The 56,336-nt window shown below is 73.0% G+C and carries 54 protein-coding genes (1 of these 54 running past the window's edge); 25 read left to right on the top strand and 29 right to left on the bottom strand.

Annotated elements, in window-relative coordinates:
• From B0I28_RS25395 to B0I28_RS25360, 8 genes are all read left to right on the top strand, one after another.
• Positions 1–869: the 3' portion of an ABC transporter ATP-binding protein gene (locus tag B0I28_RS25395; RefSeq protein ID WP_106366665.1), read on the top strand. It extends 130 nt beyond the left edge of the window; only the last 869 of its 999 coding nucleotides appear in the window; its start codon lies beyond the left edge, outside the window; the stop codon is at positions 867–869.
• Complete coding sequence (locus B0I28_RS25390) at positions 866–1,696, top strand: M55 family metallopeptidase (RefSeq protein WP_106366664.1); 831 nt, start codon at positions 866–868, stop codon at positions 1,694–1,696. The genes B0I28_RS25395 and B0I28_RS25390 overlap by 4 nt, the downstream gene beginning before the upstream one ends.
• Entirely contained in the window at positions 1,689–2,981 is a 1,293-nt protein-coding gene (locus tag B0I28_RS25385) for a M20/M25/M40 family metallo-hydrolase (protein WP_106366663.1), read from the top strand. The genes B0I28_RS25390 and B0I28_RS25385 overlap by 8 nt, the downstream gene beginning before the upstream one ends.
• A gap of 9 nt (positions 2,982–2,990) precedes the next feature.
• Positions 2,991–4,976 carry a S9 family peptidase gene (locus tag B0I28_RS25380; RefSeq protein ID WP_106366662.1) on the top strand — a complete coding sequence of 662 codons (1,986 nt, stop codon included), beginning with the start codon at positions 2,991–2,993 and terminating at the stop codon, positions 4,974–4,976.
• A complete protein-coding gene (locus tag B0I28_RS25375) occupies positions 4,973–5,896 on the top strand; it encodes a S66 peptidase family protein (protein WP_106366661.1) in 924 nt (307 codons plus the stop codon). The genes B0I28_RS25380 and B0I28_RS25375 overlap by 4 nt, the downstream gene beginning before the upstream one ends.
• Positions 5,897–6,031: 135 nt before the next feature.
• Entirely contained in the window at positions 6,032–7,807 is a 1,776-nt protein-coding gene (locus B0I28_RS25370) for a glycoside hydrolase family 3 protein (protein ID WP_106366660.1), read from the top strand.
• Positions 7,808–7,816: 9 nt separating this feature from the next.
• Positions 7,817–9,067 (top strand): exo-beta-N-acetylmuramidase NamZ family protein, encoded by a 1,251-nt coding sequence (locus tag B0I28_RS25365; protein ID WP_106366659.1) that lies wholly within the window; start codon positions 7,817–7,819, stop codon positions 9,065–9,067.
• A gap of 23 nt (positions 9,068–9,090) precedes the next feature.
• A complete protein-coding gene (locus B0I28_RS25360; protein WP_106366658.1) occupies positions 9,091–10,839 on the top strand; it encodes a serine hydrolase domain-containing protein in 1,749 nt (582 codons plus the stop codon).
• 30 nt (positions 10,840–10,869) lie between these two features.
• Here the strand turns inward: B0I28_RS25360 and B0I28_RS25355 are convergent, their stop codons facing one another.
• Complete coding sequence (locus B0I28_RS25355; protein ID WP_106366657.1) at positions 10,870–11,874, bottom strand: SDR family oxidoreductase; 1,005 nt, start codon at positions 11,872–11,874, stop codon at positions 10,870–10,872.
• Between the two features lie 76 nt (positions 11,875–11,950).
• On the opposite strand from B0I28_RS25355, the gene B0I28_RS25350 reads away from it, so the two are divergent.
• The 3 genes from B0I28_RS25350 (at position 11,951) to B0I28_RS25340 (ending at position 13,980) form a co-directional block, all read left to right on the top strand.
• Entirely contained in the window at positions 11,951–12,604 is a 654-nt protein-coding gene (locus B0I28_RS25350; RefSeq protein ID WP_181245964.1) for a VOC family protein, read from the top strand.
• Between the two features lie 40 nt (positions 12,605–12,644).
• Positions 12,645–13,301 carry a hypothetical protein gene (locus B0I28_RS25345; RefSeq protein WP_106366656.1) on the top strand — a complete coding sequence of 219 codons (657 nt, stop codon included), beginning with the start codon at positions 12,645–12,647 and terminating at the stop codon, positions 13,299–13,301.
• 67 nt (positions 13,302–13,368) lie between these two features.
• Positions 13,369–13,980, top strand: coding sequence for an NAD(P)H oxidoreductase (locus B0I28_RS25340; protein WP_219926985.1), 612 nt, complete (start codon positions 13,369–13,371; stop codon positions 13,978–13,980).
• A gap of 18 nt (positions 13,981–13,998) precedes the next feature.
• Here the strand turns inward: B0I28_RS25340 and B0I28_RS27005 are convergent, their stop codons facing one another.
• From B0I28_RS27005 to B0I28_RS25310, 6 genes are read right to left on the bottom strand one after another with little or no spacing between them, the layout of a single operon-like run.
• The gene (locus B0I28_RS27005) at positions 13,999–14,562 is read right to left on the bottom strand and encodes a hypothetical protein (protein WP_181245963.1); all 564 of its coding nucleotides are present in this window, start codon (positions 14,560–14,562) and stop codon (positions 13,999–14,001) included.
• Positions 14,559–15,080, bottom strand: a complete 522-nt coding sequence (locus B0I28_RS27530; RefSeq protein ID WP_106366653.1) for a DUF6286 domain-containing protein — start codon at positions 15,078–15,080, stop codon at positions 14,559–14,561. The genes B0I28_RS27005 and B0I28_RS27530 overlap by 4 nt, the downstream gene beginning before the upstream one ends.
• Positions 15,077–15,439, bottom strand: coding sequence for a hypothetical protein (locus B0I28_RS25325; RefSeq protein WP_106366652.1), 363 nt, complete (start codon positions 15,437–15,439; stop codon positions 15,077–15,079). The genes B0I28_RS27530 and B0I28_RS25325 overlap by 4 nt, the downstream gene beginning before the upstream one ends.
• Complete coding sequence (locus tag B0I28_RS25320; protein WP_106366651.1) at positions 15,432–15,608, bottom strand: DUF2273 domain-containing protein; 177 nt, start codon at positions 15,606–15,608, stop codon at positions 15,432–15,434. The genes B0I28_RS25325 and B0I28_RS25320 overlap by 8 nt, the downstream gene beginning before the upstream one ends.
• Before the next feature lie 2 nt (positions 15,609–15,610).
• Complete coding sequence (locus B0I28_RS25315) at positions 15,611–15,928, bottom strand: hypothetical protein (protein WP_219926984.1); 318 nt, start codon at positions 15,926–15,928, stop codon at positions 15,611–15,613.
• Positions 15,925–16,353, bottom strand: a complete 429-nt coding sequence (locus B0I28_RS25310; RefSeq protein WP_106366650.1) for an Asp23/Gls24 family envelope stress response protein — start codon at positions 16,351–16,353, stop codon at positions 15,925–15,927. The genes B0I28_RS25315 and B0I28_RS25310 overlap by 4 nt, the downstream gene beginning before the upstream one ends.
• A 171-nt stretch (positions 16,354–16,524) precedes the next feature.
• On the opposite strand from B0I28_RS25310, the gene B0I28_RS25305 reads away from it, so the two are divergent.
• Together B0I28_RS25305 and B0I28_RS25300 are read left to right on the top strand one after the other, a co-directional pair.
• On the top strand, positions 16,525–17,982 hold the full coding sequence (locus tag B0I28_RS25305) for a glycoside hydrolase (protein ID WP_106366708.1): 1,458 nt from the start codon (positions 16,525–16,527) through the stop codon (positions 17,980–17,982).
• A gap of 68 nt (positions 17,983–18,050) precedes the next feature.
• The gene (locus tag B0I28_RS25300) at positions 18,051–18,500 is read left to right on the top strand and encodes a DUF1269 domain-containing protein (RefSeq protein WP_106366649.1); all 450 of its coding nucleotides are present in this window, start codon (positions 18,051–18,053) and stop codon (positions 18,498–18,500) included.
• Positions 18,501–18,569: 69 nt separating this feature from the next.
• Here B0I28_RS25300 and B0I28_RS25295 read toward each other — a convergent pair whose 3' ends face one another.
• The 6 genes from B0I28_RS25295 to B0I28_RS25270 form a co-directional block, all read right to left on the bottom strand.
• Positions 18,570–19,643, bottom strand: a complete 1,074-nt coding sequence (locus B0I28_RS25295; RefSeq protein WP_106366648.1) for a cellulose binding domain-containing protein — start codon at positions 19,641–19,643, stop codon at positions 18,570–18,572.
• Between the two features lie 147 nt (positions 19,644–19,790).
• On the bottom strand, positions 19,791–20,363 hold the full coding sequence (locus tag B0I28_RS25290) for a GNAT family N-acetyltransferase (RefSeq protein WP_146148239.1): 573 nt from the start codon (positions 20,361–20,363) through the stop codon (positions 19,791–19,793).
• Positions 20,353–21,849 carry an APC family permease gene (locus B0I28_RS25285; protein ID WP_106366646.1) on the bottom strand — a complete coding sequence of 499 codons (1,497 nt, stop codon included), beginning with the start codon at positions 21,847–21,849 and terminating at the stop codon, positions 20,353–20,355. The genes B0I28_RS25290 and B0I28_RS25285 overlap by 11 nt, the downstream gene beginning before the upstream one ends.
• A 35-nt stretch (positions 21,850–21,884) precedes the next feature.
• A complete protein-coding gene (locus tag B0I28_RS25280) occupies positions 21,885–22,556 on the bottom strand; it encodes a GPP34 family phosphoprotein (RefSeq protein WP_181245962.1) in 672 nt (223 codons plus the stop codon).
• 296 nt (positions 22,557–22,852) lie between these two features.
• Positions 22,853–23,209 carry a hypothetical protein gene (locus B0I28_RS25275; protein WP_106366644.1) on the bottom strand — a complete coding sequence of 119 codons (357 nt, stop codon included), beginning with the start codon at positions 23,207–23,209 and terminating at the stop codon, positions 22,853–22,855.
• A gap of 125 nt (positions 23,210–23,334) precedes the next feature.
• Complete coding sequence (locus tag B0I28_RS25270; protein ID WP_106366643.1) at positions 23,335–24,168, bottom strand: helix-turn-helix transcriptional regulator; 834 nt, start codon at positions 24,166–24,168, stop codon at positions 23,335–23,337.
• A 100-nt stretch (positions 24,169–24,268) separates the two neighbouring features.
• Between B0I28_RS25270 and B0I28_RS25265 the strand changes: the two genes are divergently transcribed.
• A complete protein-coding gene (locus B0I28_RS25265; protein WP_106366642.1) occupies positions 24,269–25,033 on the top strand; it encodes an SDR family oxidoreductase in 765 nt (254 codons plus the stop codon).
• Positions 25,034–25,076: 43 nt separating this feature from the next.
• Here B0I28_RS25265 and B0I28_RS25260 read toward each other — a convergent pair whose 3' ends face one another.
• From B0I28_RS25260 to B0I28_RS25230, 7 genes are all read right to left on the bottom strand, one after another.
• Positions 25,077–28,400: a DUF4132 domain-containing protein gene (locus tag B0I28_RS25260; RefSeq protein ID WP_106366641.1), complete on the bottom strand. Its 3,324-nt coding sequence runs from the start codon at positions 28,398–28,400 to the stop codon at positions 25,077–25,079.
• Between the two features lie 62 nt (positions 28,401–28,462).
• On the bottom strand, positions 28,463–29,899 hold the full coding sequence (locus tag B0I28_RS25255) for an ABC transporter ATP-binding protein (RefSeq protein WP_106366640.1): 1,437 nt from the start codon (positions 29,897–29,899) through the stop codon (positions 28,463–28,465).
• Positions 29,896–30,687 (bottom strand): ABC transporter permease, encoded by a 792-nt coding sequence (locus B0I28_RS25250; protein WP_106366639.1) that lies wholly within the window; start codon positions 30,685–30,687, stop codon positions 29,896–29,898. The genes B0I28_RS25255 and B0I28_RS25250 overlap by 4 nt, the downstream gene beginning before the upstream one ends.
• On the bottom strand, positions 30,684–31,625 hold the full coding sequence (locus B0I28_RS25245; RefSeq protein WP_106366638.1) for an ABC transporter permease: 942 nt from the start codon (positions 31,623–31,625) through the stop codon (positions 30,684–30,686). The genes B0I28_RS25250 and B0I28_RS25245 overlap by 4 nt, the downstream gene beginning before the upstream one ends.
• A complete protein-coding gene (locus tag B0I28_RS25240) occupies positions 31,625–33,166 on the bottom strand; it encodes an ABC transporter substrate-binding protein (protein WP_106366637.1) in 1,542 nt (513 codons plus the stop codon). The genes B0I28_RS25245 and B0I28_RS25240 overlap by 1 nt, the downstream gene beginning before the upstream one ends.
• Positions 33,167–33,176: 10 nt before the next feature.
• Positions 33,177–34,418, bottom strand: a complete 1,242-nt coding sequence (locus B0I28_RS25235) for an MFS transporter (RefSeq protein ID WP_219926983.1) — start codon at positions 34,416–34,418, stop codon at positions 33,177–33,179.
• A gap of 198 nt (positions 34,419–34,616) precedes the next feature.
• Entirely contained in the window at positions 34,617–34,982 is a 366-nt protein-coding gene (locus B0I28_RS25230) for a VOC family protein (protein WP_106366636.1), read from the bottom strand.
• Positions 34,983–35,063: 81 nt separating this feature from the next.
• Here B0I28_RS25230 and B0I28_RS25225 point away from each other — a divergent pair, with 81 nt between their 5' ends.
• From B0I28_RS25225 to B0I28_RS25205, 5 genes are all read left to right on the top strand, one after another.
• Complete coding sequence (locus tag B0I28_RS25225) at positions 35,064–36,002, top strand: helix-turn-helix transcriptional regulator (protein WP_106366635.1); 939 nt, start codon at positions 35,064–35,066, stop codon at positions 36,000–36,002.
• A 169-nt stretch (positions 36,003–36,171) separates the two neighbouring features.
• A complete protein-coding gene (locus tag B0I28_RS25220) occupies positions 36,172–36,918 on the top strand; it encodes an SAM-dependent methyltransferase (protein WP_106366634.1) in 747 nt (248 codons plus the stop codon).
• 174 nt (positions 36,919–37,092) lie between these two features.
• Positions 37,093–39,006 carry a serine hydrolase gene (locus B0I28_RS25215; protein ID WP_106366633.1) on the top strand — a complete coding sequence of 638 codons (1,914 nt, stop codon included), beginning with the start codon at positions 37,093–37,095 and terminating at the stop codon, positions 39,004–39,006.
• An 11-nt stretch (positions 39,007–39,017) separates the two neighbouring features.
• On the top strand, positions 39,018–40,310 hold the full coding sequence (locus B0I28_RS25210; RefSeq protein WP_106366632.1) for a sensor histidine kinase: 1,293 nt from the start codon (positions 39,018–39,020) through the stop codon (positions 40,308–40,310).
• Complete coding sequence (locus B0I28_RS25205; protein ID WP_106366631.1) at positions 40,310–40,966, top strand: response regulator; 657 nt, start codon at positions 40,310–40,312, stop codon at positions 40,964–40,966. The genes B0I28_RS25210 and B0I28_RS25205 overlap by 1 nt, the downstream gene beginning before the upstream one ends.
• Here B0I28_RS25205 and B0I28_RS25200 read toward each other — a convergent pair.
• The 8 genes from B0I28_RS25200 to B0I28_RS25165 form a co-directional block, all read right to left on the bottom strand.
• Positions 40,936–42,024, bottom strand: a complete 1,089-nt coding sequence (locus tag B0I28_RS25200) for an N-acetylglucosamine kinase (RefSeq protein WP_106366630.1) — start codon at positions 42,022–42,024, stop codon at positions 40,936–40,938. The two genes, B0I28_RS25205 and B0I28_RS25200, sit on opposite strands and share 31 nt — an antisense overlap.
• A gap of 4 nt (positions 42,025–42,028) precedes the next feature.
• The gene (locus B0I28_RS25195) at positions 42,029–43,228 is read right to left on the bottom strand and encodes a family 16 glycosylhydrolase (RefSeq protein ID WP_106366629.1); all 1,200 of its coding nucleotides are present in this window, start codon (positions 43,226–43,228) and stop codon (positions 42,029–42,031) included.
• A gap of 51 nt (positions 43,229–43,279) precedes the next feature.
• Positions 43,280–44,107 carry a carbohydrate ABC transporter permease gene (locus tag B0I28_RS25190; RefSeq protein WP_106366628.1) on the bottom strand — a complete coding sequence of 276 codons (828 nt, stop codon included), beginning with the start codon at positions 44,105–44,107 and terminating at the stop codon, positions 43,280–43,282.
• Entirely contained in the window at positions 44,104–45,012 is a 909-nt protein-coding gene (locus B0I28_RS25185) for a carbohydrate ABC transporter permease (protein ID WP_106366627.1), read from the bottom strand. Before B0I28_RS25185 ends, B0I28_RS25190 begins: the two co-directional genes overlap by 4 nt.
• A gap of 12 nt (positions 45,013–45,024) precedes the next feature.
• Positions 45,025–46,422 carry an N-acetylglucosamine/diacetylchitobiose ABC transporter substrate-binding protein gene (gene ngcE, locus B0I28_RS25180; protein WP_106366626.1) on the bottom strand — a complete coding sequence of 466 codons (1,398 nt, stop codon included), beginning with the start codon at positions 46,420–46,422 and terminating at the stop codon, positions 45,025–45,027.
• 42 nt (positions 46,423–46,464) lie between these two features.
• Positions 46,465–47,238, bottom strand: coding sequence for a sugar isomerase domain-containing protein (locus B0I28_RS25175; RefSeq protein ID WP_245889106.1), 774 nt, complete (start codon positions 47,236–47,238; stop codon positions 46,465–46,467).
• Positions 47,235–48,155, bottom strand: a complete 921-nt coding sequence (locus tag B0I28_RS25170) for a MurR/RpiR family transcriptional regulator (RefSeq protein WP_219926982.1) — start codon at positions 48,153–48,155, stop codon at positions 47,235–47,237. Before B0I28_RS25170 ends, B0I28_RS25175 begins: the two co-directional genes overlap by 4 nt.
• Before the next feature lie 142 nt (positions 48,156–48,297).
• On the bottom strand, positions 48,298–48,627 hold the full coding sequence (locus B0I28_RS25165) for a hypothetical protein (RefSeq protein ID WP_106366625.1): 330 nt from the start codon (positions 48,625–48,627) through the stop codon (positions 48,298–48,300).
• A gap of 213 nt (positions 48,628–48,840) precedes the next feature.
• On the opposite strand from B0I28_RS25165, the gene B0I28_RS25160 reads away from it, so the two are divergent.
• Positions 48,841–49,797, top strand: a complete 957-nt coding sequence (locus tag B0I28_RS25160) for an NAD(P)-dependent alcohol dehydrogenase (RefSeq protein ID WP_106366624.1) — start codon at positions 48,841–48,843, stop codon at positions 49,795–49,797.
• Between the two features lie 86 nt (positions 49,798–49,883).
• Positions 49,884–50,768, top strand: coding sequence for a diacylglycerol/lipid kinase family protein (locus B0I28_RS25155; RefSeq protein ID WP_425433455.1), 885 nt, complete (start codon positions 49,884–49,886; stop codon positions 50,766–50,768).
• On the opposite strand, the gene B0I28_RS25150 is transcribed toward B0I28_RS25155, so the two are convergent.
• Positions 50,765–51,781: a LacI family DNA-binding transcriptional regulator gene (locus B0I28_RS25150; RefSeq protein WP_181245961.1), complete on the bottom strand. Its 1,017-nt coding sequence runs from the start codon at positions 51,779–51,781 to the stop codon at positions 50,765–50,767. The two genes, B0I28_RS25155 and B0I28_RS25150, sit on opposite strands and share 4 nt — an antisense overlap.
• 304 nt (positions 51,782–52,085) lie before the next feature.
• On the opposite strand from B0I28_RS25150, the gene B0I28_RS25145 reads away from it, so the two are divergent.
• From B0I28_RS25145 to B0I28_RS25130, 4 genes are all read left to right on the top strand, one after another.
• Positions 52,086–53,081, top strand: coding sequence for a LacI family DNA-binding transcriptional regulator (locus tag B0I28_RS25145; RefSeq protein WP_181245960.1), 996 nt, complete (start codon positions 52,086–52,088; stop codon positions 53,079–53,081).
• Positions 53,082–53,253: 172 nt separating this feature from the next.
• Positions 53,254–54,348: a PfkB family carbohydrate kinase gene (locus B0I28_RS25140; RefSeq protein WP_106366620.1), complete on the top strand. Its 1,095-nt coding sequence runs from the start codon at positions 53,254–53,256 to the stop codon at positions 54,346–54,348.
• Entirely contained in the window at positions 54,345–54,782 is a 438-nt protein-coding gene (locus B0I28_RS25135) for an RpiB/LacA/LacB family sugar-phosphate isomerase (RefSeq protein WP_106366619.1), read from the top strand. Before B0I28_RS25140 ends, B0I28_RS25135 begins: the two co-directional genes overlap by 4 nt.
• 47 nt (positions 54,783–54,829) lie before the next feature.
• Positions 54,830–56,336 (top strand): MFS transporter (locus tag B0I28_RS25130; protein WP_219926981.1); only part of this gene is annotated, 1,507 nt, incomplete at its 3' end.

The raw sequence follows: 56,336 nt of genomic DNA, 5'->3' as shown, positions 1-56,336 counted from the left end.
GCGAGTCCGGCTGCGGGAAGACCACGTTGGCGCGGACGCTCCTGGGTCTGGAGCGTGCCACGGGCGGTGAAGTCGCCTTCGGCAATGTGCCGCTGGGGCGGTCGACGAAGGCGCTGAAGGCGTACCGGCGGCAGGTGCAGCTGGTGCTCCAGGACCCGTCGGGGGCGCTGAACCCGCGGCACACGGTGTACGACGCCGTGGCGGAGGGCCTGCGCATCCACGGGATCACCGACGACGAGCCGGGCCGGGTGGCCGAGGCGCTGTCGCGGGCGGGCCTGCGGCCGCCGGAGCGGTTCTTCCTGGCGTACCCGCACGAGCTGTCGGGCGGGCAGCGCCAGCGCGTGGTGATCGCGGGGGCGCTGGTGCTGGAGCCGAGCATCCTGGTGGCGGACGAGCCGGTGGCGTCGCTGGACGCGTCGGTGCGCGGGGAGATCCTGTCGCTCCTGCTGCGGCTCAAGGAGGACGCGGGGCTCGGGGCGCTGGTGATCACGCACGACCTGGGTCTGGCGTGGAGCATCGCGGACCGGATCGCGATCATGTACCTGGGGCGGATCGTGGAGCAGGGGCCGGTGGAGCAGGTGCTCACCGAGCCGCGGCACCCGTACACGCGGGCTTTGGTGTCGGTGCTGCCGGACTCCCCTGTTGCGGAGCCGGTGGTGCTGGCGGGCGAGCTGCCGGACGCGTCGCGGATTCCGGGCGGGTGCCGGTTCCGGCCGCGGTGCCAGGAGGTGGCGGCGGGGAACGCGCTCAAGGTCCTGGATCAGTGCGAGGGCGTGGACCCGGCGGTGCTGGGGCCGGACGCGGAGCCGCATCTCGTTGCGTGCCACCTCGACCGGGCGCTGCGCGACCCTGCGAGGATGTCGGGGTGAAGATTCTCGTGAGCGCCGACATGGAGGGGGCCACGGGAGTGACGTGCCCGGAGGACGTGCTGCCGGGCGGGCCGGGCTGGGAGCGGATGCGGCCGGTGTTCACCGGGGACGTGAACGCGGCGGTGCGGGGCCTGTTCATGAGCGGCGCGGACGCCGTGGTGGTGAACGAGGCGCACTGGTCGATGCGGAACCTGCTGCTGGAGCGCCTCGATGCGCGGGCGACGATGATCACGGGGCGGCACAAGGACCTCTCGATGATGGAGGGCGTGCAGCACGGGGACGTGGACGGCGTGGTGTTCCTCGGGTACCACGCGGGCGCGGGGTCCGAAGGGGTCCTGGCGCACACGTACCTGGCGAACTCGGTGACGGGCGTGTGGCTCGACGGGGTGCGCGCGAGCGAGGGCCGCTTGAACGCGGCCGTGGCGGCCGAGTTCGGGGTGCCGGTGATCATGGTGATCGGCGACGACAAGGCCGTGGAGGACGCGGAGGGCTATGCGCCCGAGGCGGTCGGCGTGGCGGTGAAGGAGTGCGTGTCGCGGTACGCGGCGCGGTGCGACCCGCCGGAGGTGACCGCGGAGGCGATCAGTGCCGGGGCGGCCGCGGCGGCGGCGCTGGCGGTCCGGCACGAGCCCGTGGTGGCGCCGCACCGGGTCGAGGTCGAGTTCGACGCCGACCACCTGGCGCGGGCGGCGACGGTGGTCCCGGGCGTGGCAGTCTGCGGGGAGCGGCGGATCGGGTACGAGTCGGCGACGATGTACGAGGCGATCCGCTGCTTCAAGGCGGTCACGACCCTGGCGAGCGCGGCGATGGAGGAACAGTATGGCTGATGCGCAGGCGCTGGAGGAGGTCGTCGCGTTCACGCGGGACCTGATCCGGTTCGACACGACGAACCTCGGCGGCGGGGACGGGAACGAGCGGGCCGCGGCGGAGTTCGCGGCCGAGCGGCTCGCCGAAGCGGGCTTGGAACCGGCGATCCTGGAGAAGGCCCCGAACCGGTCCAATGTGGTTGCGCGCCTGGAGGGGACGGACCCGGAGGCCCCGGCGCTGCTCGTGCACGGCCATCTGGACGTGGTGCCCGCGGCGGCCGCGGACTGGTCGGTGGACCCGTTCGGCGGGGAGATCGACGCGGACGGGATGCTTTGGGGCCGCGGGGCGATCGACATGAAGGGCATGGACGCGATGATGCTCGCGGCCGTGCGGTCGTGGGCGCGCGAGGGCGTGCGGCCGCGGCGGTCGATCGTGTTCGCGTTCGTCGCCGACGAGGAGGCCGAGGCCGACTTCGGGTCCCGGTACCTCGCCGAAGAGCACGCTGAGAAGTTCGAGGGCTGCACCGAGGGGATCTCGGAGTCCGGCGGGTTCACGTTCCACAGCGACGGGATGCGGATCTACCCGATCGCGGCGGGCGAGCGGGGCACGGCCTGGCTGGAGCTGACGGCCCGCGGCCGGGCCGGGCACGGCTCGAAGCGCAACCCGGACAACGCGGTGAGCAAGCTGGCGGCGGCGGTGGCGCGGATCGGCGCGCACGAGTGGCCGCTGCGGGTCACGCCCGTGGTGGAGGCCGCGGTCGCCGAGCTCGCGGCGCTGCACGGCGTCGAGCCGGACTATGAGGACCTGAGCGGGCTCGGCGCGGCCGCGCAGCTCGTGGAGTCGACGCTGCGCAACAGCGCGAACCCGACGGTCCTCGAAGCGGGCTACAAGGTCAACGTGATCCCCGAGCACGCGCGCGCCGAGGTCGACGGCCGGGTGGTGCCGGGCGGCGAGGCCGAGTTCGAGGCGACGATGGACGGGCTGTGCGGCCCCGACGTGCAGTGGCGGTACGCGCACCGGTCCCGGTCGCTCGCCGCGCCCGTGGACTCGCCGACGTTCGCGGCGATGCGGGCCGCGATCCTCAAGCACGACCCCGAGGGCCGTCCGGTGCCGTTCTGCATGTCGGGCGGGACGGACGCGAAGGAGTTCTCGCGGCTGGGGATCACCGGCTACGGGTTCTCCCCGCTGGCGCTGCCGCCCGAGTTCGGGTACGGGACGCTGGCGCACGGCGTGGACGAGCGCGTCCCCGTGGAGGGGCTGCGGTTCGGCCTGCGGGTCCTGGACGACTTCCTGCTGAACGCATAGGAGACGGATGTGAAGCGAGCCCCTTACGGCGCTTGGGAGTCCCCGATCGGCACCGCGCTGGTCGCCGAGTCCGACGGGCGGCCGGGCTTCCTCGGCGCGGTCGGGGACGAGCTGTGGTGGACCGAGCCGCGGCCCGACGAGGGCGGCAGGCGCGCGCTCATGCGCCGCACCGCCGACGGGGCCGTGGAGTCGGTCCTGCCCGCGCCGTGGAACGCGCGCAACCGGGTCCACGAGTACGGGGGCCGCCCGTGGGCGGGCGCGATCGGCGAGGACGGCAGCCCCGTCGTCGTGTTCACCAACTACGAGGACCAGCGGCTGTACGTGTTCGAACCGGACCGCTGGCGCGACCCGCTGCCGGTCAGCCCGGCCCCGGCGTTCCCCGGCGCGCTGCGCTGGTCGGAGCCCGTGGTGGACCTGGAGCGGTACGAGGCGTGGGCGGTCCTGGAGGAGCACACCGGGCCCGGCCCCACGGACGTGCGCCGCGTCATCGCCAGCGTGGACCTGACGAGGTACGGGGACGACGCGCGGGTGCGGGAGCTGACCGACGACTCGTACCGGTTCCTCGCCGGCCCGCGGGTGAGCCCCTCGGGGTCGGCGCTCGCGTGGATCGCCTGGAACCACCCGCACATGCCCTGGGACGAGACGGAGCTGCGCGTCGCCGAGATCGTCGGCGAGGACGACCCGGTGCTGTCCGGGGTGCGCACCGTGGCCGGGGGCGACGGGGAGTCGATCGCGCAGGTCGAGTGGTCCCGGGACGAGACGCTCGTGTTCGCCGGGGACAGGACGGGCTGGTGGAACCTCCACTGGGTCGACCCGCACACCGGGGAGCGCGGCCCGGTCCACGAGGCCGAGTCCGAGTTCGCCGGACCCCTGTGGACGCCCGGGTCGACGTGGTTCCAGATCCTCGCCAGCGGCGACATCGCCGCCGTCCACGGCAGGGGCGAGAGCCGCCTCGGGGTCTTCGACGCGTGGGAGCGGCGGCTGAGCCCCGTCGAGGGGCCCTGGACCGACTGGGCGCCGGGCCTCGCCGCCGCGGACGACCACGTGTACGGCCTGGCCGCGGGCCCGCACTCGGGCTACGAGGTCGTGGAGGTCGACACGCGCAGCGGCGCCGCCAAAGCCGTGGCCGCCGTGAACGAGGCCAAAGTGGACCCCGCGTATCTGCCGGTCCCCGAGCACCGCACGTTCACCGGCCCGGACGGGCGCGACGTGCACGCCCACGTGTACCCGCCGCGCAACCCCGATTTCGAAGGGCCCGAAGGCGAAGCGCCGCCGTATGCGGTGTGGGTCCACGGCGGGCCCACCAGCCACGTGCGGGCGGTGCTCGACATGGAGCTGGCGTACTTCACCTCCCGCGGCATCGGCGTCGTCGAGGTCAACTACGGCGGGTCCACCGGCTACGGCCGCGCCTACCGCGAGCGGCTGCGCGAGCGCTGGGGCGAAGTGGACGTGGAGGACTGCGCGGCGGTCGCCCGCGCGCTCGCCGCCGAGGGCCTGGCCGACCCGGCGCGGATCGCGATCCGCGGCGGCAGCGCCGGGGGCTGGACCGCCGCGGCGTCGCTCACCTCGCCTGCGGCCGCAGGCGTCTACGCGTGCGCGGTCGTCAAGTACCCGATCCTGGACCTGTCCGGGTGGACCGGGGACGAGACGCACGACTTCGAGTCCCAGTACGTGTACTCGATGGTCGGTCCGCCGGAGGTCCTGGAGGAGCGCTCGCTGGAGCGGTCCCCCGTGCATCACGCCGACCGGATCGGCGCCCCGTTCCTGCTCCTCCAGGGCCTGGAGGACGAGATCTGCCCGCCCGCGCAGGCCGAGAGGCTCCTGGAGCGCGTGCAGGGCAAGGGGATTCCGCACGCCTACCGGACCTACGAGGGCGAGCAGCACGGGTTCCGCCGCGCCGAGACCATCGAGGACGCGGTGCTCGCCGAGCACGCCCTGTACGCCGAGGTGTTCGGCTTCGCGGGCCCGGACTTCGAACTGGGGCTGAAGCCTTGAGCCTCAAGCCGCTGCGCCGCCCGCGGCGCCTCGTCCCCGGCGACCGGGTCGCCGTCGTCTCCCCCGCGAGCCCCTCCCCCGGCGAGCGGATCGACGCGGGGCTGGCGGTCCTGCGCTCGTGGGGCCTGGAGCCGGTGGTCATGCCGCACGCGGCGGCGCGGACCGGCCTGTTCGCCGGGCTCGACCTCGACCGGGCCGGGGACTTCCAGGACGCGTGGCTCGACCCGCGGATCGCGGCCGTGTTCGCCGCGCGCGGCGGGTACGGGTCGCAGCGGATGATCGACCTCGTCGACTGGGAGCGGCTGCGCGGCGCCGAGCCGAAGGCGTTCATCGGGTTCAGCGACATGACGGCCCTCCACGAGGCCATCGCCATCAACCTCGGCCAGGCCACGGTCCACGGGCCCATGCCGACGTGGACGGCCTTCACCGGCGACGCGGGGATGCAGGAGCACCTGCGCCAGACCCTGTTCGAACCCGAGCGGGTGCAGAAGATCGCGTCGTCGACGGCGCGGACCATGAACGGCGGCACCGCCACCGGGATCACCGTCGGCGGGACGCTGACCCTCCTGGCGGCCGGGATCGGCACCCCCGACCACCGCGCCGACGTCGCGGGCGGCCTGCTGCTCCTCGAAGACATCGGCGAGGAGCCCTACCGGATCGACCGGGCCCTGACGCAGCTGCGCCGCGCCGGGTGGTTCGACGGCCTCGCCGGGGTCGTCCTCGGCTCATGGGCCGACTGCGGGCCGTACGAGGAGGTGCGCGAGGTGCTCGCGGACCAGCTCGCGGGCCTGTCCATCCCCGTGGCGGAGGAGTTCGGGTTCGGGCACTGCACCCCGTCGCTCACGATCCCGTTGGGCGCCAAGGCGACACTGGACGCCGACGCCGGGACGCTCCACTTCGGAGTCCCAGCGCTGGCCTGACCGCCCCCGGCGCACTATTTTGAAAATTCTCTCCGTAGTCTTGCCTTTACATGAAGTTTTCTGCCAGGATGAGCGGATCGGGCCTACCCGTCGAAAAGGGACCGCCCGGACCCCGCACAGACTGGAGTCGCTCACATGCAGACGCATCCCCGCCGGACCGTGCTCGCCGCCGCCCTCGGCGCGGCCGCGGCGACCGCCGCCGCCGGAACCGCGCAAGCGCACGGCGGCAGCGCCGAGCGCCGGTTCGTCAAGCGCCGCCTCAAGGCCATGAGCCTGGAGCAGAAGGTCGGCCAGCTCTTCACCACCTACGCGTACGGGCAGACCGCCGACACCACGGCCGCCGCCGACGTCGCCAGCAATCAGACCGCGCACGGCGTCGACAACGCCGCCGCCCTCATCGAGCGGTACCACCTCGGCGGCATCATCTACTTCGCCTGGTCGAACAACGTCGCGAACCCCGACCAGATCACCGCGCTCTCCAACGGGCTCCAGGACGCGGCCCTCGCCGGATGCGGGACGCCCTTGTTCATCGCCACCGACCAGGAGCACGGCCTCGTCACCCGCATCGGCCCGCCCGCGACGCAGCTGCCCGGCGCGATGGCGCTCGGCGCCACGCACGACCCCGAGGCCGCCCGCGCCGCGGCCGTCATCGCCGGGACCGAGCTGCGCGCCATGGGGCTCAACCAGAACTTCGCGCCCGACGCCGACGTCAACGTCAACCCCGCGAACCCCGTGATCGGCGTGCGCTCCTTCGGGTCCGACGGCGAGCACGTCGCCGCGTTCGTCGCCGCGCAGGTCGAGGGCTACCAGGCCCGCGGCGACCTCGCCGCCACCGTCAAGCACTTCCCCGGGCACGGCGACACCGAGGACGACAGCCACTCCGAGCTGCCGCAGATCGACCACACCTACGAGGAGTGGCGCGAGATCGACGCCCCGCCGTTCCGCGCCGCCATCGAGTCCGGCGTGGACCTGATCATGACCGCGCACATCCAGTTCCCGGCGCTCGACGCCTCGCTGCGGCCCGCGACGCTCTCCGAGGAGATCCTCACCGGGCTCCTGCGCGACGAACTCGGCTACGACGGCGTCGTCATCACCGACTCGCTGCGCATGGAGGGCGTGCGCAACGGCTACGGCGACGACCGCATCCCCGTGCTCGCGCTCATCGCCGGGGCGGACATCCTGCTCATGCCGGAGCACATCGACATCGCGTTCAACGCCGTCCTCGCCGCCGTCGACGGCGGCGAGCTCACCGAGAAGCGCATCGACGAGTCGGTGACCCGCATCCTCGGCCTGAAGTACCGGCTCGGGCTCTTCGGCGACCCGTACGCCGACCCCGAGCTCGTGGACGACGTGGTGGGCATTCCCGCGAGCCTCGAAGCGGCGCAGGCGCTCTCGGACCGGACCACGACCCTCGTCACGAACGACGGGACGCTGCCGGTGCCGACCGACGGCGGCTCGGTCCTCGTCACCGGGTGGGGCGTCACCACCGTGGCGCGGATCGCGGCCGAGTTCGGCAACCGCGGGTGGAGCCAGACGAGCCTCGTCACCGGCGCCGCGCCCACGCAGGCGCAGATCGACGCCGCCGTGGCCGCCGCCGCGGGCAAGGGCCTCATCGTCGTGTCCACCAACAACACCAAGCTCAACCCGACTCAGGTGACGCTGGTCGAGGCGCTCGCGGGCACCGGCGTCCCCGTCGTCGCCCTCGCCGTCCAGAACCCCTACGACATCGCCTGGCTCGGCGACCACCCGAACGCCTACCTCGCCACCTACTCGTACTCGCTCGACGGCCTCGAATCGGCCGTCCACGCGATCCTCGGCTCGGTGAACCCCGCCGGGCGGCTCCCCGTCGACATCCCCACCGCCGACGGCGCCGGCGTCCTGTTCCCCTTCGGCCACGGCCTGAGCTACTAGGAGCACCGCATGAAACGCAGGACAGTCATCGGCGGCACCGTCGCGGGCGCCGCCGCGGCCCTCGCGACCGCCGCCCCCGCCGCCGCCCGCGGCGGACGCGCCGTCCGGACCGGCGTCGAAGTCCTGGCCCGCAGCGACTTCCGCGAACTCGCGGGCCAGCGCGTCGGCGTCATCTCGAACCCCACCGGGGTCCTCCCGGACCTGAGCCACGAAGTGGACCTCATGCACGGGAGCGGGAAGGTCGACATCGCGGCGGTCTTCGGCCCCGAGCACGGCTTCCGCGGCGTCTCGCAGGCCGGGGAGGGCGAGGACTTCTTCCTCGACGCGAAGACCGGGCTGCCGGTGTACAACGCGTACAACGACATGGACCGAATGGCGGAGGTGTTCGCCGAGACCGGGATCGAGACGGTGGTCTTCGACATCCAGGACGTGGGCGCGCGGTTCTACACCTACATCTGGACCATGTACCTCGCGATGGAGGCCGCGGGGCAGCTGGGCCTGCGGTTCGTGGTCCTCGACCGCCCGAACCCGGGGTCGGCGCTGGCGGCGAGCGGGCCGGTGCTGCACCCGGAGCACGCGACGTTCGTGGGGCTCAAGCCGATCGCGCAGCGGCACGGGATGACCGTGGGCGAGCTGGCGCGGCTGTTCAACGGCGAGTTCCTCGGCGGGGCCGTGGACCTCACGGTGGTGACGATGGAGCGGTGGCGCCGGGGCATGTACTTCGAGGAGACGGGGCTGCCGTGGGTGCCGCCGTCGCCGAACATGCCGACGGTGGCGACGGCGGTGGCGTACCCGGGGACGTGCCTGTTCGAGGCGACGGCGCTGTCGGAGGGGCGGGGCACGACGAAGCCGTTCGAGTTCCTCGGGGCGCCGGAGATCGACCACGAGTGGTCGGAGGCGCTGGAGGGGCTGCCGGGCGCTCGTTTCCGCGAAGCGTATTTCACCCCTACTTTCTCGAAATGGTCGGGAAAGGTCTGCGGGGGCGTGGAGCTGCAAGTCACCCGAAGGGATGAATTCGATCCGATCAGGACGGCGCTGGCGATGGTCATCGCGCAGCGGCGGGTCTTCCCGCAGTACGGCTGGCGGTCACAGGACGTGACGTCGTTCTGGCTGGACAAGCTCACCGGGAACCAGGCGGTGCGGCTCGCGGTGGAGGCCGGGGCGGACGTCGACGAGGTCACGGCGCTGTGGGCCGATGAATTGGATGCGTTTTCCGAGCAAAGAGAGTCGTACTTGCTCTATCGCGGCACCGCTCAGTGATGGCACGATAACCAGGAGACACGATGCAGCGTCGAACCATGCTCGGGGGCGCGGCGGGGGCGCTGTGGTCGGCGTTCGCGCTCGGCTCCCGCGCCAACGCCGAGGAGCGCCCCTCCATGCCCGATCCGACCGGCCCGCCGAGCGCTGGGCCGTACGATGTGACCTTCCCCGAACATCCGCTGGAACTGCGGTACGGGCCTTGTTCCGAAGCGCGGTTGACCGCCGCGCACGTCGACCTCATCACCCCGCAACTGAAGTCCTATATGGAGGGTTCTGCCCCCTCGTTCCCCGGTTTCACGGTCCTCGCCGCGCGCCGCGGCGTGGTCGTCCTGCACGAGGCCGGGGGCCACCGGCTCCGCTACTCCGGGTGGGACGAGGAGACCGAGACCGCGATCGAGCTGCCGGAGGCCGAGCGGCTCCCGGCCGAGACGGGCACGGTCTACGACCTGGCCTCGATCTCGAAGCTGTTCACCGCCACCGTCACCGGCCGCCTCATCGACGACCACGTGGTGGACCTGAAGCTGCCGGTCGTCGACTACCTCCCCGAGTTCGACTCGGTCGACCCCGCGAAGTCCCCCATCACGCTGGAGATGCTGCTGTCGCACACCTCCGGGATGATCTCCTTCATCAACCTGTACGACAAGCCCGACGACGCCGCGCGCATGGCCGCGATCTACGCGCAGCCGCTGCGCCGCGCCCCCGGGTCGGGCTACGAGTACTCCGACCTCAACCTCATCGTCCTGGGCAAGGTCCTGGAGCGGGCGACGGGCCAGGGCCTCGCCGACCTGGTCGCCGAGTTCGTGTGCGAGCCCTTGGGGCTCAAGGACACCGGGTACAACCCGGTGGACCGGATGCGCACGGCCGCGACGGAGTACCAGCCGTGGACGGGCCGCGGCACCGTCCACGGGGAGGTCCACGACGAGAACGCGTGGGCCTTCGGCGGCGTCGCCGGGCACGCGGGCGTGTTCGCCACGGCGTGGGACCTGGCGGTGTTCGGGCAGATGATCCTCAACGGCGGCCGCTACGGCGACGCCGAGATCCTCTCCGAGTCCACCGCGCGCATGGTCTTCACCGACATGAACGCCGGGATGGGCGAGGCCGCGGCGCGCGGGCTCGGCTGGCAGCTCGGCCAGCGCTGGTACATGGACGCGATGAGCTCGCCGGTCACCGTGGGGCACACGGGGTACACGGGCACGTCGATCGTGCTCGACCCGCTCGCGGGCACGCTGCTGGTGCTCATGACGAACCGGGTCCACCCGACGCGCAGCCGCGGCACGGCCAGCGCCTACCGGCGGGCGGCCTCGCGGCCGCTGGGCCGGGCGGTGCCGGTGCGGCCCGCACGGGGCCGCGACGCGTGGTACGCGGGCCAGGCCGACGCGACGACGGCGACGCTCACGGCGGTGCTGCCGCGGCCGAGCGACCGCGCCACCGCGCGGTTCTCGCTCTGGTACGACACGGAGGCCACGGACCTGGCGGTCCTGGAGGCGAGCCCTGACGGGTCGGCGTGGACGCCGGTGCCGCTGGAGCTGCGCACCGAGGACCACTGCTGGCGGACCGAGGGCGCGTTCTCGGGCTACTCGGGGCGCCAGTGGATCGGTGCGACGGCGGTCGTGCCGGACGGCACGGCCCGGCTGCGCTGGCGGTACACGTCCGACCCGGTGTACCAGGGCCGGGGCGTGTACGTCGACGGGGTCGAGGTGCGCGAGGGCCGCGCCGTCCTGTGGGAGGGCGACGGCTTCGAGGCGGTCGGCTGGACCAGGTCCCGGGACTGAACGGGGTGCGCGGGAGTCCCCGCGTACCCCCTACGGCATGGGGTGGGGCGCGTAGCGGTCGGCGAGCCAGTCCATGACCTTGTCGCGCTCCGCGTCGACCACCTGCTGCTCGGGGTGGGCGTCGTACCAGGCGACCACCTCGCGCGCGCCGAGCTTGTAGGGCGTGGTGCGCTGCCCGAACGCGGGGACGAGGCGCTTGACCTTGGTGTTGTCGAAGACCATCGAGTGGGCCTTGTCGCCGAGGAGCCCGGGGCCCCAGCCGGGGTCGGCGGCGGCGATCGCGTCTGAGGGGACGTGGACGAGGTCCGGCTCGTCGACTCCGGCCGCGGCGGCGACGTGCTGGAAGATCTGGTTCCAGGTGGGGGCCTCGTCGCCGGTGATGTGGAAGGCCTCGCCGATCGCGGCATCGAGGCCGAGGAGCCCGGTGAAGCCGACGGCAAAGTCGCGGGCGTGCGTGATGGTCCACAGGGACGTGCCGTCGCCGTGGACGATGACGGGCTTCCCGGCGCGCATGCGCTCGACGACGGTCCAGCCGCCGTCGAAGGGCAGCAGCGTCTCGTCGTAGGTGTGGGAGGGCCGGATGATCGTGGCGGGGAAGCCCTCTTCGCGGTAGGCGGCGGTGAGAATCTCCTCGCAGGCGATCTTGTCGCGCGAGTACTGCCAGAACGGGTTGCGCAGCGGCGTGGACTCGGTGACCGGCAGATGCGAGGGCGGGGTCTGGTAGGCGCTCGCCGAGGAGATGAACAGGTACTGGCCCGTGCGGCCCGCGAACAGCTCGATGTCGCGGCGCACCTGCTCGGGCGTGAACACGACCCAGTTGACGACGGCGTCGAACGTCCGGTCGCCGAGGACGGCCTTCACGGCGGCGGGGTCGCCCGCGTCGGCGGTGAGGACCTCGGCCCCGTCGGGGACGGCGCGCTCGCTGGTGCGGCCGCGGTTGAGGACGGTGACGTCGAGCCCCTGGGCGACGGCCTCGCGCACGCAGGAGGTGGAGATCCGGCCGGTCCCGCCGATGAACAGCACGCTGACGCTCACGTGAAACCCCTTTCTGTATACGACGCTCCCACCCTACTCGGGCGCGCGTGTCGGACCCGCGGGTTACGGTGGCCCGATGGACGGGATGTTGAGCCCGAAGGGCTTCCAGGAGGCCGACGCGAGCGGCCGATGGCGGGTCGTCGGGGACGGCGCGTGCGCGTTCTTCAGGACCGGGTCGATGCGGGAGGCCGCCGAGTTCGCGGCGGCCGTCGCGGACCTGCCGGGCGTCGGACCGCACCGGCCGGACCTCGACCTGCGGTCGGAGGGGGTGACGGTCCGGCTCGTCGCGGTGGAGCCGGACTTCTGGGGCCTCACGGCCCGGGAGGTCGCACTCGCCCAGGACATCTCGGCCGTGGCCGACGGGCTGGGACTGGAGTCGGACCCCTCACGGCTCCAGTCGGTCCAGGTCTCGATCGACGCGATGTCGCACCCGGAGGTGATCCGGTTCTGGAAGGCCGTCCTCGGCTACGAGGAGCGCGGCGACGAGGACCTGGTGGACCCGATGGGGCGCAACGCGTCGTTCTGGTTCCAGGAGATGGACGCGCCGCGCCCGCAGCGCAACCGGATCCACGTCGACGTGTTCGTGCCCGACGAGAAGGTGGAGGCGCGGCTCGCGGCGGCGCTCGCCGCCGGGGGCGTGCTGGTGCGCGACCGGTCGCCGCACTGGTGGGTCGTGGCCGACCCGGAGGGCAACGAGGCGTGCGTGTCGACGCTCGGCACACGCGACTGACTGACGCGGGTTGTCGCAGGGGCCTGGCACCATCGGAGCGGTGAGCAACACTGACGCCTCCGTCCCCTGGGGCCGCCCCGCGGTCGACTCGATCCCGCTGCCGCCCTTCGGCACCGCCGAGGAGCGCACCCGTTTCACGCGGGCGCTCCAACTGCACGTCGCCCTCGTCGACGACGGCGCGCCGTCGCTCGCCGCGAAGGTCCTCGCCGAGGCCCTCGGGAGCGGGCGGCGCGGGCCCGGCGGAGGCGGGCCGGACCTGACGCCGCTGGAGCTGACGGTCGCGCTCGCCACGTACTTCCCCGCGCCCTGGACGCCCGCGGCGCTCGCGGCGGTCCTCGCGGACCGCCACGGCGCGCCCCGGGACCTCGGCGACGGCTCCTGGAACTGGGGGTACGACCCCGATTTCACGGCCGTGCCGCGCGAGGGCGGCGGCTGGGAGGTCGAGCGGCACGAGCGCGGTTCGCGCCGGCCGTTCGCGACCCTGGAGCGCGACGGGGACCTGGTCCTCATGTGGATGGACCACGTCAGGACCTCCTTCGCCTACCCGTACGGGTGGCGCGCCGAGGCGGCCGTCGCGGACGCGCTCGCCGAGCCGGTGCGGGCCGTCAGGCGGGCGCACGCGGCCGACGCCGGGAGGCCGTACCTGGTGAACTGGCGGGCCGAGCGCGAGCGGTTCTTGGACGAAGGCCGGGCGTAGACGCTCGCACATGCATCGGTCGGTTTCGGACATGGCCCGTCTGCATTCGGGCGGGTGTACTTGGCGCATGAGCGAAACCGAACCCACCGCACTCGTCGTCGTCGGCCACCACCGGGCCGGCTCCCTCACCGCCGCCGTCGCCGAGCGGGCCGCGAAGCGGCTCGCCGACCGCGGCTACCGCGTCGACCTCCTCGACCTGGAGCGCGAGGGCTTCGACCCGCGCAACAGCGTCGCGGACGAGCCGGACTACAGCGACCGCGACAAGCGCTACAGCGACGAGGTCCACGCCCACATCGCCCGCGTCCACGCCGCTGATGTCATCGTGCCGGTGTTCCCGGTGTGGTGGTACGGGACGCCCGCGCTGCTCAAGGGCTGGATCGACCGGGTCTGGAACTACGGGCTCGCGTACGGGCGCAGCAAGTCCCCCATGGCGGGCAAGCGGATGCTGTGGATCGGGCTCGCGGGGCTCGCCGAGGACGACCCGCTGTCGGAGCTGACCCGCGACCTCCTCGACAAGACGCTGCGGATCGGCGTCTCGCAGTACTGCGGGATCCCCGGCGCGCACACGCTCGCGCTGTACGACAGCGAGGGCCAGGACTTGGAGGGCGAGGCGCGGGACCGGCACTACGAGGCGCTGTTCGCAAAGGCCGAGGCGGCCGTGGACGCGCTGCTCGACTGAACCCAGTGGACGCGTGGGTCAGTGGACGCGCGGCGTGCGGCGGCGGCCGGGGCGCTTCGGGCCGTCGACGAGGATGCGCACCGCGATCTCCCCGTCGGGGAACGCGGTGCGCACCGATGCGGCGATGCCCGCGGCGGCGTTGACGAGGGATTCGCCGTCGGCGCGCGGGTCGACGTGCGTGCGCAGTTCGATGAGCTGGCCGCCGCGGACCGCCGTGCGGCGGCTGGCGGTCCGGTCGACGGGCGCGACCCGGTCGAGGTCGGCGCGCAGCCGCGGCGCCACTGAGCGCACGTCGAGATCGATCCGGTCGGACCCGGTGGAGGACAGGGCGACGCGGCCTTCGGCCGGGCGCGGGAGGCGCGCGAGGAGCCACCACAGGGCGAGGACCGCGAGGACGACGGCCGCGCCGAGGGCGGCCCACGCGAACCAGTCCGCGTCGACCACGTCGCGGACCTGCGCGGTGTCGAGGCGGGTCCAGATCCCGGCGAGGTCGAAGCGCCAGTCGAGGACCGCGGCGGCCGCGGCCAGGAGCAGCAGGCCGAGGACGGCGGCCGCGGGGCGGTCGATCGCAGGTCGCCTCATCGCGCGCCCTCCTTGGCCTGCACGGACACTTCGAGCTCGCCGAGGCCGCCGAGCCGCGCGCCGACCGATTCGAGGATGTCGGCGACGGCCGCTTCGTGGCCGGGGGCGAGGAGGGCCTTGACGCGCAGGCGGCGGCGCCGCATCTCGCCGGCGGCGTGGAGGACCCCGGGGGCGCGCTCGGCCGCGTCGGCGGCGACCGCCTCGATCGCGGCGGGCGCGATCCACAGGTCGCCGGGGCCGTCGGCGTGCAGGTGCGAGCGGCGGGCCGGGAGGAACGCGGCGATGAGGAACCACAGGCCGAGGAGCGCGGCGGCGGCGCCACCGGCGAGGGCCCACGCGGACGGCCGCCGGTCGTCCAGGGCCGCAAGGGCCTCGCCGAGCCAGGACGCGTTCGCGGTCCAGCCGCGCGCGGCGGCGGCGTGCTGCGCGAGGAGCGCGGCGAACGCCAGGAGCAGGAGCGCGCCGAGGACGGCGGGCCAGGCGGCGGCCGGGCCGCGGCGCGGGTCGCGGAGCTTCATCGGACCCTCCGCGTCTGCTCGGGGGTGTCGACGACGTGGACGCCCACGTCGACCGCGACCACGTCGTACCCGGTGATCCGGGCGGTCTCGGCGCGGACGCGGGCCGCGAGGTCCTTGGCCGTAGCGGCGACGGGGCCGGGCCAGGCCACGCCGACGTCGAGGCGGGCCCAGATCCGGCCGTGCTTGACGGTGGCCTTCGCCTTGGGGCGCTTGGATTTGGCGGTGCCGTCGCAGGCGAGCGCGGCGCCTTCGATGATGCGGGCCACCGCGGCGTCGGCGAGGCGCAGGCTGCCGCGCTCTCCCGGCGGCCGGTCGGCGCCGGAGCCGGGGAGGTCGGCGAGCGCGAAGTCCTCAGTCACGGCGGCCTCGGAAGCGCTCGAACAGGTCGATCTCGCCGCTGGTCTTGCCCGCGACGGCGAAGCCGAGCGCGCCGAGGACCACGGCGAGGAGGAACCCGGTGAAGCCGCCGTTGATGACGGCCAGCGCCAGCAGGAGCCCGGCGACGAGGCCGGCGAAGGAAGCCTTCATGGTCAGTCCCCTTTGTTTGCAGCGGGATCGGCATCGTCCGCTGCGGCGATGTCCTCGATGACGACTGAGACGGCCCGGTCCTCGGCGAGCGGTGCGACGGCGGCGCGGATCGCGTCCGCCGCGGCCGGAATATCGGTGCCCCAGGCTACGGTCACATGGACTTCGCAGTCGGTGTCGCCGAGCCGCAGGCCCGGGACGCGGCGGCCGGGAAGGAGGACGGCGACCGACCCGTGGAGTCCGGTCACGCCGGGCACGGCGAGGACGGCGTCGGCGATGGCGTCGACGCCCGCAGCGAAGTCCTCGGCGGCCACGGTCCTCACTCGACCCTCGGCTCGCCTTCGGGCTCGGCGTCGGGGTCGTCGAGGTGCACGTCGTGGACGGTGATGTTGACTTCGGTGACTTCGAGACCGGTCATGCGCTCGACGGCGTCGACGATGTTGCGGCGCACGCCCGCGGCGAGGTCGGCGATGGCGATGCCGTACTCGGCGACGACGTCGAGGTCGACGGCGGCCTGGCGTTCGCCGACTTCGACGGAGACGCCCTGGCCGTAGTTGGTGCGCGAGCCGGGGATGCGCTCGCGCAGCGCCCCGACGGCGCGGCCGGTGGCGCCGCCGAGCTGGTGGATGCCGTCGACTTCGCGGGCGGCGATCCCGGCGATCTTGGCGACCACCTGGTCGGCGATCACGGTCCTGCCCTGGTCGCTCGCGAGCGGCCCGGTGTCTTCGGCTTTGGTGTTCTCCGGCATCGCTGACCTCCCGTTTCGCAGTCGTCCCCCACCGTCGCACAGAACGCAAGCGGTTGTCGCGAAAAGCGGCGAACCGGGCCGCCGTCTCTTTTTCTCATGCTTTATCGAAGGAATTGACTTTCGTGGGCGGCGCTGCGATCATCGAAGAATCTCGATGTATTGGAGGGCGTCATGCGCCGTCGCACACTCTTCACCGCCGCCGGCGCGGGGGCACTCGCCGCGGGCGCCGTCCCCTCGGCCGCGCGGGCGGACTACACGACCGCGGTCAATCCGGGCACGTCGTGGGGCGTCTGGGAGGGCTGGGGCACCTCGCTGTGCTGGTGGGGCCGGGCCTTCGGGAACCGGAACGACCTCGCCGACCTCATGTTCACCCGCAACAACGTGACGTACAACGGGGCCTCGCTGCCGGGGCTGGGTCTGAACATCGTCCGCTACAACGCGGGCGCCTGCTCGTGGAACTCGATCAACGGCGAGACCATGGAGGTCTCGCCGAACATGATGCGCTCGCGGCAGATGGACGGGTACTGGCTCGACTGGAATTCCAGCGACCCGTCCTCGGCGAGCTGGGACTGGTACGTCGACAGCGCGCAGCGCAACCTCATGTGGAAGGCCCGCGACCGGGGCGCGAACCTGTTCGAGCTGTTCTCGAACTCGCCGATGTGGTGGATGTGCGTCAACCACAACCCCTCGGGCGGCTCGGACGGCAACGCGGACAACCTCCAGTCGTGGAACCGCCGGCAGCACGCGGTGTACATGGCGACGGTCGCCAAGTACGCGCACGACCACTGGGGCGTCGACTTCGACTACGTGGACCCGTTCAACGAGCCGATCGCGAACTGGTGGACGGCGACCGGGACGCAGGAGGGCTGCCACTTCAGCGTCGCCACGCAGTCGATCGTCATCGACCACCTGCGCAGCGAGCTGGACGCGCGCGGCCTGTCGTGGATGCCGATCACCGCCTCGGACGAGTCGCTGTACGACCAGGCCGTGAGCACCTGGAACGGGCTCACGAGCTCGGCGAAGGGGAAGGTCGCGAAGGTCAACGTCCACGGCTACCAGTACGAGGGCGGACGCCGCGACTCGGTGTACAGCGCCGTCCACGGGGCCGGGAAGCGGCTGTGGAACTCCGAGTACGGCGAGAACGACGGCACGGGCCTTCGCTTGGCGCGCAACATCAACCTGGACTTCCGGTGGCTCCACCCGACCGGCTGGTGCTACTGGCAGGTCCTCGACGGCGGCGGCTGGGGCCTGGTCCAGGCCGACAACGAGGCCGGGACGCTCGGCGCGGTCAACACCAAGTACTTCGTGTACGCCCAGTACGCGCGGCACCTCCGCCCCGGCATGACGATCATCGACGGCGGCGAGGCCAATACCGTTGCGGCGCACGACGCCGCGTCGGGGAAGCTCCTCATCGTCACCACGAACTACGGGACGGCGCAGACCGTGACGTACGACCTGTCGGCGTTCGGGACGGTTCCCGACGGCACGGCCGTGCGCTGGTCGACGCAGACGAACGGGTCCGAGCGGTACGCGCGGTACACCGACACGACCGTGTCCTCGAAGCGGTTCTCGCGGGCGTTCCCGGCGAACACGGTGATGACCTTCGAGATCGAGGGCGTGCGCCGCTGATTCGGGCGTTCGGGGGCGGGTGCGCGGCTCCGCGTCCTACGTTGGAGTGGACCGGAAGGAGCGGAGCCGTGGACTACCCCGAACGACTCTTCGTCCTCGCCTACCCCGACGCCCGGACCGCCGAGGCGGCCCGCGACCGGGTCCTGGAACTCCAGCGGCCCGAGCACATCACGATCAGGGACATGGCCGTCGCCGAGAACCGCGACGGGAAGATCAGACTGCGCCAGTACCGCAGCAACACCGCCATCGGCTTCGCCGTCGGCGGCATGTGGGGCGGCCTCATCGGGCTGCTCGTGTTCGCGCCGTTCGTGGGCCTGGCGCTGGGCGCCGCGGCGGGCGCGATCGGCGGCGCCCAGACCGACACCGGGATCAACGACGAGTCGATGAAGGCGCTCGCCCGCCACCTCACCCCCGGCGCGGCGGCGCTGTTCGTCCTCGAAGAGGGCGCCTCGCGCGACCGCATCGTGGAGGCGCTGGCGGAGTTCGGCGGCGTCCTCATCGAGGATCCGCTCGAATAGCAGTCCGCTCAAGTGAGACGCCAGCGGCGCCGGGCCCGGTGGGGCTCGGCGCCGCTGCCGTCGGGGTGCTTACGAGAGGATCGGGTCGAGGGCCTCGAACCAGTTGGCGGCGAGCTTGACGTAGCCGTCCTCGTCGGGGTGGACGCCGTCGTAGGTGTCGACCGAGGGGACCCAGCCGGTGTGCTGGTCGACCACGACGATCGGGGACTCGGCTGTCGACAGGCCCGCGGCCCAGCCCGGGATCCGGGCGTTGAAGTCGGTCGTCCGCTGCGGGCAGTCGGCGCAGTTGCTCGGCGCGAGCGGGATGAGCTGCGCCGCGAGGATCACCGCGTCCGGGTTGAGCTCGCGCAGGTCCGCGACGATCTGGGTGTAGGCGGCGAGGATGGTCGCGGGCGGGATCGAGGACCAGACGTCGTTGGTGGCGAAGTGCAGCAGGAGCACGTCGGGCGTGTGCTGCTCCAGCCAGCCGCGCACGCTGCCGTTGCTCACCGACTGGGTGACGAGGAAGCCGCCGTGGCCCTCGTGGTCGGGGTCGGAGCCGGCCGGGTTGCAGGCCTGGGAGAGCGAGCCGACGAAGTCGACGTCGTACCCGGCCTGGTCGAGCAGCTGCCACAGGTTGCCGCGCCAGCAGCCGGGGCTGCCGGTGATGGAGTCGCCGAGGGGCATGATGCGCACGGCCTCGCCGGGCGGGTCGGTCGGGTCGTCGGTGGTGGGCGGGTCGGTCGGGTCCACTTGGCCGTCGCAGAGGTCGCCGTTGATCGCGACGCCGGTGGGGGCTGCGGTGCTGCCGGAGCCGATGAAGCCGAAGACCTCGCGGGTCTGGCCGGAGGCGACCGCGCCGTTCCAGCCGACGTCGGAGCCGGCGAACGCGCGGCCGCTCTGGGTCCACGAGACGTTCCAGGCGCTGGAGACGGCGGTCCCGGCCGGGAAGGTCCATTCGAGGTCCCAGCCGTTGATCGCCTCTCCGGCGGTGATCGCGACGTTGGCCTGGAAGCCCGAGCCCCAGCTGCTCACGATCGTGTAGTCCACTTCGCAGCCGTCCTCGGCGAGTGCCAGGTCCGCGGGGCCGAGCGTCAGCGCCACGGCGCCGAGGGCCGTCGCGGCGGCTGCCGCGAGGGCGGTGATCTTGCGTCTGAAGCGCATCCGTTGCTCCTTCACCGGACTCCGGGAACTGAGGGAGCGCTCCCAGAGCGAATGGGAAGATCATACCGAATCAGGCTTTGTATAGTCAAGTGTGTCAATATTTGCAAGTGAAAGCGGCGGCGGGCCCGGAGGCCCGCCGCCGCAGTCTCACGCGGCCTGCGGCTCGCGCCACATCGGATAGAGGAACGGCCCGCCGTCCTCCAGCCCGTACCGCTCCCCCATCGGCTCGTACCCGAGCGTCCCGTACAGGCGCGCGGTCTCCGGGGAGACCGCCTCCAGGTACGCGGGGATGCCGTCCCGGTCGAGCACGCGGTGGTGGCGGCGCAGCATCGCCGAGGCGATCCCGTTGCCGCGCTTGGCCTCCCGCACGCCCACCAGCGCCACGTAGTGGTGCGGCACGTCGGGGTGGTGGTCCTCCATCACCCGGTCGAGGTGCCGGAACCGGTCGACGACCGGCCCGCACGCGGCGGCCAGGCGCTCGTCGTAGTCGGGGATCTGCGGCGCCCCGGACGTGTGGTCGAACCACACGACCGCGCCGTCGAGGTCGCCGGAGGTGACGACCCCGCCGTGCCCGAGGGCGTGCTCCACGAGCAGCTCGAACTGGCCCCGGACCGCCTTGCGGCGCTGCTCCGGGTCGTCCGAGAGCCACCGGGCCGTCGGCAGCTCGTTGAACTCGTCGGCGAGCATCGCCGCCACGGCCCCGTACGCGCTAACGCTCACCGGCGGCCCCCACCGGCACCGCGGCCCGCTCGGCCGCCTGGACCAGCGGCGCCTTCGCGCCGTGGCCGATCCCCGCGTACACCTCGGGCCGGGCGCGCTTGAGGAACAGGCCCCAGCCCGCGCCCAGGAGCGCCAGCACCGCGAACACGATCGGCACGAGCTTCGGCAGCAGCGACCCCTTCTCGACGCCCAGGAGGGTGTGGAAGTGGACGACCGACAGGTACATGACCCCGGCCATCGCCAGGACCGCCAGCACCGGCGCGATCCTCGCGGCCCACAGGGACTCCTCGCGCCGATCCCGCGCGAAGTAGGCCAGGACCGCGATGCCGCACGTCAGGATCAGCGCGATGAGGCCGATCCCCGAGGCGGTGCCGAGGTAGTAGAACAGGTGCACCAGCGGGTCGAGGCCGAGCGCGGCCCACAGGACGATGACGAGGCCGCCGACGACGGTCTGCGTCGCGGAGGCGGCCACGGGCGCGCACGTGCGCACCGAAGTGCGGCCGAGCCACGAGAAGACGACCTGCTCGCGGCCGAGCGCGAACAGGTACCGCGCGGTCGTGTTGTGGAAGCTCAGGGACGCGGCGGTGACCGAGGTGAGCAGCAGGACCTGGCCGATGGTCACCCACGCGCCGCCGAGCTGGTCCCCGGCGAGGGTGAACATGAGGTCGGGGTCGGCGCTGGCGGCGACCACGTTGTCGTCGCCGACGGCGGTGATGATCGACCACGACGAGGCGATGTAGATGAACGCGAGGATGCCGATGGTCGCGAGCGTCGCGCGGGCGACGGTCCGCTTGCGGTCGCGGGCCTCCTCGCCGTAGACGGTGGGGGACTCGAATCCGATGAAGCCGATGACCGCGAGCGCGAGCACGGCCCCGGCGGCCTCGCCGCCGAGCGCGGACGGCGAGAGTGCGGCGAACGACAGGCCGTCCGCGGGGTGCGCGAAGTTCGAGGCGCTGAACATGAGGATGACGGCGACCTCGACGGTGAGGAGCACCGCGAGGACCTTCGCGTTGATGTCGACCGCGCGGGTCCCCAAGAGACCCACCAGGAGCCACGCGACGAGCGCCCACGCCCACCACGGCAGTTCGAGGCCGGCGCGGGTGAACAGGCCCTCCGCGGTGATGCCGAGGAGGCCGTACAGGCTGGCCTGGAGGGCGCAGTAGGAGGTGGCGGCGACCCAGGCGGCGGCGACGCCCGGGACGCGGCCGAGGCCGCGGGCGACGAACGCGTACATGGCGCCCGCGTTGGCGATGTGGCGGGCCATCGCGGTGTAGCCGATGCTGAACAGCCACAGGGAGACGGCGATGATGACGTAGCCGAGCGGGATGCCGATCTGGCCGGCCACGGCGAACATGACGACGACGCCGCCGGCGATCACGGTCAGCGGGGTCGCGGCGGTGAGCGAGAAGTGGAGGAGGCTGAGCGTTCCGAGCTTGTCGCGGGCCAGAGCGGACTGGACCGCGCTCGCTGGTGAGGGAGCGGACATGGGGTGGTGACTCTCCTTATCGTTCGGGCACGTGATCAGTGGTTGCCGGTGATGGCGGTGTCCGCCACGGCGGCGGTGAGGTGCCCGCGGATCGCCTGGAGCGGCGCGGGCAGCACCCGCAGATGACCCTCGGCGTATTCGCGTGCGCCGGAGGGCATCTGGGAGTACAGGGACTTCGACAGGCCGACGGACTCGGTGAGCGCCAGCAGGAACGCGTCGAGCAGGGGCATGCGCCGGTCCATCGAGGACAGGTAGCGGCGCAGCCGGGCGAGCGGCGCCTGGGCGATGAGGGCGTCGGCCGCGTCATAGGTGACCTGGACCTTGCCGAGCCAGCGGCTGCGCTGCTCCCCGCGGACCATAAGCCCGGCCACGACCATGTGCTCGGCGGTCTTGGTCTGGGTGTCGGCGATGGCGAGGTACTCCAGCCAGTCGGGCACGGCGAGGTTCACGGGCTCGGCCTCCACGAGTTCGCTCAGCCACAGCCCCAAGGAGTCCCGCGGCGGGCCGCCGCGCTTCTCCGCCAGGACGAAGTCCTTGCCGTCGTGGGCGCGGACCGCCAGGTGGCCCGAGAACACCAGCTCCGCCAGCAGCGCCGCGCCGAGCGCCAGGCCGATGACGCGCGGGGCGACCGCGGGCTTGTAGAAGTCGTGGTAGGCGGTGATGAGAAACGCGTCGTACACGAGGCGGGGGGTGGGCGCGTCGGGCACCGGGAGTGATCCTTCCAGTACAGGAGCATTCGATCGGATTATGATACGGTCACGCATTTTCGCGGTTCATATCGGTATTCCGACTATTTCGCCGCAGCTGGAACCCCTCTCGGCCTTTTGCGCGCTCCAGCCCGCAGGCAGCCCGAACGCACCGAAGCTCCGCACGATGTGGACAGTGCGGAGCTTCTGGTGATTCGGGATGAGATCGACCGGTTCGGTATTCCCAACCGCTTTGTCACGGCGACGCGGCGACGCGGCAGCGGCGCGGGCGCGAAGCCGAACGCGGGCGGCGCGGGCTACCCGATGACGTCGCAGTAGGGCCGGACCGTCTCGACGACCGTCGGGCCCTCCGCCTCCTCGACGCCGAACAGCGACGCGGCGTCGCGCGCGAGCTGCTCCTCGTCGGCGCCCTCTGCCGCGGACTGGCACAGGTCCCTTGCGCCGTCGACGATCTCGGTGGCGGTGACGTCGGGGGCGATCTCCTGGAGGTCTCCGGCGAGCTCGGTCGGGAAGTCCCCCGCGAGGCTCTCAAGCGAGTCCTCAAGGTTCGGTACCGAGGGCGTCTCGACGGGCAGTTCCCCTTCGCCGCAGGCGGAGAGCGCCAGTGCGGATCCGAAGGCGAGTGCGAGCGCGGCGATGGTCCGTCGTGCCATGTGAACTGCTCCCTTTGCGTGGTTTTGCGGCCACGGTACCAACGGATCGGGCGCACTTCGAGCCGTGCCGGGATGCGTTCGGTCACAGGAACGCCGCGGGTCGCGCACGACGCGGGCGGCCTCGGTCAGGCGGCGGCCGGGCCGAGGACCGCGAGGAGCTTCAGCTGCTCCTCCGCCTCGGACCGGGGCGCGGCGGTGAGCACCAGGAGCGCCTGCGACTCGTCCTCGGTGAACAGCACCTGGCAGTCGAGCTCGATCGGGCCGACCTCGGGGTGGACGAGCGTCTTGTGGTCGGCGAAGCGCTTGGCGACCTGGTGCTCGTCCCAGACCGCGGAGAACTCGGGCGACCGCTGCTGGAGGGCGCGCACGAGCTCCCCCGCGCGCGACTTGGACCCCATGGCGCCGTAGGCGACCCGCAGGGCCGAGACGAGGGCCCGGCCCTGGCGGTCGCGGTCGTCGGCGGGGTACTTGTCGCGCTCGCCGGGGCGCGTGAACCAGCGGTACACGTCGTAGCGGTCGAGCCCGGTATAGGAGGTGCGGTCGCCGAACAGGGCCTTCGCGAGGTCGTTCTGGACGAGCGCTTCGCCGAGGTTGGTGAGGATCAGCGCGGGCGTGTCGTCGAGGCGGTCGAGGACGCGCAGCAGCGCGGGGGCGACGTGCGCGGCGTCCGAGAGGCGCGCGGGCGCATTGTGGCCGGCCATCCGGAACAGGTAGTCGCGCTCCTGGTCGGTCAGGCGCAGGGCGCGGGCGAGCGAGGCGAGCATCTGGACGCTCGGCTGCGGGCCGCGGCGCTGTTCGAGCCGCGTGTAGTAGTCGGTGGACATGGCCGCGAGCGAGGCGACCTCCTCGCGGCGCAGGCCGGGCGCGCGGCGGCGGGCGCCGGGCGGGAGCCCCACGTCCTCGGGCCGCAGGTGCTCGCGGCGGGCGCGCAGGAACTCGGCGAGTGCGGTGCGGTCCATGCGTCCAGTATCGGCCCGGCGGCGCGCCCGAACCAGGGACCGGCGATCCCCCGATGAACGATCTCTGCACAGCGGGCCCGGAATCGCCCAGACTCGGGGCATGGACATTTCAGGGAACACGATCTTCATCCCCGGATCGACCTCCGGGATCGGCCTCGCACTGGCGCTGGCGCTCCAGGCGGAGGGGAACACCGTTGTCGTCGGCGGGCGCCGCGCGGAGGTGCTGGAGCGCCTCGCGGCCGAGCACCCGGGCCTCGGCACGGTCCGCATCGACACCGCCGACCCGGCGAGCATCGCGACCGCCGCGAAGGAGGTGCTGGAGCGGTACCCGGACCTGAACGTGCTCGTGACGATGGCCGGGATCATGCGCGCCGAGGACTGGCGCCGTCCCGAGGGGTTCCTCGCCACGGCCGAGGCGACGGTGGAGACGAACGTGCTCGGGCCGATCCGGCTCATCGGCGCGTTCATGGAGCACCTCCGGTCGCGGCCCGACGCGACGATCATGACCGTCACGTCGGGCCTGGCGTTCACGCCGCTGCGCGCGACGCCGACGTACAACGCGTCGAAGGCCGCGATCCACATGCTCAGCGAGTCGCTGCGGCTCCAGCTCGCCGACACGTCGGTGAAGGTGGTGGAGCTGGTGCCTCCCGCGGTGCAGACCGACCTCATGCCGGGGCACGCCGAGAACCCGAACGCGCTGCCGCTCGACGACTACATCGCGGAGGTCATGGGGCTCATCGCATCCCAGCCTGACGCGAAGGAGATCCAGGTCGAGCGCGTGAAGTTCCTGCGCTACGGCGAGGCCCGCGGCGATTACGACCAGGTCGTGGCCGCACTGAACGCGAACGAGCCCGCGAACCGGTGACGCGTTGAAGGGCCGGGCACGAGAGGCCCGGCCCTTCGGCGTGTCAGGCGGCCGGTTCGACCGCGCGGGCGAGGTCGGCGAGCGCTTCGGAGGCGGCCACGGGGTCGACGCCGCGCACGCCGGTCGCGGCGACCGGTCGGCGCCAGCCGTCGAGGTCGTGCGCGGAGAGGACGACCTCGCGGAGGATCTGGCGGTCGTGGACGTTGACGCTCCCGGCGTAGATGCCCGGGTCGAGCGCGATCACGAGGTAGCCGGTGCCGGGGATCTCGCGCCAGATGCCGTGCTCGACGCCCGCGTCGAGCGGCGCGGAGCGGACCCAGCCCTTCTTGGTGAGGCCGAGGATCGCGCCGACGGAGGCTGCGGCGCCCTCGAAGCGGGTGAAGCGGCCGGTCGCCAGCTCCTCGTCGGTGAACGCGGCCACCGGGCGGGCGAGCTGCTCGAAGGGCTGCACGATCTCGTAGTCGGCGAAGATCTCGGCCCAGGCGGCGACGTCGCCGCCGAGGTGCACGGGGTGCGCGAGGCGGATCACCGCGGTGTCGGCGAGGTCGAGTGCGTGCTCGTCGACGTCGGTGCGGCTGCGGTCCTCCGCGAGGCGGAACGCGACCGGCCCGGACCCGTCGTCGGCGGTCCACACCAGACGCCGCGTGAGGTGCCAGGTGAGCGGGTGCTGCACGAAGTGGGCGTCGAACTCGGCGGGCGTCCAGGTGCGGCCGGTGATCATGGCGCGTTCGAGGCGCTTCACCTGGTCGGCGGCGACGGTGCGGAGCTCCTTGCGCAGGTTCGCGAACCGCTTGTAGGCGGCGTCGGCGAGCACCGCGTCGTCCTTGGCTCCCGGTTTCGGGAGGGACTTGCGGGGCTTGCCGTCCTCGTCGGTGACGAAGGGCTTGAGCTGCTCGTCGAAGCCGACCTTGAAGCGGCGCGGCCCGTAGTCGAGGACGAGCGCGTCGGCGTCGCGGAGCCCGTAGTCGGGCACGAGCCGGTCGGCGAGCTGCTCGGCGGACAGGTTGAGCGCGGCGGCGATGGCGGTGATCTGGGCGCGGGCCTCCTCCTTGATGGCCGCGAACTTCGCCTTCTCGCCGATGGACTGGATGGCGCGCAAGGCGGTCTCGGTGCCGAGCGCGCCGAGGACCTGGAGGCCCTTGACGGCGCGGTGGTGCTGGTTCTCCCCCGGCCAGCGCCCGATGAGCGGCGCGAGCAGGTGGACGGTGTCGTCGTCGCCGAAGTGGGCGAGCTGGGTGAGGGCCCAGGAGTCCTCCCAGGGGGCGCCCGCGGTGAGCCACTGCTCGAACAGGGCGGTGGAGAAGCGGGTGAGGGACGCGCGGTCGCAGGTCTCGGCGAGGACGGCGACGCCCGGGTAGTCGTACTCGGGCGAGCCGAGGCCGAGCACGATCGCGGCCGTGCGGACCGTCGAGTCGGGAAGGGCGCGGTCGGGAGCGGCGCCGTCGCGGCCGGGGAGCAGGAGCTGCGGGAGCGCGGGCGGGGAGACCCACGGGCCGGGGTCCGGGACGGGGACGCCGGCGGGCATGAGCGGGTCGGCGTCGGCGAGGGGCGCGATCGCGGCGGCGGCTTCGGGACCGTAGTGGGCGGCGGCGTCGCGGACGGCGTCGCTCTGTCCGGACGCTGCGAGGTAGCGGAGCGCGGCCTCGGCGGCGGCGCGGAGCTTCTTGGGCTTGGCGAGGGCGTCGGGGACGAGGAGCGCGGCGGCGTCGGGGCCGTGCCGGTCGAGCCAGGCGAACGCGAAGGGCCGCATGGTCTTCAGGCGCAGGAGGGCGTCGGCGGCGAGGCGGGCGGCGGCGAGGTTGACGACGGGCAGGAGGAGGCCGCGCAAGGACGCGTCGGACCCGGCGATGCGAGCGACCTGGACGGCGACGGCCGCGCCGTGGTTGCCGAGGATGCGGCGCAGGAGGCGATCGTCGACGTAGCCGGGAGCGGGGTCCCAGGCGGCGGGGTCGGGGACGAGGTCGGCGGGGGCCAGCGCGAGGATGCGCTGCTGGTGGAAGGCGCCGGCCTCGGTGAACCGGGCGGCTTCTTCGGCCCAGTCGCGGTCGCTGCTGTGAACGCCGAAGGCCGTGCTGGCGTACTGTTCGCGTTCGCCTGGGGCCCAGTCGACCCGGTTGGTCGACGGCGGGATGAGTCCCTTGAGGACCACGGGCGGGGCGGTGTCGGCCGCCTTGTCCCAGGGCGGGGAGGCGAGCAGGGCCGGGAGCTCGTCGGCGGAGGCGGCCGGAAGGCGGGCGGTGTCGCCGGTGGCGGCCTCGATCGCGGTGCGCACGGCGTCGTCCTGGGCGGCGAGGGCCGGGCCGAGGATCACCGGGTCGCTGTAGAGGAGGGCGGTGAGGCGTTTGCGGATCTCGGGTTCGGCTCCTGGGAGGCGGGCGGCGGTGGCGCGGAGGGCGCGCTGCGGGAAGCGGGCGGCGGCCTCCATGGCGGAGCCCATCGCGGTGGGGTCCTCGATGCGGTCGAGGAGGAGGTCGAGCGCGGCGTCGGCGGGGATCGCGGCGAGGGCCCGGAAGAGCGTCTTGCGCTCGTTGGCGTCGAGGTACCCGGTGAGTTGGAGTTCGAGGACCGGGAGGGCGGCGGCGCCGAGGCGGCCGATGAGGTCCGCGACCTCTGCGGTGTCGACCCAGCGGGGGTAGACGAGCGACGGGTCGAGGTCGTCGAGCTGCGCCGGGGTGGTGATGATCTGGACGAGGAAGTGGGTGGCGTACTGGCTCGGCTTCTGGGCGCGGTGCTCGGCGCAGACCTCGTCGAGCCAGGCTGGCTCATCGGGGGCGACGAGGCTGACGGCGAAGCGGCGCAAGGGATCGGTGCGCAGCGCCGCGAGCGCGGCGATCACGGCCGCGTACTCGGCGTCGGGGAGCGCGGCGATGTGGGAGCGGATCGCGGCGAACTCCTTGGTGCCGACGACGTGGCCGAGCCGGTGGTCCTGAAAGGTCTGCGGGAGGAGGGCGACGTATTCGCCGAGGCTGTCGGTGACGACGTCGAGCGTGAGGAGCTCGGCGAGCGCGGCGGCCGCGAACGGCAGGCCGTGGTCGGCGGCGGTCGCGTCGAAGCGGTGCAGGTCGAGCATGGGGATGGAGTGCGCCGAGCGTCGGGTGAAGCCGAAGACCGCTGCCGCGCCGGGGAGGTCGGGCTTCCCGGCGAGGAAGGCGAGGGCGGCGTCCCGGTGGTCGGCGTTGTCCTCGCGGTCGAGGTGTCCGCGGACGACGGCGTCGAAGTCGGCGAGGTGTGCGAGGCTCGCGTCGAGGTCGGTCTTCAGCTTCTTGGGTTTGCCGTTGCCGCGGCGGGGCTTGACGAAGCGGTTCCAGGAGGCGGGGAAGTCGAAGCGGTCCTCGTCGGGGAGCGCGCGGTTCTCGGAGTCGGTCACGGGCGCCAGTGTAGGAACCGGGTACGACAGCGTTCCGGCTGGTACGCAGCGTGATCGGGCGGTCAGTCGAGGGTGGCGACGCGGCCCGCCTTCACATGGAGGACGCGGTCGGCGAGGCGGTCTGCGGCGGCCTGTTCGTGGGTGATGAGCAGGATCGTCATGCCGCCCTTGCCTTTCAGGGCGGCGAGGAGGTCGAGGACGCCGCGGCGGGTGAGGGCGTCGAGCCCGGAGGTGATCTCGTCGCAGACGAGGACCTCGGGCCGGGCGGCGAGCGCGCGGGCGAGGGCGGCCCGTTGGAGCTGGCCGCCGGAGAGGCGGCCCGGGCGGCGCTCGGCGGTCTCGGGAGGGAGGCCGACTTCGGCGAGGAGCTTTCCGGCTTCGGCGCGGGCGGGGTCCTTTCCCATGCCGCGCAGGCGGACCGCGGTGCGGGCGACCTGGTCGAGGATGCTCGCGTGCTGGGCGAAGGAGGCGCGGGCGTCCTGGAAGACGTACTGGACGCGGGCGCGCTGGGACCGGGTGCGGCGGCCGGCGCGCAGGGGCAGGGGGTCGCCGTCGAGGCGCAGGTCCCCTGCGGCGGTGCGGAGCCCGGCGACGGTGCGGCCGAGGGTGGTCTTGCCGGAGCCGGAGGGGCCGAGGACGGCGAGGCATTCGCCTTGCCTCGCAGTGAAGGACGCGTCGTCGAGGAGAAGGTTCCCGCCTGCGGTGACGGTGAGTCCGGTCGCTTCGAGGCGGACGGGTGCGGCGGGGTCCGCGGGGGCGGCGGGCGCGGCGGTGCGGGCGGCGAGGAGGCGCCGCGTGTAGGGGTGCCGGGGGTCGGTGAAGACCGCGGTGCCGTGCTCGACGACGGTGCCGTGGTCGAGGACGGCGGTGGTGTCGGCGACGGACTCGACGAGGTCGAGGTCGTGGCTGAGGAGGACCACGGCCATGCCGTTGGCGGCGGCGAGGCGCAGTTCGGCGGCGACCCGGTCGCGGTGCTCGGGGTCCTGACCGGTGGTGGGCTCGTCGGCGACGAGGAGTTTTGCGCCGCTGAGGAACGCGTGGGCGAGGACGAGGCGCTGCTGCTGGCCGCCGGAGAGCTGGTGCGGGAAGCGGCGCAGGAGCGCGGGATCGTCGAGGCCGGTGCGGCGCATCGCGTCCGCGATGCGCTCGCGGGCGCCGTCGCGGCCGTGGACGGCGGCGAGGTCAGCGAGGACGCCGCCGATGCGCCGCACCGGGTTGAGGACCGCGGCCGGGTGCTGGGGCAGGTGCGCGGCGGGGAGGCGGCCGGTCGGCGAGGCGAGCATGTCGGTGCCTGCGACCTCGACGGTTCCCGCCCCGGCTGTGCCGGTCCGGAAGACGCCGAGGAGGGCCGAGCCGATGGTGGTCTTGCCGGAGCCGGAGGCGCCGACGATCGCGAGGACCTCGCCGGGGTCGACGGTGAACGAGGCGCCGTCGACGAGGGTCGCGGCTCCGGCCGTGACGCGCAGGTAGGCGACCCGGACCAGTGGTGCGGCGCTCATGCGGGCTCCCTTCGGGACAGCAGCCGGTCGAACAGGAGGTTGAGGCCGACGGACAGCGCGACCAGCAGCGCCGCCGGGAGCACGACGGCCCACGGGGACAGGAAGATCCCGCCGCGGTTGACGTCGACCATGACGGCCCAGTCGCTTGATTCGGGGCCGGCGCCGACGCCGAGGAAGCTCGCGGCGGCCACGAGGTAGAAGGCGCCGACGAGGCGCACGCCCGCGTCGGCGGCGACCGTGGGCAGGATCGAGCACGCGGTGTGGGTGAGGGCGATGCGCCAGGGGCCTTCGCCTTGCAGCCACATCGCGTCGACTACGGGATGGTGGGCGGCTTCGAGGGCGGCGGCGCGCACGATGCGGGCGATGTCGGGGAGGTTCACGAACGCGACGATGAGCACGAGCATCCAGGCGGTGGGCGGCGCGATCGAGGCGAGCAGGAGCATCAGGAGCAGCGAGGGCAGCGCCAGCAGGAGGTCGAAGGGGCGCATGAGGATCTCGTCGAGCCAGCGGCGGCGGGTGGAGGCGGCGGCGAGGCCGATGGGGAACCCGGCGAGGAACGCGAGCGCGGTGGCCGCGGCGGCGGTCGCGACGATCCCCCAGCCGCCGTCCAGGAGCCGGTCGAGCACGCTCGCCCCGAGGTGGTCGGTCCCGGGCCAGGGCGCGGCCGGGTCGAACGGCTGCGTGCGTTCGGCGCCGGTGGAGGGCAGGAGCGGCCCGACGAGCGCGATGCCGAGAGGCACGGCGAGGAGCGCGAGGATGGCGGCGAATTCGGCGCGATTGCGGGTCATCGGGCGAGCTCCAGGCGCGGGGCGAGGCGGAAGGCGACCAGGTCGGCGAGGAGGTTCACGAGGACCGTGGTGATGCCGAAGACGACGGCGATCCCTTGCACGACAGGGAGGTCGCGGGCGTTGACGGCGTCCACGAGGGCCGTGCCGAGCCCTGGGATGACGAAGACGCTCTCGACGACGATGACGCCGCCGAGGAGCCAGTCGGCGGTCCGGGCGATCTGGGCGGTCGCGGGCGAGAGGGCGTTCGGGAGGGCGTGGGCGAGGAGCACGCGCCGCTCGGGGACTCCGGCGCGGCGGGCGTGGGCCACGTACTCGGAGTCGAGGGCCTCGATCATCCCGGCGCGCACCAGGCGGGCGATCGAGCAGATCGGGCGGGCCAGGAGCACCAGGAGCGGCAGCACCAGGACCGCCGGCTCGGCCAGGAGCGACGGCACGCCGACCGCGGTCGGCGGGAGCCACTGGAGGCCGATCGCGAAGGCGCTCACCAGGAGCACCGCGAGCGCGAACTCGGGCACCGAGTAGAGGCCGACGGTCGCGGTGGTGATGAGGCGGTCGGGCCAGCGGCCCCGGCGGCGGGCCGCGGCGACGCCGAGGCCCACCGACAGGGGCAGCAGCAGGGCCAGCGTGAGCCCGGCGAGGATCAGCGTCGGTTCCAGTGCGCCCGCGAGGATGTCGGCGACGGACCGGCCGGTGGTGAGGGACGCGCCGAAGTCGCCGGTGAGCAGCCCGCCGAGCCAGTCGCCGAGCCGCTGGAGCGCGGGTTCGTCGAGGCGCATCCGCTCGCGGATGCGCGCGATGGCCTCGGGGTCGGGCTGGTCCCCGGCGAGGGCGACGGCCGCGTCGCCGGGGAGCAGTTCGACCAGCGCGAACGCGAGGACGGCGACGGCCAGCACCTGGAAGGCGCCGAGTCCGGCGCGCCGGGCCGCGTACGCGAGCACTAGGCGATCCAGACCTTGTCGAAGCGGGCCCAGTCGAGCGTGTTGGCGGGGGCCTGCTCGACGCCGTGCACGTTCCGGGCGGTGCCGACGATCCAGTCGGCGAAGCCCCACACGAGGTAGCCGCCCTCGTCGTGGAGGCGCTGCTGGAGTCGGTCGTACAGCCCCTGCCGCTCGGTCTCGTCCGCAGTGGACTGGAGCTGGAGGTAGAGGTCGTCGAAGGCGGCGTCGTGCCACTGGGTGACGTTGGTGGGCGAGTCGGTGAGGAGGCGCTGGGAGATGTGGGAGGCGATGGGCATGGCGCCGGAGCGGTAGGAGGCGATCTGGCCTTCGGTGAGGACCTCGGACCAGTAGGTGTCGGCGTTGCGCTCGCTGATCTCGACACCGAGGCCGCCTTCGCGGAGCTGCTCGGCGAAGATCTGCGCGGCCTCGGTGAAGCCGGAGCCGACGTCGGCGGTGTCGAGGACGATGCCCAGGTCGGCGGCGCCCGCTTCGGCGAGGAGGGCCCTGGCGGCGTCGACGTCGCGTTCGCGCTGGGCGATGCCGTCGGCGTAGTGCTCGAAGCCGAGGCCGAACAGGTCGTTGCCGACGAGGCCGCGGCCGGAGAGGACGGACTCGACGAGCTGCTCGCGGTCGCACAGGAGGAACACCGCCTGGCGGACGCGGGGGTCGTCGAAGGGGGCGCGGTCGGTCTTCATCGCGAAGCCGAGCATGTTGGAGCCGGGCGAGGCGACGAGCGCGATCGCGTCGTTGTCCTCGTTGGCGCGGGCAGTGGTGGCCGAGAGGTCGTGGGCGTACTCGACCTGGCCGCCGAGGAGGGCGTTGATGCGGGCGGACTCCTCGTCGGCGACGACGATCTCGATGCGGTCGAGGAGGGCCGGGCCGTCCCAGTAGTCGTCGAAGCGGTCGGCGGCGAAGCTGCGGCCGGGTTCGAAGGCCGCGAACGTGAAGGGGCCGGAGCCGACCGGGGCGGTGAAGTCGGTGGCGCCTTCGGGGACGATGTAGGCGCCGAAGGCGGCGAGGACGCTCGGGAACTCGGCGAGCGGGTGGCGGAGCACGAACTCGACGGTGCGGTCGTCGACGGCGGTGCTCGCGTCGAGGTCGATGGGCGCGAGGTCCTGCCGGGCGCGGAAGGTGTCCTCGGGGTCGGCGATGCGCCGGTAGGAGTAGAGGACGTCGGCGGCGCGCACGGGGCCGCCGTCGTGGAAGACGGCCTCGCGGAGCTTCACGGTCCACACGGTGAGCGCGGCGTCGGCGGTCCAGGACTCGGCGAGGCGCGGCACGGCGGCCATGTCGGCGCCGAGGTCGGCGAGCTTGTCGAACACGGCCTTGGCGCGGGCGGCGTCGGCGAAGAGGTTGACGCGGTGCGGGTCGAGGACCTCGTCCGCGCCGCCTCCGGCGAACGCGGCGCGGAGGGTCCCGCCGGACTGCGGCGCGTCGGCGGCATCGGTGCCGGTGCCGCCGCAGGCGGCGAGGAGGGCGGGGGCGGCGGTGAGGCCGGCGGCGCCGAGGACGGTGCGGCGGCTGAGGCGAGGGCGGTGCATGACGGGTTCCTTATCTTCGGGACGGCAAGGGGGCGTTCAGGAGGCCGCGGCGAGGGCGGGCGTGCGGGGCGGGCGTGCGGGGCGTGCGGGCGGCGAACGCGGCCGAGGCGAGGCCGAGGACGGCGCACGCGAGCCAGGACGCCCAGGGCGCGGCGAGGTCGGCGACGAGGCCGACGGCGGCGGTGCCGACGGCCGCGACGATGCCGGAGAGCAGGTAGTAGACGCCGTAGTAGGTGCCGGTGAGGCCGTGCGGGGCCCGGTCGGCGACGAGTTCGAGGACGAACGGCTGCGCGGTCATGACGCCGATCGACAGCAGCAGGGCCGAGACGAGCACGGCCGCGAAGTGGAGGCCCGGCGTCTCGGCGGGGAGCAGGATCGGCGGGACGAACGCGGCGCCGAGGAGCGCCAGGCCGAGGCCGATCGCGGCGGGGCGGGTGAGGCGCTCGCGGCACCAGTCGGTGGCGCGCACCTGGAGGCCGAGCGTGGCGACGGTGGACGCGCCGAAGACCGCGGCGGTGGCCCAGGAGGACCCGGTCGCGTCCACGGCGGCCGTGGGGAGCAGCAGGTACAGCTGGTTCTGGAGGGCGAACAGCGCGGCCGTGGCGAGCGTGAACGCGAGGAACCCCTTGTCCGCGAAGGCGGTCCGCCACCCGCCGAGGACCGTGGTCGGGGCGCGGGCCGCGGTGCGGGCGGGGAGGACGAGGGCCTGGGCCAGCGCGAGGCCCGCGAAGACGGCGGCGGCGACGGCCGCGCCGACCCGGAAGTCGATGAGGACGAGCGCGGAGCCGACGAGCGGGCCGACGCACATGCCGGTGTTCGCGAACAGGTTGAACAGGGCGAACGCCTCGGCTTTGCGGTCGCCGGAGGCGTCGGCGATGTAGGCGCGCACGGCGGGGTTGAACAGGGCCCCGGCGACGCCGCTGATGATCGACGCGGCGATGAGCACCGGCAGGGTGGGCGTGAGGGCGAACATGCCGAACCCGGCGGCGCGCAGGAGGCATCCGGCGATGATGACGCCGCGGGGGCCGAGCCGGTCGGAGGCGGTGCCGCCGATGAGGAACAGGCCCTGCTGGCTGAGGTTGCGCACGCCGAGGACGACGCCGACGGCGGCGAGCGACATGCCCGCGCTGGTCTCCAGGTGGACCGCGAGGTACGGGATCACCATGTAGAAGCCGAGATTGACGCCGAGCTGGTTGGCGAGCAGCAGGCGCACCGCGAGCGGCTGGGCCGCAAAGGATCTGAGGGTGCGCACGGGACCTCGCAGGAGTCGGGGCGCGCGGGGCGGCGCGTCCGGGGCGGATGACTCCGACAAAGATAACGGTACCCGTTTTCAATTACGGCGACTGGGGCGCGGTTGTGATCCACGGCCGTTGATGGCCGTATCGCCATGCGCGCATGGGAAGCGGGCGGCGGCGGGGGCCGCCGCCCGCAGGGTGTGCCGCGGCGGGCGCTAGTCGACGGGCGCGACCCGGATGAGGTTGCCGTCAGGGTCGGCGGCCACGAAGGTGCGGCCGAAGACCTCGTCGCGCGGCGGGTCGACGATGGTGACGCCCTTGGCCTTCCACGCGTCGTGGAGCGCGTCGATCGCACCGGCGCCGCCGGGCTCGGCGACGCAGAGCTCGCTGGTGCGCACCGGGTTCGACGCTAGGTCGACGCCGGAGCGGCTCCACAGCGAGAGGCTGATGCCGCCTCCGAGGTCGAAGGCGATGTAGGCCGGGGTCTCGAAGACCGGTTTCATGTCGAAGAGGTCCCCGTAGAACTCGGCGGCCGCCGAGGCGTCGGCGACGTAGGTGATGAAGATGTTCGGCTTGGGCATGATGCCCTCCTTTCCGTCGGTGACCCCACCGTAGGCACGGAACCTGACGGGATCTGTCAGGTTCTCTGGGAAACTGGAACTATGACTCCCGACAGGTTCTTCTCCCTGCTCCTGGCCCTGCGGTCGCGGCCGGAGACCACGGTCGCGGCGCTCGCGGCCGAGACCGGCGTGTCGGACCGCACGGTGATGCGGGACCTGCGCTGGCTCCAGGACGCCGGGTTCCCGGTCCTCATGCGCCGCGGCCGGTACGGCGGCGTCTCGATGCTCCCCGGCGGCGGACTCGACTCCGGGCGCCTGACGCCGGGCGAGCGTGAGCACTTGGCGCTCACGGGGCTCGACGTGGACCAGCGCGAGCGCCTCGGCGTCGCGCAGGTGAGCGGCCGGGCCCTGCGGAAGGTGACCGGGGCGCGCCCGCCGGACGACCTGATCGCGGTCGGCGACCTCGTCGTCAGCGACAACCGGCCGTGGTTCGGCCCCGAGCCCGCGGGCACCTCCCCCGGCGCGCTCATCGGCGACCTGCGCCGCGGGGTGCGGCTGCGGGTGCGGTACGAGCGGGAGGGCGAGGAGGCCCGGTGGCGCACGGTGGACCCGTACGGGCTCTTGGCGAAAGGCGGCCGCTGGTACCTCGTCGCCGACGAGGAGGGGCGGCCGCGGCTGCTCAACCTCCAGCGGATCGCCCGGTGGGAGCCGCTGCGCACCGCCAGGCGGCTGCGCGAGGGCGCGGCGCTCGCGGCGGTCGCCGCCGAGCTGACGTCGGGATGGGAGTCCGCCGGGGACCTCGAAGTGCGCCTTCGGATCCAGGAGTACCAGGTGGGGCGGGCGCGGCGCATCCTCGGCTCGCGCCTGTCGATGGGCGGGCCCGAAGCGGACGGGTGGCGGTCGGCGGTGCTGCGGTGCCGGGTCCTGGAGGACGTGCGGCAGCTCCTCGCGTTCGGGAACACCGCGACGGTGACCGGCCCGCCGGAGGCGGTGGCGCGGGTGCAGGAGCTGGCGCGGGAGATCCTCGATCACTACAGGTGAAAAACCGTTGGACGCATGGGGTATAGGGCGGTAGCGTCGCGGGGTTCCGCACGTCCCCCACTACCGAAGCAGGTGCATTCGATGGTCGTCCAGGTTCTCGCGGCCGGTCTCGTCCGGCCGCGATCCTCAGCCGTTCACAACGCTTCCAAGAGAAGGACGACCGACCACAGTGGATCTCCCACGTAGCTTCACCATCCGCGAGAGCAGCCACCGGCTGATCAACCCGTTCACGCCGGAGAAACTGGCGACCCTCGGCCGGGCCGTGCGGCCCGCGCCCGGCACGACGATGCTCGACCTCGCCTGCGGCAAGGGCGAGATGCTGTCCACCTGGGCGCGCGACCACGGCACGACCGGCACCGGCGTCGACATCAGCACCGCCTTCATCGCCGCCGCCCGCGAGCGCGCCGCCGACCTCGGCGTCGCCGACCGGGTGTCGTTCGTGCACGGCGACGCCGCCGGGCACGTCGCCGACGAGCCAGTCGGCATCGCGTCGTGCATCGGCGCGACCTGGATCGGCGATGGTGTCGAAGGCACCGTCGAGCTGCTGCGCCGCAGCCTCGCACCCGGCGGGATGATGCTCGTCGGCGAGCCGTACTGGCGGCTCGACCCGCCCGACCAGGCCGCGGTCGAAGGCTGCTACATGTCGAGCAAGGAGGAGCTGTTCGCGCTCCCCGAGCTGCTGGAGCACTTCAACGGCCTCGGCTGCGACGTCGTCGAAATGGTCCTGGCCGACCAGGACAGCTGGGACCGCTACTCCGCGGCCCAGTGGCTCAACGTCCGCCAGTGGCTCGACGCCAACCCCGATGACGAGCTGTACGCGCAGATGCGCGCCGAGCTCGACGCGGCGCCCGTCAGGCACGCCCGCTACCAGCGCGAATACCTCGGCTGGGGCGTGTTCGCCCTGATGGACCGCTAGCAGGGCCGCAAGAGGAAGGGGCACCGCCGGATCGGCGGTGCCCCTTCGTGTTCGCGTCGTCCTCCCCCAAAAGTCGCAAGCCGAATTCCGACTCGCGCCAGAAGTCGCGAACACCCCTTTCCGGACAGGATTGCGTGGTCCGACCGAGACCACACACCCTGATGGAGCAACGACATGACCGCCCGACATCTCGCCGCCGCCGCGGCCCTGGCCGCGGTCGCGGTCCTCGCGACCGCCTGCGGGAGCGCCGCCCCCGCGGCGCCCGAACCGCACACGCCCGACGCCGCCGAGGACTTCACCGCCGCGAACGTCGACGCTTGGCTCGACGAGACCCTGCCCGAGATGCTTGAGGCCGAAGGGATCGCGGGGGCCAGCGTCGCCGTCGTCGGCGACGGCGGCGTCTTCACCACCCGCGGGTTCGGCGAGGCCGCGCCCGGCACGCCGGTCGACCCCGCCGACACGCTGTTCCGGCCCGGCTCGATCTCGAAGGTGTTCACCGCGACCGCCGTCATGCAGCTCGTCGAGGACGGCGAACTCGACCTCGACACCGACGTGGCCGCGTACCTCGACTTCGACATAGCACGCGACTACGACGAGGACCTGACGCTGCGGCACCTGCTCAGCCACACCGCCGGGTTCGAGGAGCGCGTCTCCGGGCTCATCGGCCTCGAAGGCGAGGACGTCGACCTGCGCGCGGCGCTCGCGACCGACCCGCCCGAGCAGGTGTACCGGCCCGGCACCACCCCCGCGTACTCCAACTACGGGAACGCCCTCGCCGGGTACATCGTGGAGCGCGTGAGCGGCATGCCGTTCGAGGACTACATCGACGCGAACATTCTCGAACCGCTCGGCATGGACTCCTCCTCGTTCCGCCAGCCGCTCCCCGCGGACCTCGCGGACCGCGTCTCGGAGGGCTACAACGACTCCAGCGGGCCGGCCCAGCCGTTCGAGTACGTCGGCACCCCGCCCGCCGGGGCGCTCTCGGCGACCGCCGACGACATGGCCAAGTTCATGCTCGCGCAGCTCGGCGTCGGCACACAGCTGCTCGACGCGGAGACGCGGGAGCAGATGTTCTCCCCCGCACTCGACGCCGACAGCCTCGGGGCCTTCGCCGACGCACCCCGCATGACCCTCGGCTGGTTCCAGGAGGACCAGAACGGCCACCGCGTCGTGGGCCACGGCGGCGACACCAACTTCTTCCACTCGCACCTGAACCTCTACCCCGAGGACGGCGCCGGGATCTACGTGTCCTTCAACAGCACCGGCACCGACGGGGCCGCCACGCTCGGGCTCCGCAGCGACCTGATGCGCGACTTCGCCGACCGGTACTTCCCCGGCCAGACCGAGACGACCCCCGTCGAGGACTCCGACGCCGAACTCGTCGCGGGCACCTACCACGCCTCGCGCGGCTTCCACAGCACGTTCCTGAGCGCGCTCGACCTGCTCAGCACCACGAAGATCACCGCGCTCGACGACGGCCGGATCGCGTTCGACGCCGACCCGGGCACGCTCGAACCCGCCGTGTACGAGCAGGTGGGCGACGCCCTGTGGCGCGAGGTCGGCGGCGAACGCGTCCTCGCCGTGAACATCGAGGACGGCGAGGTCACCGGCATCGTCCACGACGCCGCGTTCACCCTGCTGCCCATGGACGTCGAACGCCGGATCGGACTTCCGATCACGATCGCCGCGATCGCGGTGCTCCTCATCGGCCTCCTCGCCTGGCCCGCCGCGGCCCTGTACCGCAGGCTGCGGCACCGTCCCGGCCCCGGCCCGGAAGGGCGGCGCTGGCGGGTGCTCGTGCGCGTCGCCGCCGCGTGCTCGCTGCTCGCCGTCGCCGGGTGGGTCGCGATCTTCATGCTCGCCATGGGTCTCCAGGACCCCGGCGCCGCGCTCATCCGCACCGTCCAGGTCCTCCAGCTCGCCGGGGCGCTCGGCCTGATCCCCGCGGCGGTGCGGCTCGTCGGCGAGATCCGGCGCAAGGCCGGGTGGCGGGCGGTGACCGGTACGGTGGTCACGCTGCTGGCCCTCAGCGCGGTCGCCGACTTCGCGATCGAGTTCCAGCTCCTGTCGCCGAACATCTCCTACTGACCGGAGGAAGCATGTCAGCGCCCGCTCCGGCGGCCGCCCTGTCAGCGGGAGAGCGCCTCGACAAGGCGCTCTCCCGGATCGGGGCCGCCCGGCCGTTCACCAGGGACGCCGTGCTCGCCGTGCTGGTCGCGGCGGTCACGCTGGGGCTGTACGCGGTCCTGGCGCGCCTCGCCCCGTCCGAGGCGTCGCTCCAGGTCACCGCCGCCGAAGTGTGGGCCATGGGCGCGCTCGCGGCGGGGCAGGGGCTGCTGCTGTGCCTGCGGCGGGTGCGGCCCGGCCTGTGTCTCGCGCTCGTCGTGGCTCTGCAGATCGGGATCATCGCGGTGGCGCCGCAGATCATGGCCCAGGGCTTCGGCCCGGCCATCGCCGCGTACACGGTGGGGACGCTCGCGTCGGCGCGGTTCGCGTTCACGGCCGCAGCGGTGGCCGTGGTCCTGGAGACCGGCGCATCGGTGGCGGCGACCTGGGGCGAGTCGGGCTCGGCGGTCATCGTCGTGAACCAGCTCGGATCGAGCGCGCTCCTGTACGCGGCGGCGGCCTTCGTGGGCGCTTACGTGGCGGCCCGCCGCCGCAACCGGGCCCTCGCCCGCGAGCGCGCCGAGCAGATGCTCAGGGCCGCAAGGGAACGGGCCGAATCATCGGTGCGGGCCGAGCGGACCCGCATCGCTCGGGAGCTCCACGACGTGGCCGCGCACCACCTCTCGGGCATGGTCGTCCAAGCCGCCGCGATCGAGCGCCTCATCGACCGCGACCCGGCCGCCGCGAAGGCCGGGGCCGGGTGGATCCGCTCGCGGGGCAAGGAGACCCTGGCGAACCTGCGGCAGGTCGTCGGCCTCCTGCGCGAACGCGGCGACGCCGACGGCGACGCGCCCGTGCCGGGCCTGTCCGCGCTCGACGCGCTGGTCGAGGAGTCCCGGCGCCTCGGCGACGATATCGCGTTCGCGCGGGAGGGCGAACCGCTCGTGCTGCCGCCGATCGCGGACATCTCGCTGTACCGGATCGCGCAGCAGGCGCTGACGAACGCCCGCCAGCACGCGCCGGGCGCGCGGGTGCGGCTTCGCCTCGCGTACCTCAATGACGCGGTGGAGCTGCTGGCCGCCAACGGGAAGGCGCAGCGCCTGGTCGCGGACGTCGAGCACGGCGGGAGCGGCCTGGTGGGGATGCGCGAGCGCGCCGACCTGGTCGGCGCGGAGTTCGAGGCGGGCCCGGACGCGGCCGGCGGCTGGAGCGTGCGGCTGCGGCTGCCGGTCCGCGAGGCCGACCGGGAGCGGACCGGCGACGTGTTCACGGCAAGGGAGGCATGATGATCCGGGTGCTGCTGGTCGACGACCAGGCGGTGGTGCGCGCGGGGTACCGGGTGATCCTGGAGGACGCCGGGGACATCGAGGTGGTCGGCGAGGCGTCGAACGGGCCGTCGGCGGTGGTCGCCGCGGCGCAGTTCGCGCCCGACGTGGTCTGCATGGACGTGCGCATGCCCGGCGGCGACGGGATCACCGCGACGCGCGAGATCGTCGCGGCGCGAGAGGGCGACCGCCCGGCGGTCCTGGTGGTGACCACGTTCAACCCGGACGAGTACGTGTTCGGCGCGCTCGAAGCGGGCGCGAGCGGGTTCATCCTGAAGGACTGCGAGCCTGAGGACCTCGTCGACGCGGTGCGCAAGCTCGCCGACGGCAAGGGCCTCGTGGACCACGCGGTGACGCACCGGGTCATCACCGAGTTCGCGCAGCGGCGGCGGCGCACCGGGGCGTCCGATGCGGCCGAGGTGCTCACGGCCCGGGAGCTGGAGATCGTGCTGCTGCTGGCCCGCGGGATGTCGAACGCGGAGATCGCGCAGGAGCTGTTCGTGGAGACCAGCACGGTCAAGTCGCACCTGGGCCGCGCGATGACGAAGATCGGCGCGCGGGACCGGGTGCAGACCGTGGTGTGGGCCTACGAGAACGGCATCGTCGAGGACCGCTGAACCCGCTGGGCCGCGAGCTTCGCGGCCCCGAGCTCGGCCGGGCCCGCCTCGGTCACGGCGGCATCGGGCCAGGCGGCGGCGAGCCGGGCTTTGACGCCGTCGCGGACCGGGGTGCAACTGCGGAGCACGCTGCCGGACAGCACGATCGGCGTCGCCTCGCCCGGATCGCGCACATTGGCGACGGCGGAGGCGAGGTGCGCGGCGGCCTCGTGGAGGATCGCCACCGCGTGCTCGTCCCCCGCCAGCGCGGCCTCGGTGACGAGCGGTGCCAACCGGTCGAGGCTGCGGGGCGGTCGCTGGTGGACGGCGATGACGAACGCGTCGGAGGCGGTCGCGTGGTCGTTACCGCTGGACCGCGGCCCGTCGGCCGCGGGAGCGTGCCGGGCCGCTGCGGCGCCGGCCCGGGCCGGCGAGACATCGCGACCGCCCGCGGCCCCTGCACCTCCGTGGCCGCGGTCGGGACTCGTTCCGGCCGTAGCGGTTCCGTCGGTGCAGAGGACGGCGCGGACGACCAGCTCCGTCAGCAGCGTCTGCGGCGATCCCGCCTGGAGCCGCGCCGCCGTGTCTGCGGCAGCCTTACGGCCGATCCAGAAGCCGGAGCCCTTGTCGCCGAGGAGCCAGCCGAGGCCGTCGCCGACGCGCGTGATGCGGTCGCCCTCGATGCGAGCAGCCGCGGCCCCTGTCCCGGCGATGAGGACCGTGCCGAGCGGTTCATCTGTGCCTGAAGCGAAGGCGACCTGGGCGTCGCCGACCGTGTGGACCGGGCACTGGAGTCCGGCGGCGTCCCAGACGCGCTGGAACGCCGCCGACACGTCGGGCCGGTCGAAGCCGCTGACCCCGGCGAGGCCGAGGACGGCGGCCGCGATGCGGCCGGGGTCGGTACCGGCCAGGGCGGCGGCGAGGGCGCGGGCGACTTCAGCGGCGGCGTGGTCGGGCGGGACGGCCAGCGGATTGCCCGCTCCTGCGTCGCCCCGTCCGACGACCGTGCCGTCGAGGGTGGTCGTGACCGCGCGGGAGGAGGTCCCGCCGACGTCGAGGCCGAGTACCAGTTGGCTCATGGGATCAGCATGGACCCAGGTCGGTCCATTGCGGCGTCCAGCCCGGCTCGGAGCCCTGGGTCCACCAGTTGGCGCGCCACAGGTGCTCCCCGTCGCCGGACTTCGGGCCGCTCGGGTCGCCGTTCGCGCTGCGCTCGTGGACGACGGTGTTCCCTGCGGTGTAGACCGATCCGAAGGACCAGTCGGGCGCGGCGGCGCAGTCGGCGCCGGTCGGCGGGTCGGTCGGGTCGGTGGGCTCGTCGGTGGTGGGCGGGTCGGTGGGGCATTCGCCGCCGCCGGTCCCCACGGTGTCGGTGTGGTCGACGCCGTCGGCGCGGTACCCGGCGACGCGGGTGTTCACCTCGGCGGGGCTGAGGACCTCGCCCGCGGTGTGCATGACGTAGTCGACCTGCTGGTTGTAGACGCTGGTGCCGCCCGCGTGGGCGGCGGTGTCGATGAACCAGAGGTTGAAGTTGATCGACATGGGGGTCTCCGGGTAGTACTTCCCGGAGTGGTCGGCGACGAGCGCGCCGTCCACGTAGTACTTGACGTGGCCGCCGGAGACGGTGAAGACGAGGTCGTGCCAGCCGTTGTAGCTCTGGCGCTGGCTGTTGTTGATGTTGTCGGCGACCCAGGGCTCGGCCTGGTAGGTCTCCCAGGTGGTCTCGTAGAGGATGTTGGAGGTCTCGCCCCAGCCGCCGTTGGGGAGGTACTCGAAGTCGATCTCGCCGTAGTCGGGGTCCATGGGCGCGTCGAGCGGGGTGATGGTGAAGAACGTCTCGACGAGGTGGTCGCCGTCGGTGCCGCTCACCGGGGCGTCGGCGAACTTGACGCGGGCGGCGTAGGTGCCTTCGAAGAACTTCTGCTGGTGGAAGAGTTCGGCGTGGCTGGTGCCGCCGCCGGTGCCGTCGGTGGCGGCGCGCAGTTGCAGCGACTTCGCGCCGTCCACGGTGGGGAACGAGACGTTGCTCGCGGGCCAGGCCGCGCCGGGGACGCCGGGGCCTCCGGCGTTGGTGCGGACGGTCCAGCCGCGGGCGGCGATGTCGGGGTCGGCGGAGGAGTCGTAGGCGAAGTCGTCGAAGAGGACGCCGTCGCAGGCGGCGGGCTCGGCGGCGTCGGCGGTGCGGTCCGCGTAGGTCGCGGTGGCCGTTCCCGCCGCCGCGAGGGCGAGGGCCGCCGCGGCGACGCCGATGAGGCGCCTGCGCGGGGTGCGGATGGTGGTCATGGAGAGCTCCCTTTCTGGTCGAACTCGTGTCGCACGGATCGGAGGGACGGGTCAGCGGACCGCCCCGGCGGTGAGGCCGGCGCGGATCTGCCGTTGGAACAGGACGTAGGCCGCCAGGACCGGGAGGATCGCGATGACGAGTCCGGCGAAGAGGCCGGAGAAGTCGCTGCGGTAGCCCTGGCTGACGGCGAGGGCGGCGAGGCCCTGGGCGAGGACGTAGCGGTCGGGGTCGGGGTTGAGGACGAGGGGCAGCAGGTACTGGTTCCACAGGCCGAGGAAGTTGAAGATGCCGACCGAGACCATGCCGGGGCGGGCCATGGGGAGCATGACGCGGAAGAACACCCCGGCGTGGGAGCAGCCGTCGATGAACGCGGCTTCGGCGGTGGCCGTGGGGAGTCCGCGGAAGAAGGCGTGGAGGAGGAACACGGTGAAGGGCAGGGCGTAGGCGGCGTACACGAGGATGAGCCCGTGGTAGGTGCCGAGGAGGCCGAGCTGGTCGACGACGAAGAACAGCGGGACGAGGGCGAGGAACACGGGGAAGAGCATCCCGGCGACGAGTCCGAAGTAGATGATCCGGCTGCCGGGGAAGTCGTAGCGGGCGAGGCAGTAGGCGGTCAGGGCGCCCAGGAGCATGACGAGGACGAGGGCGCCGCCGACGACGATGAGGGTGTTGAGGAGGTACCGGCCGATGTGGGCCTCCTGCCAGGCGCGGACCCAGTTGCCCCACTGCGGGGACGCGGGGAGGGACCAGGGGCTGGCGAAGATCTCGGCGTCGGTCTTGAGGGAGGAGAGCACGGCCCACGCGAGCGGGAGGGTCACGAGGAGGGCCCAGACGGCGAGGACGACATGGAGCAGCGAGTCCGAGAGGCGGGTCTTCATGCGAGTTCCACCCGCTCTCTTCTGGTGGCGCGCAAGGCGAGCGCGGTGAGCGTCAGGGTGATGAAGAAGAGGGTGACGCCCATGGCGGAGGCGTATCCGAACTCGCCGTAGGTGAACGCGGCGCGGTAGAGGGTGAGGCCGACGACCTCGGTGGCGTTGTCGGGGCCGCCGGGGCCGACGGTCATGATCTGGACCAGCGCGAACCCGTCGAGGGCGAGGATGCCGAGGTAGACGAAGGCGGTCTGGACGCTGTCGCCGACGAGCGGGAGGGTGATGCGGCGGAACACGGTGAACCGTCCGGCGCCGTCGAGGACGGCGGCTTCGACCACGTCGGTGGGGACGGATTCCATTGCGGCGGTGAAGAGGACGACGTAGAAGCCGACGGCGGACCAGATCATGACGGCGGTGACGGCCGGCAGGGCGGTGGCGGGGTCGGCGAGCCAGGCGCGTTCGAGCGAGTCGAGGCCGACGGCGCCGAGGAGGCCGTTGAGGAGCCCGTCGCCGGGCGTGTAGACGAACTGGAAGAGCACGCCGAGGATCGCCACGGACAGGAGCTGCGGGAAGAAGTAGACGATGCGGTAGAGCCCGGAGCCGCGCACGCCGCGGCGCTTCGTGCCGCCGCCGAGGGTGAGGCAGGCGGCGAAGAACAGGGCGAGCGCGATCACGGCGGTCGGGACGATGAGGAGCAGGATCCCGTTGTTGCGAAGGGCCGCAAGGAACAGCGGGTCGGACCAGAGGTCGGCGAAGTTCGCCAGGCCCACGATCCGGGCCTCGGCCGAGAGGCCGTCCCAGTCGGTGAGGGCCAGGTAGAACGCCTGGGCGTAGGGCGAGACGACGAAGACGCCGTAGAGCAGGAGGGGCGGCGCGAGCGCCCCGATCAGGAACCGGTACCTGCCGTGTCGCATGGCCGCCCCCGCTCAGCGCTCGTACTTGACGACGGAGTCGTCGGCGGCGACGGCGTCCGCGGCGGCCTGGATGCGGTCGGCCCAGGTGTCGGGGTCGGCGCGCCCGGCGAGGAGCTCGCCGGTGGCGGTGTCCACTTCGACCGCGAGCTCGGGGTACCAGGTGCGGTACTTGTAGCCGAACACGTTCGCTCCGGCGGCGTCGAGGGCGGCGGCGACGGAGGCGAGGCCGGGCGAGAGGTCGAGGCCGTCGGTGGCACCCTTGACGACCGGCATGGCCTTCGCGGATTCGGCGAAGCCGCGGGCGACCTCGGTCGAGAAGAGGCAGCGGAGGTATTCGAGGCCGCCGCGGGGGTTGAGGGCCTGCGCGGGGACGAGGAACGACTCGCTGCTGGAGCCCTGGACGGCGCCGTACGGGAGGGCGTCGGCGGCGGTGAGGGCAGGGACGGGGGCCATCGCCATGTCGAAGCCCTCGGGGGTGACGCCCTGCTGCTCGCCCTCGATCCAGGAACCGCACGGGATGAACGCGGCCTGCCCGGTGCACCAGGCGTTCTGGGCCTCGGTGTGCGAGAGCCCCTCGGAGCCTTCGAGGATGTGGCCGCCGGTGACGAGGGCGTGGACGGCCTCGGCGGCGGCGAGGACGCCGTCCTGGCGCCAGGCGTCCGGTTCGAGGTTGTCGATGGCGTAGACGAGGTCGAGGCCCCCGGTCTTGGCGGCGAGGGACTGGAGCGGGTCCATCATGTACTCGGGGTACTTGCCCTGCCAGGTCCACGGCGCGATGCCGGCGGCCTTGATCTCGCCGCAGAGGGCGAGCATGTCGTCCCAGGTGGCCGGGGCGGTCCAACCGTGCTGCTCGAAGAGGCTGCGGGAGTACCAGATCCCCCAGACCACATAGGAGTAGTTGAGGAAGCCCGCGGTCCCGTCGAGGGTCCCGTCCTCGACGACGCCGGGCAGCAGCAGGTCGCGGACCCTGACGGCCGGGTCGTCGAGGCTGGGGGCGTCGAGGAGGTCGGCGAGGTCGGTGAGCTGACCCGCGGCGGCGAGCGCGGCGATGTCGAGGCGCCCGGCGCCGGTGTTGTCGACGACGTCCGGCGGCTCGCCGGACACGAAGCGGGGCTGGAGGACCTCGCCGACCTTCTGGAGCCCTTCGTGGGTGACGGCGGCGCCGGGGTGGCGCTCCTCGTAGAGGGTGACGGCGTGCTGGGTGTACTCGGAGCCGAAGCCGCCGTCGAAGACGACCACTTCGAGGTCGGCGCCGTCGGGGACGCCGAGCGGGTTGTCGTCGGTGACGGCGCCGGTGGCCTGCTCGGCCGGGCCGTCGCCGCCCGCGGTGACGCAGCCGGAGAGCACGGCCGATGCACCGGCCATTGTGGAGAGTTGCAGGAGGGCGCGGCGGGAGGAGCGGACGTCCATGAGGGGCCTTTCGGGAAGTCGGAGGGGACGGGGCGGGAAGGTTCAGGCGGTGCGGCGGATGCGCCCGGCGTAGCGGGCTTCGAGCGCGAGGTTGTGGTCGTCGCCGCCGGGGATGTTGGCGGACAGGTAGACCGGGGGCGTGTGCCCGGCGTCGATGAGGCGCTGCACGGCCTCGCCGACGACCATCTGGGCGAGCACGGCCGAGGTCACGGAGGAGACCGCGCCGACCGCGCCGCCGCCGGGCAGCGGCATCGCGGCGTCGCCGTAGGGCGCGCCGTTGTCGAGCACGACATCGGCGATCTCGCTGAGGCGCTTGCCGGACGGGTGCCGGGAGGGGGTCTTGGCGCTGTGCTCGGCGGAGGTGAAGGCGATCAGGGGGTGGCCCTTGTCCTTCACGAGGAGCGCGAGCTCGACGACCACGCCGTTGATGCCGGAGTTCGAGGCGACGGCGAAGACGTCGGCGGGCCCGGTCGGCACGGTTTCGAGGAGGCGGCGGGCCACGTCGGGGTCGCGCTCCAGGAACGGGTCCGCGAGCACGTCCAGCGGCTCGCCGCCCGCGAGGACGAGGTCCCGCAGCGCGATCTTGTTGGAGGGCACCAGGCCCCCGGCGCGCCCGGCCAGCTCCATCGCGAGGGCCTCGGAGTGCCCGGACCCGAACGCCTGGAGCACGCCGCCCGCACTGATCGAGTCGGCGATGAGCCGCGCGGCCTCGACGACGGCGTCGGCCTGCCGCTCCCCCACGCGGCGGATCGTCTCGGTCGCGAGGTCGAGGTAGGCCGCGCCGGTGATGCGCGCGGGGGCGGGTTCGATGGTCACTGGTCCTCCTGGGATCGGTTGCGCCGACTGCGGTTCGGCTCGTCGGCGAAGCGGTGGGCCTGCACGGCCCTGGCGGTCACCTCGAACGCTTCGGTGGTGCGCTCGTAGGTGCGCTGCGCGACGGCCACGTAGATGAGGTCGAGGACCAGCAGCTGCGAGTGCAGCGCCGAGAGCGCGGCGAGGCGGAACGTCGTCTCGCGCACGGCGGTCGTGAGCACCACGTCGGCGGCCTGCGCCATCGGCGAGCGGTCGAACGAGGTCACCGCGACGGTGAGCGCGCCCTGCTCGCGGGCCTCGGCGAGGACCTCGACGACCTCGCGGGTGCGGCCCGAGTGCGACAGGCCGATCGCCACGTCCCCGGGGCGCAGGAGCGCCGCGTTGGTGAGCGCGGTGTGCGCGTCGGGACGGAACCAGCAGGGGATGCGGATGCGCTCCAGGCGGAACGCCAGTTCCCTTGCGGCCGTGCCGCTGCTGCCCAGGCCCACGAGCTCGACGCGGCCCGCTTCGGCGACGGCCCCGGCGACCCGGTCGATCCGGTCGAGGTCGAGGCGCGAGGCGGTCTCCTGGATCGCGCGGGAGTCGGCGCTGGCGACGACCCCCAGGACCCGGTCGAGCGGGTCGCCCGGCTCGATCTCGCGGTCGATGTCGGTCTCCCAGCGGGCCTGCTCGGCGCGGCCCCCTTCGGCGGCGAGGGCCACGCGCAGTTCGGCGTACCCGGAGAAGCCGAGGACGCGGCAGAAGCGGGTGACCGTGGCCGTGGAGGTCCCGGCGCGGTCGGCGAGGTCCGCGATGGACGCCCGCGCCGCGCCGTCCGGGTCCTCCAGGATCCGCGTCGCGACCCGTTGCAGCGCATCGGGAAGCGTCGCGAGCTCCGTCCGGAGGCGCCCGACCACGCTCTGGTTCCGCACCGAAGTCACTTGAGCATTCCTTTCATTGAAGTTTCCTTATAAAGAAAATTACGATGAACACGCGGATAAGTCAACGCTTCAGGAGAATAAATTTCATCGCGGCGCACGGAAAGGGCGCCCGGACCGGGGTCCGGGCGCCCGCGGAAGGTGGTCAGGAGGCGGGGAACGCGACGTCGAACGACACCAGGAAGACCGCGACGGCGGCGGCGTAGCAGGCGACGAGGAGCGCGATCCCCGTGACGAGCCTGGTGCGGGTGCGGGCGAAGCGCCATCGCTGCCAGACGACGGTGAGCCCGAAGCAGGCCGCGACCGCCACGGCGACCGCCCGCGCCGGCGGCGTGCCGACCGAGCCGAAGGCGGCGGCGCAGAGGACGGCGACGACGAGTCCGGCGGCGAGCGCCAGCACCAGGCGGATCGGGCCGCGCAGGGACTGGGGGCGCGCCGCGGCGGCACCGCGCACCGGCTGCGAGAGAGTGGACATGCGCTGACTCCTTCTTCAATTAGCGGGGCTCCGCGAGGTGGGCGCGGGCCTGTCGAGCACATCGAGGCAACTCGATGTGCTGGTGATCACACTGCCTCGGTGCACGGGTGATTGTCAAGGCCCCCAGGGGGTGCGAAGCGATCGGGTTCGCCATGCCGGGGCAGTGGCGAGTCCGTCTATGCTGGACGTTCCGGCGCGAGACAGGAGTCCGCCATGCGAGCCGTCGTCCAGCATCGATACGGGAGCCCCGACGAGATCGGACTGGGCGAGCTCCCCCGCCCCGAGCCCGCGGAGGGTGAGGTGCTCGTCAAGGTCAGGGCCGCGTCGCTCAACGGCTCGGACCGCGAGAACCTCGCCGGGAGCCCGTTCTACGCCAGGCTCGGCGGGCTGCGCGCTCCGCGGAGACCCGTACCCGGGTCCGATGTGGCGGGTGTGGTCGAAGCGGTCGGAAGCGCCGTCACCGAGTACGCGCCCGGCGACGAGGTCTTCGGGGAGCTGCTGGGGTACCGAGGCGGTCTTGCCGAGTACGTGGCGACGCCGCCGGCGCTCCTCGCCCGCAAGCCCGCCCGGTTGTCCTTCGTGGACGCGGCGGCGATCCCGCAGGCGGGCTGCATCGCGCTCAAGGCGACCGCGGGGGTCAAGGACGGCGAGAAGGTGCTCGTCAACGGCGCGGGCGGGGCCGGGGGCGCGATGGTGATCGGGCTCGCCAAGCACTTCGGTGCCGAGGTGACCGCGGTGGACCGGGCCGACAAGGCGGACTACCTGCGGCGCGTCGGCGCCGACGACGCGATCGCGTTCGAGGACGAGGACTGGGCCGACCGGCGCGGGGCCTGGGACCGGGTCGTGGACCTGGTGGGGCACCGCTCGCCGTTCCGCGTGCAGCGGGCGCTGCGCCCCGGCGGCCGGTACCTCATGGTCGGCGGGCACGCGCGGATCCTCCTCGCGGTGCTCGTCGCCGGGCCCGCCGCGGGGATCGGGTCCCGGAAGCGGGTCCGGGTGCTCGCGGTGCCGCAGTCGCGGGCCGAGCTCGAAGCGGTGACGGCCCTCGTGCTCGACGGCGCGGTAGCGCCCGTCATCGACAGGGTGTACCCGCTCGCGGAGGCGCCCGCGGCGTTCCGGCGGCTCGCCGCCGGGGACAATCAGGGGAAGGTCGTCGTGGAGGTCGCGTGAGGTCGCTAGTCTGAGCACCCGTGCGCGACAAGGAGACGACGATGGCAGGCGACCGGATCGCGATCGTGTGGAACCCGTCGAAGACCGTGCGCGAGGACCTGCGCAAGGCCCTTCCCGCGACCGACGCGGCGCTCACGTGGCACGAGACGAGCCCCGACGACCCCGGGCGCGGCGCGACCGACGAGGCGCTCCGGACCGGGGCCGACGTGGTCGTGGCCGCGGGCGGCGACGGGACCGTGCGGGCCGTCGCCGAGCGGCTCGCCGCGACCGGCGCGCGGGCCGAACTGGGGATCGTCCCGATGGGGACCGGGAACCTCCTCGCGCGGAACCTCGGCGTGCCGCTCAACAACCTCGGCAAGGCCATGGAGCGGGCGTTCGAAGGCCGGGCCGCGGCGATCGACCTCGGCTGGGTCGAGGCCGACGTGGACGGCGAGGCCGTGCGCAGCGCGTTCGCCGTGCTGCTGGGCTTCGGGATCGACGCGCACATGATCGCCGAGACCGACGACGACCTCAAGAGCCGCGTCGGCTGGCTGGCCTATGTGGAGTCGCTGGGGCGGGCGGTGAACGCGACCGAGGTCGTGGACATCGACCTCGCGGTGGACGGCGGCGCCCCCGAGCGCACCTCGGGGCACACGCTGCTCGTCGGCAACTGCGGGACCCTCCAGGGCGGCATCCGGCTGCTCCCCGACGCCGACCCCACGGACGGCGAGCTGGACCTGCTGCTGCTCAGCGCCGAAGGCGTGGGGCAGTGGATCGACACGCTCCGGTCCTTCGTGTGGGACAACGGGGTCCGGCGCCTCATCACCGGACAGGACCGGGCCGCCAGCGCCGACACGGCGGAGCACGGGCGGGCGCGGACGCTGTCGGTGGAGCTGTCGCGGCCGCTCATGCTGGAGGTCGACGGCGACGACCTCGGCGAGACGGCGTCGTTCGCGGTCTCGGTGCAGGAGCGGGCGGTCCGGGTGCGCTAGCGGCCGGGAGCGGCGACCGAGGCGCGGGAGACGAACTCGGTCGGGAGGTTGAGCTCGGCGCCGCTGGCGTCGCCTTCGATGGCGCCCAGGAGCTTCGAGACGGCGCGGGAGCCCATGTCGCCCCAGGAGCAGCGGACGGTGGAGAGCGCGGGCGCGGACAGGTCGGCGCCGAAGATGTCGTCGAAGCCGATGAGGCTCAGATCGCGGGGGACGGCGACGCCGTGCTGCTGGCAGGCGCCGATGAGGCCGAGGGCGATGAGGTCGTTGTAGGCGAGGACGGCGGTGACGTCGGCGGCCATGACGTCGGCGAACGCCTCGGTGCCGCCTTCGCGGGTCGGCGCGGAGGACTGGATCTCCACGATGGACATGCCGCGGTCGACGGCGAGGTCGTGGGCGGTCACCCACTTCATGCCGTTCATCCAGGAGGCCTCGGGTCCGGCGAGGTAGGCGATGCGGCGGTGGCCGAGGCCGTGGAGGAGGTCGAGGGACTCGACCATGCCGGGCTGCACGTCGGGGGCGACGGAGGGGACGCCGGGGACGGGGCGGTTGACGGCCACGATCGGCTTGGCGGCGGCCAGTTCCTGGATCTGGGCGTCTTCGAGGCGGGAGGCGACGAGGAGGAGGCCGTCGACGGCGATCTGAAGGCGCTCGGCCGTGGAGCGTTCGAGCTCGGGCGACTCCTGGGAGTCGGCGAAGATGAGCATCGTGTCGTGCTCGCGGGCGATCCGCTCGGCGCCGCGCACCAGGTCGAAGTAGACGGGGTTGGTGAGGTCGGAGACGAGGAGGCCGAGGGTGCCGGTCTTGCCGGTGGGGAGGGCGCGGGCCATCGGGTTGGTGCGGTAGCCGAGGTCGGCGGCGGCCTCGCGGATGCGCTGCTCGGTGCTGGCGCTGACGCGGCCGGGCTGGTTGAGGGCCCGGGAGACGGTCGAGGGGTTGACGCCGGTGATGCGCGCGATGTCGTAGATGGTCGCGGGGGTTTTGCCCTTCGCCGCCGGACGGCGCTTGTCGCCCACGGCTCCCCCTTCGGATCGTCGATCGCCGCACGTGGGTGCGAGCACCGGCTGGACTGACTGAATCATAGGAGTCTATTTCAAGTTCCGTTGACCGGGGAGGCGCGTGAGCCGCGGGAGCGCTGGTCGGGACGGACGCGGCCCGTCCGGTGGCCGGTGTTTCGGGCCCTGCTCTGCGGACGATCCGGCATGACGGGGGTTGCGTTCCCGTCCGGGCCGGTGTTACGGTGGAAACGTTTCCGTCATGGAAACGATTCCATGAGAATGGAATCCATGACCGCAGAGGAACCACAGAGAGGTGGCACCGTTGGCCACGATCAAGGACGTCGCGGCGCGGGCCGGGGTCGCCGTCGGCACCGCCTCCCGGGTGCTCAGCGGCAGTCCGCAGACCTCCCCCGACTCGCGCAGCCGCGTGCTCGCCGCCGCCGCCGAACTCGGCTACATCGCCAACGGCCCGGCCCGCTCCCTGCGCCGCGCCCGCACCGACGTCCTCGGGCTCCTCGTCTCCGACATCCGCAACCCGTTCTTCTCGGAGCTCGCCCACGCGGCCGAGCAGGAGGCGCGCGCCCACGGCTACACGGTGATCCTCGCGAACGCCAACGAGGACGCGGCGCAGGCGGACGCCGTGCTCGACGTCTTCGCCTCGCAGCGCATCGACGGGCTCCTGCTGTCGCCGCAGGGCCCCAAGACGCCGCGCCTGGAGGCGCTGCTCGCCTCGGACCTGCCGATCGTGCTGCTCAACCGGTCGATCGAGGGCGTTGACGCGCCGCTGTACGGCACCGACAACGCGGGCGGCGTGGCCCAGGCGCTCAAGTGGCTCCAGCGCCGCGGGCATCGCGACGTCGCCTTCATCGGCGGCCCGGAGACGTTCTCGACGGGCGCGGAGCGCCACGACGCCTACCTGGCCGGGCGCGAAGCGCACGGGATCTGCACCGACGACGCCCTGGTCGACGCGGGCGACTTCCTCGCCGACGGCGCCGCCGAGGCGATGCTCCGCATCCTCGACCGCGGGGCGCTCCCGACGGCGGTCTTCGGCGCCAACGGCCAGACGACCCTGGGCGCCATGCGCGCCGTCCACGAGCGACTCGGCGCCGAAGCGGCCTCGCTCATCGAGTTCGTGTCCTTCGACGACGTCGAGTGGTTCGCCTTCATGTCCCCGCCCGTGAGCGCGGTGAAGAACGACGCCCCCGAGATCGGCCGCGCCGGAGTCCGCGGCCTCCTCGCCCTCATCAACGGCGGCACCGCAACTTCGCAGCGCATCGCCACCACCTTCATCGACCGCTCCGCGGGAAGTGCCGCATGACCGACCGCAGCCCGAATCCCGACACCGCGGACCGCTGCCGCGCGGTGCGCGTCCCCGTGCCCTCTCCGTCGAGCGGCCGCCTCGCATCACGAGCGCACGACCGGGCAGGCCGCGCCCGCGCGGCTTCGCGTCGCGCCATGGTGCTCGCCACCGGCCCGGCCGGAGGTGCCGCATGAGCACCCCGATCGCGCCCTCGTCGTCCGCTGCCGCCGACGGCGATCGCCGGCGCACCCGTGTGCTCGTGGTCGGCAGCGTCAACATCGACGATGCCGTTCGCGTGCAGCGGTTCCCCGGGCCCGGAGAGACCGTGGGCGCGCGGTCGGCGGACACCGCGCTCGGCGGGAAGGGCGCCAACCAGGCCGTCGCCGCGGCCCGCGCGGGGGCCGAGGTGCGGATGGTCGGGGCCGTCGGCGCGGGCGACGGCGGTCCGCTGCTCGCGGCGCTCGATGCCGACGGGGTCGGCACCGCCGGCGTCGCGCGCCTGGACGGCGTCCCGTCGGGCCGCGCCTTCGTGTTCATCGACGATGCCGCCGAGAACTCGATCGTCGTCGTCGCGGGGGCGAACCGCGCGATTCCGGATGCGGCCGTTCAGGAGGCGTGCCGGACGCTCGGCCCCGGCGACGTGGTGCTGCTCCAGAACGAGGTCCCGGCGGCGACCTCCCGACTCGCCGCGGGGCTGGCCCGCGAGGCGGGCGCGGCGGTCGTCTGGAATGCGGCTCCGGCACCGGAGTCCTCAGAGGAACTGGTCGATGGGCATGACCTCCTGCTGGTGAACGAGCACGAACTCGGACGACTCGCAACGCTACTCGGCGCCGCCGACATCCCCCCGGCCCTGAATTCGAACAGCGGCACCCGACCGGCCGCGGTCCCGCGGACCGGTTCCGAAGGGACCGCGCCGATCCGGCCGACCGGAATCGAAACGCCGGTGGACCGACTGGTCGCCGCGGTCGCCGCGGCGACCGGGGCCGACGTCATCTGCACCCTCGGCGCCGAAGGCGCGGTGTACCGCGTCGGCGGCGAGACCGGACGCGCCGCGGCCCGCCGGGTCGAGGCCGTCGACACCACCGCAGCTGGCGACACGTTCGCCGGCTACTTCGCGGCGCTCGCCGAGCTGCCGCTGCGCGAACGGCTCCGGCGCGCCCTCGACGCCGCGTCGCTCGCGGTCACCCGACCAGGGGCCTCCGCCTCGATCCCGCACCGGGACGAGGTCCGGCGACTCAACGCCGAGAGGCCTACCGCCGCAACCGAAAGGAACACCACTCGATGAGGATCGCGCTCGGAGCCGACCACGCCGGCTTCCCCATGAAGGACACCGTCCGCCAGGTGATCGAGGGCCTGGGGCACGAGGTCCTCGACTGCGGCACCGGCAGCACCGAGCCCGTCGACTTCCCGGACATCACGCAGGACACCTGCCGTCCGGTCCAGGACGGGCGCGCCGACCGCGCGATCCTCGTGTGCGGCACCGGCCAGGGCGCGGTCATGGCCGCGAACAAGCTCAGCGGCATCCGCTGCGGGCTCGCCCACGAGCCGTACTCCGCGCACCAGGCCGTCGAGCACGACGACGCGAACGCGATCGCCATGGGCGCCTGGCTCGTCCCCCACGCGCTCGTCCCCGACATCGTGCGCGAGTTCCTCGGCGCCGTCTTCGACGACGACGAGGACACGCGCCGCCGCGTCGCCAAGCTCAACGCCCTCGACTGACCTGCCCGCCCATCCGCTCCCGGCACCGATCAAAGGAGATCCCCCGCATGACCCAGACAGCGACCGCCCCCATACGCAGCCCGCTCGGCTCGAAGGACCGCGTCAAGACCGCCATCGCGGCGGCCGCGGGCACCAGCGTCGAGAACTACGACTTCATCGCCTACGGCACGGCCGCCGCGCTGTACTTCGGCCCGGTGTTCTTCCCGTCCGAGGACCCCTTGACGAGCACGCTCCTCGCGTTCGCGACCCTCGCGGTCGGCTTCGTCATGCGCCCCCTCGGCGGCGCCGTCGGCGGGTACCTCGGCGACCGCTACGGCCGCAAGCCCGTCCTCGTCGGCGCCATGATCGTCATGGGCGCCGCGACCTTCGCGATCGGCCTCATGCCGACGTACGCGCAGATCGGCGTCGCCGCCCCGATCATCCTCACCGCCGTCCGCATGGTCCAGGGCCTCGCGTTCGGGGCCGAATGGGGCGGCGCGATCACCATGGCGTACGAGCACGCGCCGTGGCACCGCCGCGGCATGTTCGCCGCGATCCCCCAGTCCGGCAACCCGCTCGGCATCGCCCTCGCCTCCGGCATGTTCGCGTGGAGCGCGACCCTCGAAGGCGACTGGCAGTGGCGCACGCCGTTCCTGTTCAGCGCCGTCCTCGTCATCGTCGCGCTCATCGTGCGCTCCCGCCTCTCGGAGTCGCCCGAGTTCCAGGAGGCGCAGGCCGCCGGGAAGACCGAGAAGAACCCGTTCATCGCGACGTGGCGCGACGACTGGCGCGGCATCCTCCGCGTCATCGCCCTGCGCATCGTCGAGTCGTTCGCGTACTACTCGACCGCCACGTACCTGCTGAACTACATCTCCGAGCGCGAACCGGACCTGCGGCCCGTCGCGCTCGGCGCGATCACCGCCGCGAGCATCACCGCCATCGCCGTGACGTTCCTGGCCGGCACGCTCACCGACCGGATCGGCAGGCGCCCCATCTACATCGCCGGGTGCATCGCGGCCGCGGTCTTCGCGTTCCCCATGTACCTCTTGACGAACGACGGCGAGCCGGCGCTCGTGGTCGCGGTGTTCGTCATCGGCATCGGCCTCATCCACGCGTCCCTCACCGGCACGCAGGGCTCGCTGCTGACCGAGCAGTTCCGCACGGCCACAAGGACCTCCGGCGCCTCGCTCGGGTACCAGATCGCCGCCGCGCTCGGCGGGTTCGCGCCGCTCCTCGCGGCCGCGCTGGTCGGGAAGTTCGGCTGGCCCGGCGCGTCGATGCTGTACCTGTTCGCCGCGCTCGTCGGCCTGGTCGGCATCCTCTTGACGAAGGAGACGTGGGGCCGCGAGGAGCGCGCCCGCGTGAACGAACTCGTCGCCAAGGCCCGCAGAGGATTAGAACAGGGCTCCGGAGGGCACCCCTGCCCTTCGGAGCACCGATGTGCATCGACGGACGACATGCGCCCCGGCCGATCAGCATGCGGGAGGACGACGAAAATGACCGACACACGACAGGAACAGCGCAGGACCAAATCCGGCGAGTACGCCCACCTGGAGCCGCTGTTCACCGAACTGG

The sequence above is a fragment of the Glycomyces artemisiae genome (assembly GCF_003002955.1).
Classification (GTDB): Bacteria; Actinomycetota; Actinomycetes; order Mycobacteriales; family Micromonosporaceae; genus Glycomyces; species Glycomyces artemisiae.
Note: the sequence above shows the minus strand (reverse complement) of the source record. Positions and strands in the feature narration are given on the sequence as shown.

Excerpts from the sequence above, each read along its gene's own strand:
- B0I28_RS25385 (WP_106366663.1), top strand. The coding sequence starts at position 1,689 with ATGGCTGATGCGCAGGCGCTGGAGGAGGTCGTCGCGTTCACGCGGGAC.
- B0I28_RS25370 (WP_106366660.1), top strand. The coding sequence starts at position 6,032 with ATGCAGACGCATCCCCGCCGGACCGTGCTCGCCGCCGCCCTCGGCGCG.
- B0I28_RS25365 (WP_106366659.1), top strand. The coding sequence starts at position 7,817 with ATGAAACGCAGGACAGTCATCGGCGGCACCGTCGCGGGCGCCGCCGCG.
- B0I28_RS25360 (WP_106366658.1), top strand. The coding sequence starts at position 9,091 with ATGCAGCGTCGAACCATGCTCGGGGGCGCGGCGGGGGCGCTGTGGTCG.
- B0I28_RS25350 (WP_181245964.1), top strand. The coding sequence starts at position 11,951 with ATGGACGGGATGTTGAGCCCGAAGGGCTTCCAGGAGGCCGACGCGAGC.
- B0I28_RS25340 (WP_219926985.1), top strand. The coding sequence starts at position 13,369 with ATGAGCGAAACCGAACCCACCGCACTCGTCGTCGTCGGCCACCACCGG.
- B0I28_RS27005 (WP_181245963.1), bottom strand. The coding sequence starts at position 14,562 with ATGAGGCGACCTGCGATCGACCGCCCCGCGGCCGCCGTCCTCGGCCTG.
- B0I28_RS27530 (WP_106366653.1), bottom strand. The coding sequence starts at position 15,080 with ATGAAGCTCCGCGACCCGCGCCGCGGCCCGGCCGCCGCCTGGCCCGCC.
- B0I28_RS25320 (WP_106366651.1), bottom strand. The coding sequence starts at position 15,608 with ATGAAGGCTTCCTTCGCCGGCCTCGTCGCCGGGCTCCTGCTGGCGCTG.
- B0I28_RS25310 (WP_106366650.1), bottom strand. The coding sequence starts at position 16,353 with ATGCCGGAGAACACCAAAGCCGAAGACACCGGGCCGCTCGCGAGCGAC.
- B0I28_RS25305 (WP_106366708.1), top strand. The coding sequence starts at position 16,525 with ATGCGCCGTCGCACACTCTTCACCGCCGCCGGCGCGGGGGCACTCGCC.
- B0I28_RS25295 (WP_106366648.1), bottom strand. The coding sequence starts at position 19,643 with ATGCGCTTCAGACGCAAGATCACCGCCCTCGCGGCAGCCGCCGCGACG.
- B0I28_RS25285 (WP_106366646.1), bottom strand. The coding sequence starts at position 21,849 with ATGTCCGCTCCCTCACCAGCGAGCGCGGTCCAGTCCGCTCTGGCCCGC.
- B0I28_RS25275 (WP_106366644.1), bottom strand. The coding sequence starts at position 23,209 with ATGGCACGACGGACCATCGCCGCGCTCGCACTCGCCTTCGGATCCGCA.
- B0I28_RS25270 (WP_106366643.1), bottom strand. The coding sequence starts at position 24,168 with ATGGACCGCACCGCACTCGCCGAGTTCCTGCGCGCCCGCCGCGAGCAC.
- B0I28_RS25265 (WP_106366642.1), top strand. The coding sequence starts at position 24,269 with ATGGACATTTCAGGGAACACGATCTTCATCCCCGGATCGACCTCCGGG.
- B0I28_RS25255 (WP_106366640.1), bottom strand. The coding sequence starts at position 29,899 with ATGAGCGCCGCACCACTGGTCCGGGTCGCCTACCTGCGCGTCACGGCC.
- B0I28_RS25250 (WP_106366639.1), bottom strand. The coding sequence starts at position 30,687 with ATGACCCGCAATCGCGCCGAATTCGCCGCCATCCTCGCGCTCCTCGCC.
- B0I28_RS25240 (WP_106366637.1), bottom strand. The coding sequence starts at position 33,166 with ATGCACCGCCCTCGCCTCAGCCGCCGCACCGTCCTCGGCGCCGCCGGC.
- B0I28_RS25230 (WP_106366636.1), bottom strand. The coding sequence starts at position 34,982 with ATGCCCAAGCCGAACATCTTCATCACCTACGTCGCCGACGCCTCGGCG.
- B0I28_RS25225 (WP_106366635.1), top strand. The coding sequence starts at position 35,064 with ATGACTCCCGACAGGTTCTTCTCCCTGCTCCTGGCCCTGCGGTCGCGG.
- B0I28_RS25215 (WP_106366633.1), top strand. The coding sequence starts at position 37,093 with ATGACCGCCCGACATCTCGCCGCCGCCGCGGCCCTGGCCGCGGTCGCG.
- B0I28_RS25210 (WP_106366632.1), top strand. The coding sequence starts at position 39,018 with ATGTCAGCGCCCGCTCCGGCGGCCGCCCTGTCAGCGGGAGAGCGCCTC.
- B0I28_RS25205 (WP_106366631.1), top strand. The coding sequence starts at position 40,310 with ATGATCCGGGTGCTGCTGGTCGACGACCAGGCGGTGGTGCGCGCGGGG.
- B0I28_RS25200 (WP_106366630.1), bottom strand. The coding sequence starts at position 42,024 with ATGAGCCAACTGGTACTCGGCCTCGACGTCGGCGGGACCTCCTCCCGC.
- B0I28_RS25195 (WP_106366629.1), bottom strand. The coding sequence starts at position 43,228 with ATGACCACCATCCGCACCCCGCGCAGGCGCCTCATCGGCGTCGCCGCG.
- B0I28_RS25190 (WP_106366628.1), bottom strand. The coding sequence starts at position 44,107 with ATGAAGACCCGCCTCTCGGACTCGCTGCTCCATGTCGTCCTCGCCGTC.
- B0I28_RS25185 (WP_106366627.1), bottom strand. The coding sequence starts at position 45,012 with ATGCGACACGGCAGGTACCGGTTCCTGATCGGGGCGCTCGCGCCGCCC.
- ngcE (WP_106366626.1), bottom strand. The coding sequence starts at position 46,422 with ATGGACGTCCGCTCCTCCCGCCGCGCCCTCCTGCAACTCTCCACAATG.
- B0I28_RS25165 (WP_106366625.1), bottom strand. The coding sequence starts at position 48,627 with ATGTCCACTCTCTCGCAGCCGGTGCGCGGTGCCGCCGCGGCGCGCCCC.
- B0I28_RS25160 (WP_106366624.1), top strand. The coding sequence starts at position 48,841 with ATGCGAGCCGTCGTCCAGCATCGATACGGGAGCCCCGACGAGATCGGA.
- B0I28_RS25140 (WP_106366620.1), top strand. The coding sequence starts at position 53,254 with ATGAGCACCCCGATCGCGCCCTCGTCGTCCGCTGCCGCCGACGGCGAT.
- B0I28_RS25135 (WP_106366619.1), top strand. The coding sequence starts at position 54,345 with ATGAGGATCGCGCTCGGAGCCGACCACGCCGGCTTCCCCATGAAGGAC.